We start from the raw sequence: 57,671 nt of genomic DNA, 5'->3' as shown, positions 1-57,671 counted from the left end.
GTGCTGACCGATTACCTCAACGGCGGTAACCAGCTTGCGAGCATCGTGATTCCCAATGCGTATCTTGGCGTGCCGAAGGCGAGGCGCACTTACTACGACGTGAATTTCCAGCTCGAACATGCCCGGTCGGAACAGGAGCCGTATTACCTCTCGATCAACTACACCTGGGCGCATGCCTACGGCAATGAAGACGGCTACTCCAGCGAGTCGCGTGTCATCTACGGTGATGCCACCAGTTCCAGCGTGCTGCAGACGGCGGGGCGCAGCGGCAACTTCAATTATCCGGAGCTGATACCGGGTTCGTCCGGACCGCTGGCGTCGGATATTCGGCACAAGCTGGTCGTTTCCGGCATCTACTATTGGCAAAGCGGATGGCGTGTGTCGTCGTTGCTGAGTGCGCAGACGGGTGCGCCTTATGGCTGCTTCGGCACGTATCCCAACGCGGCCGCTGTGCAGGCAAATCCGAGCCTTGCCTCGGTCTCGCATTATTGCAACGGCATGCTGGTGCCGTTGAATGGCTTAGGCCGTTATCCCTTCAGTTGGCAATGGGATCTTGGCGTGGGCTATGCGTGGGCGATGGCCGGCCAGCACAAGCTGGATGTGAGTTTAAACATCACCAATGTGACCAATCGCCAGAGCGTGCGGACGCGTTACGTGTCGGCGGATACAGGCAATTTCGGCGGCAATGGCTTGCCGACGCCTGATCCGAGTTTTCTCACCGTTACAGCGCTGCAGGCGCCGCGTGCGACTAATTTGGTGGTGCGTTATACGTTTTGACGCGGTGTTTGTGCGTCTTTATGGGGTGAAAATAATGCTTGATACCCGTCGTCCCGGCGAAAGCCGGGACCCAGTGACTTTTTTAGATCCTCAAAGTCACTGGGCCCCGGCCTTCGCCGGGGCGACGACGTGAGATATTGGATTTGCCGCCAACATCTCGCATCTCGGTCATGTGCAGATACACGAAAGCTGGGATTGTCATCCCAGCCTACGACAGCAAGCTATGTGATCAATTCGCCGATACACCCGGCCCGATATTCTTCTCTAAAAACGCCTGCACATGGTTGTACATATCCACGAGATTCTTCTCGTTGTAGAAACCATGGCCTTCGTCCGGCTTGGTCAGCCACTCGTATGGTTTGTGCGCAGCGTCCAAGGCGGCACGCATCGCCTTGGCCTGGGCGAAGGGCGCACGCTGGTCTTCTTCACCATGGATCAGCAGCACCGGGACCTCAATCTTGTCGGCCAGCTTGTCCGGTGAATTGGCGGCCAGCTCGCTGGGGTCTTTGCCGATGGCCTGTTCCAGATAGTTCCTGCCGGACTTTCTGTCCTTGATGTCGCCCTTGTCATACATCATCGCCAAGTCGTAAATACCGGCGTAGCCGATGGCACATTTGAACAGGCCGGGTGCGCGGATCACCGTCATCATCGCCGAGTAGCCCCCGAAACTCCCGCCGAATACACAGACGCGCTTCGGGTCGGCGTAATGCTGTGTTTCGGCCCACTTCACGCCATCGATCAGATCCTGTTGGATGCGCGTGCCCCATTTGCCGTAGCCGGCGTCGACAAAATCGGGGCCGCGGCCGCCAGAGCCGCGGAAGTTGACTTGCAACACCAGATAACCACGGCTGGCGAGAAACTGGGCATCTTCGTCGAAGAACCAGCTGTCCTTGATATCGAACGGACCACCATGCGGCAACAACACCATCGGCAAGTCGTTCATCGAGCCACCGGCGGGCACCGTAAGAATGGCTTCGAGCGGCGTGCCGTCACTGGCGTTGAAACGCATGGGTATACGTGCAGCCATCTTGCTGGGGTCGATGCTGGTGTTTTCATCGAACAACTTCTGGATCTTCATGTGCTTCATGTCGAACAGGTAATAGGCGCCGGGATTGCGGTCGCTGCTTACCTCGAACACCAACATGCCGCCGTCTTCGCTCAGGCTGGAAAAATCAACGAACTCCCCGGGAAATTTTTGGCTTAGACCCTGATAGGTACTGGCCAGTGGTTGATTCGCATCAAAGATGACTTCCTTGGGAATGCCAGCAACGGCGGAAGCAGCAAACGGTACGCGTTGTGACGTCCACTGGATGTGGCCGATGCTGCTGAAGTCGTCTTTGGTCAGCAATTTGGCCTGATTGCCATCGGCAGTCGTCTGTATCAGCGACATGGGGCCGCCTTTCGTGCTCGACCATACATACAGATGCTGGCCGTCTTGCGAGAAAGTGATGGGTTCAAAGCGGCTGTCGTCGTTGTCATTGCCAAGCTGTGACCACAGGCTGTTTTGCATGCGGTAGACGACATAGTGGTTGTTTACGTTCAGGCCTTGCGCGTAGCGCACGTGGCCGTCCGGATCAACGGTGAAGTCCATGTCGCCTGCGTTGATTTCGCCGATCAAGTGGCGGACGCCGTTGTCGGCGTTCACGTCATACAGAGCGGTATTTTTCTCGTCGTTCCACATGTATGTCTGCATGTAGAAGTGATCATTGGCTTTGGACGGCCAGCCGGCGACGGTGGCATAGCCATCGTCAGGGCTATGCTCCAGACCGCCGCGTCCTGCCTGCCCCCATTCACGGCTGAACATGGGTTGGACCCGCTTGCCTTCCACGTCAGTGGAGAGGATTTCGCCTAACTGTTCAGGGCGATCGAGGGAACCAAAGAATTGGGCCAATTCAACCACCAGGCGCTCCGGCCCCACCCATTGGATGTCGTAGGGAAGCTGATGCGCGGGCAGGCGTAGCAAGCTCTTCGCGTGGCTCATGTCATTGAGCTTGAGGATCACCACCGCATGGTCTTCCCCTTGCTCCACCGCCACAGCCAGATATTTGCCATCGGGTGAAAGCCGCGGCATCGAATAGCCGCCGTGATGCGCAAAAGCTTCCACCGGTACCCGATCACCCGCCGCCGTTACAGCCACCGGCAACAACACGCAAAACGCCGCCGCAAGGGCGCGCACTCGTCCGTTCCACATATCCATATTCCCCCATAAAAATGTTGTCCTACGCGGCCCGCTCCCCCGAGCGGCCGCGCCGGCCGAGTGTAGCCAAGTGGCCCGGGGTGGGGCAGTGTCCTGACGAGTTCATCGTCGGGCCGCTAAACTGCGCGCTTTGGGCTTATCGGTTACCCCATGACGCAGCCTTTTGTCGTGCACTTCAACCCGATCGCCGTGAAGCTGGGACCGATCCAGGTCCACTGGTACGGTCTGATGTATCTGCTCGGGTTCCTTGGCGGTTGGCTGCTGGGCGAATACCGCCGCAAGCGCGGACGCCTGCCGGTCAGCCGCGATGCGCTGGGCGACCTGATGTTCTACATGATGATGGGCATCATCCTGGGCGGGCGCATCTGGTACATGCTGTTTTATTACGCCGACGGCATTCGCTGGATCTGGACCGAGCCGCTGGCGCTGTTCCGCGTGTGGGATGGCGGCATGAGTTTCCACGGCGGCCTGCTCGGCGTGTTGGCGGCAGGATTGTGGTGGTCGCGCCGGCACAAGCTGCATTTCTTCGACACAGTGGATTTCGTGGCGCCGCTGGTGCCGCTGGGCCTTGGTCTTGGCCGCCTCGGCAACTTCATCAATGGTGAGCTGTGGGGCAAGCCGGGCGACGTGCCGTGGGCGATGATTTTCCCTGGTGCGCGCGACGAAGACGCTGCACTTGCGGCGAGCGATCCGCATCTGGCGCAACTGATGCAGCAGTTCGGCGGTTTGCCGCGGCATCCCTCGCAGCTGTATGAGTTGGCCTTGGAAGGCGTGGTGATGTTCACCGTGTTGTGGCTGGTGTCGATGAAGCCGCGTCCGCGTTATCTGATCTCCGGCTTGTTCGCGTTGATGTACGGCTGCTTTCGCTTTGCGGTGGAATTCGTGCGCGTGCCGGACGTACAGCTCGGTTATCTGGCGTGGGGTTGGCTCACGATGGGCCAGATTCAATCGGTGCCGTTGATCGTGATTGGCATCTTTCTGCTGTGGCTTTCGCGGAAGGCACCCACGTTGCCGCTGGCGACGGCAGAACCCTCGCAGTCGGCGTAGGCTTGTAGCTATGAAACCGTATCTCGATCTGCTTCGCCACGTGCTGGAACATGGCGCCGAAAAAACCGACCGCACCGGCACCGGCACGCGCAGCGTGTTCGGTTGGCAGATGCGCTTCGATCTCAACGAAGGCTTTCCGCTCGTCACCACCAAGAAGCTGCACTTGAAGTCGATCGTGCATGAGCTGATCTGGTTCCTGCAGGGCAATACCAACATCGCCTATCTGAAGGAAAACGGCGTCAGCATCTGGGACGAATGGGCGGATGAACACGGCGATCTCGGCCCGGTGTACGGCAAGCAATGGCGTGCATGGCCGGCGGCAGACGGCCGCGTGGTGGACCAGATTCGCTGGGTGGTGGAAGAAATCAAGCGCAACCCGGATTCGCGTCGCTTGATCGTCAGCGCGTGGAACGTGGGCGAATTGCCGAAGATGGCGTTGATGCCATGCCACGCTTTGTTCCAGTTCTATGTGGCGAACGGCAAGCTGAGTTGCCAGTTGTATCAGCGCTCCGGCGATATTTTCCTCGGCGTGCCGTTCAACATCGCCAGCTATGCCTTGTTGACGCACATGATGGCGCAGGTGTGCGGACTGGGCGTGGGCGATTTCGTGCACACGCTGGGCGATGCGCATCTGTACAACAACCATCTGGAGCAGGCGCGTCTGCAATTGACGCGCGAACCGCGCGCGCTGCCGCGGTTGACGCTCAATCCGCACGTGCAGTCGATTTTCGATTTCCGGTATGAGGACGTGGTGATCGAGGATTACTACCCGCACCCCGCCATCAAGGCCCCTGTGGCGGTGTAGGTTGGGGTGCGAACTCCAACATCGCCATGCCGAACAGGATCGCCATGTTGGGGTTCGCACCCCAACCTACGCGCGGCGTCCTCGCCTTATAATGAGCGGCCGGCCGGGCCAGCCCCGGCCTTTGTGACAGTCACTGCAGTCCCTTTGGAGCATCCATGGCCATTTCGCTGATCGCCGCCCTCGACGAGAACTTTGCTATTGGTCGCAAGGGCCAGCTCCCCTGGCATTTGCCGGACGATCTGAAATGGTTCAAGCAGCTGACCGTCGGCAAGCATGTGTTGATGGGTTACAACACTGCGGTGTCGATCGGAAAGGCACTGCCCGATCGCGTGAACATGGTGTTGTCCAATCGCCATGAGGCGCCGTTCCCCGGCCAGGTGACGGTCCGCTCGATCGAAGAGGCGCAGGCCCGCTCCGACGGTACCGGCCTGATGGTGATCGGCGGTGGCCGGGTGTTCCACGATGCGTTGCCGATGGCGCAGCGCCTTTATCTCACCTGGGTCAGCGCGGCGGTCGATGGCGCCGACACGTTCTTCCCCGGCATCCACTTCACCGATTGGACCGAAGTCAAGCGCACACATCATAAGAAGGATGCGCAGCACAGCTACGACTTCGACATGGTCGAGTACATCCGCACGCAATAAGGCAACAGGTGAGCGCGACCGGCAACATGCTGCATGTGATGGCCGGCGTGCTGCGTGACACCCGGGGCAAGGTGCTGCTGGCGCAGCGCCCGGCGGGCAAGCATCTCGCCGGCTTCTGGGAGTTTCCTGGCGGGAAGCTGGAGCCCGGCGAGGCGCCGCTGCCGGCGCTGGCGCGCGAGCTGCATGAAGAACTCGGCATCCATGTCGAACCGCAGGATGGAGCAGCCCTGATCCGCATCCCGTGGAACTACGGCGAACGCGGCCTGCTGCTGGATGCCTGGCAATTCACGCGTTGGCGGGGCACCTTGGCGCCACAGGAAGGGCAGGCGTTGCAATGGCAATTGCCGGAAGAAGTGGACCTGACCACGCTTGCCCCGGCGGACCGGCCGATTTTGCAGGCGCTGCGCCTGCCGCCGACGTATGCGATCACGCCTGCCGACGTGATGCCGGATCAAGCCGGAACATGGTGTCAGCGCATCGCCGAGGCGATCGAGCGCGGCATTCGGCTGATCCAGTTGCGCCTGCCGCTGTGGTCGGTCGAACAGGTGCGCCAGCTGGCCGAACGCTTGCAGCCGCTGGCGGCAAGCCATCAGGCGAACCTGTTGCTCAATCGCGATATCGACGGCGCACGCCAACTTGGAGCCGGGATCGGCGTGCATGTGACGGCCGCTCAACTGGATGATCTGCAGGAGCGTCCGCTGCCGTGGTCGCAGTTGGTCGGTGCCAGCTGTCACGATGCGGCGCAACTGAGCGTAAGCGTGCATCTGGCCGACTTCGCGACACTTTCACCCGTCGCACCCACCGCCAGCCATCCGGACCTACCGGCCTTGGGCTGGCCGCAGTTTCAGACATTGGCCGAGGCCAGCGCCTTGCCGGTTTATGCGCTGGGCGGGATGGCGCCGGCGCAGGCCGACGAGGCGCGCAAGCACGGCGCGCAGGGTGTCGCGGGTATCCGTTCCTTTTGGTGAATGGCTTGCCGAGCCGTGCAGGCAGCAGTAGCTTGCGTGCATGCGTATCGTCTACCGAGCCCAGAATCTATTCGACGCCCATCTGGTGAAGGATGCGCTGGAGCATGCCGAAGTGCCCGCTTTCATCTCGGGCGAATACCTCACCGGTGGCGTAGGACAGCTGCCCGCCATGGATTACGTGGCAGTGCTGGTGCCGGATTCGAGCGTAGAGGCGGCCGAGCCGATCGTGCGCGAGATCGAGGACGCGCTGGCGGAGGCGAGGCTGGCGATCCGCGAACTGGATGATGACCAGGACAGCCTGGTGCCGGTGACGTAGGTTGGGATGAGCGAACGCGAACCCCAACGTCGCCATGCTTGGCGTGCCGAATGTTGGGGGTTCGCGTTCGCTCGCCCTAACCTATGTCCGCATGCACGGTATGCTACGCAGCGCATCATCCTTGGAGCCCTGCATGACCGAGTTTGCACGTCTGATCCGCGCGGTACCGGATTTCCCGAAACCAGGCGTCACCTTTCGCGACATCACCCCCTTGCTCGCCGATGGCGCTGCGTTTGCCAGTTGCATCGACGCGATGATCGAACCCTGGCTGGATAGCGGCGTGCAGGCGGTATGCGGCGTGGAATCGCGCGGTTTCATTTTTGCCGCGGCGATGGCGCAGAAGCTGAAAGCGGGATTCGTACCCTTGCGCAAGCCGGGCAAGCTGCCGCCGCCGGTGATGCATGCGGATTATCAGCTTGAATACGGCACCGATCGGTTGGAAGCCTGCATTGGCGCCGTGCGCAAGGGCGAACGTGTGTTGTTGGTGGACGATGTGCTTGCGACAGGTGGCACGTTGGGCGCGGCGCGCAATCTGCTGGGTCAGCTGGGTGCCGATTTGGTGGGTGCCTCGGTGGTGATCGAATTGCTGGCCTTGCAGGGCAGGGCGATTTGGCCGCAAGAGATTCCGCTGCATAGCGTGTTGCATTATTGAAGCGACCAACACGCGTAGGTTGGGGTGAGCGGGACGCGAACCCCAACGTGGCGTGATCGGCATGGCGATGTTGGGGTTCGCACCCCAACCTACGTTCATCCCAGCCTACGAGAAGTCGGCGGCCAAAGCTTTGCGCAATGTTTCTGAAAACAGCACGCGTTCACGCATCTCCGCATGCGTGGAGGCAAGCGTCACCATCGCGCCCGCCTTCCATTCCTTGATCATCGCGTCATCCAGTTCAAAACGTAGAAAATGCACCGCCGCGGTTTTCTCTTCCGTGCTGCGATCCATATCCTCATCTGCAATCGCCGTAACTGCGGCATGCCCGGCGACGGTCAACGCGATCCGGTGTTCAATGCCGGTCAAGCGCGCCAATTCGCGTTTGCGCTCATCGACATCTTCATACTCCACGAACAGCGTGGCCTTGAGGTTCTTGCCATCCGGAATGAGCGGGTTGTAAGCCTCCAGTTCTTCGTTGATGCCGCTTGCTTCAAAGATCTTCTCGATCCGCAGCATTTCCTGCACTTGATACTGGATGGTGAGCCGGTCTTCGAACACGAAGGTGAGATGGCCGCCAAGATGGATTTTGCGGTCTTTTTTGTGCGCCATCACGCGGGCGCGAAATTCGCTCCGTTGTGCGGCATAAGCTTCCAGCGAAAGCAGATCGTGGCGCTGCAGTTTGTTCATGGCGGCTGGGGATGATTGTGTGTTCATCAGATGCCGTAGGCTTTGCGTAGCAGGCTCAAGGGATGTTCTGCGGCAGGCGTGTCGTTCAAGCCGTGCGCGATATGGTTGCCGGCCATCGGGCAATCGCTGGTGAAGTGCGTGGCTTCGGCTTGCGCCACGCGGTTTTCCACCGGTTTGGCGAGCTTGCGCGACAACGCATAGGTTTTGTGTTTCACGCCGTAGGTGCCGTCGTGGCCGGAGCAGCGCTCGATGGTGGTGATTTCCGTGTCCGGCACCAGCTGCAAAATCTCGGCGGTCTTCGGGCCAATCTTCTGGACGCGCTGATGGCAAGGCACTTGCCAGGCAACCTTGCCTAGCGATTGCTTGAAATCCATCACCAGCAAACCCGCCTTGTGGCGTTCGGCCAGATATTCGAAGGGATCGAAGAAGCGATCGCGCACCAACGCGACGTCTTCGTCGTCGGGAAACATCAGCGGCAGCTCCTGCTTGAACATCAGTACGCAGGAAGGAATCGCCGCGGTGAAATCCCAACCGTCGCGCGCCATTTTGGCGAGTACGGGGATATTGCGCTCTTTGTATTTGCGTACCGTTTCCAGGTCGCCCAATTCGAACTTGGGCATGCCGCAGCAACTTTCCTGTTCCACCAGCCGCACCGGGATGGCGTTGTGCTTGAGCACGGCGGCAAGATCCTCCACCACGCCCGGCTCGGAGTGGTCGCAATAACAGGTGGTGAAAATGGCGACCTTGCCACGCGTGCGTCCCGCCGGTTTGGCGTCGCCTTCGCCGCTGAGCTTGCGCAAGCGTTTGCGTGCGGTGGGGGTGTGATACGTGGGTACGCGTGCCTGCGCATCCACGCCCATGGTTTTCTCAAGCAGCTTGCGTGCGCTCTTGTTCTTGTTTGCCGCGTTGATGGTTTGCACGACGACCGGAATGGAAGCGAGCTTGCCGACTGCGCGCGTGTTGGAAAGGATGCGTGCCGATATCGGCGCGCCATGTTCGCGGAAATCCACCGCCTTGGCGCGCAGCATCAGGTGCGGAAAATCCACGTTCCACGGATGCGGGGGTACGTAGGGACACTTGGTGAGGTAGCACAGATCACACAGGTAGCACTGCTCGGTGACCTTGGCGTAATCGCTTTTTTTCACCCCGTCGATTTCCATCGACTCGGATTCGTCGATCAGGTCGAACAGCGTGGGAAAGGCGTGACAGAGACTGACGCAGCGGCGGCAGCCGTGGCAGATGTTGAATACGCGTTCGAGTTCGGCATCGAGCGATGCGTGATCCCAGAAGTCGGGATTGAGCCAGTCCAGCGGATGGCGGGTGGGTGCTTCGAGACTGCCTTCGCGCGTGCTGCCGATGGGGTCCGCCATGCGTCATATCTCCCGCGAGTAGGTTGGGGTGCGAACCCCAACATCGCCATGCCAATATGCAAGGCCATGTTGGGGTTCGCACCCCAACCTACGTCGCTAAAGCATCAAAGTTCGTTCAACGCCTTCTGGAAGCGGTTCGCATGCGAGCGCTCCGCTTTCGCCAGCGTCTCGAACCAATCGGCCACTTCGTCGAAACCCTCATCGCGCGCGGTCTTGGCCATGCCCGGGTACATGTCGGTGTATTCGTGGGTTTCACCTGCGATGGCGCTTTGCAGGTTGTCTTTGGTGGGACCGAACGGCTTGCCCGTGGCGGGATCGCCACACTGTTCAAGGTATTCCAGGTGACCGTGCGCGTGGCCTGTTTCGCCCTCGGCGGTGGAGCGGAATACGGTGGAAACGTCGTTGTAGCCTTCCACGTCGGCCTTCGATGCGAAGTAGAGATACCGGCGGTTGGCCATGGATTCGCCGGCGAACGCGTCTTTCAGGTTCTGCTCCGTCTTGGAGCCTTTCAGCTTGCTCATGACATCACCTCGTGGCGTTGGGCTTGAGAGGGCAATGCAAGAGGGGACCTTGCGGTCGATGCCCCGAGCGTAGTCGCGCTTAGGACGAATATGAAATTGATTGTTCTTATGAAGACGATTGATGATAGCTATGGCCGTGCCCGTAGGTTGGAGTGCGAACCCCAACATCGCCATGCCTGCATAGATCCGAAGGTTGGGGTTCGCACCCCAACCTACCCAATCCAAGCCTCTGCCTAGCGCAGGATCGCCGCCGGATCCTGCTTCGACTTCAGCGCCGCACACAGCAACACCTGCTCACGCGTCTGCGCCAAGCCGCGATCCGCACCGGCCAGATCCTTCAGCCGCGGCTTGAAGTACGCATCCAAACGATCCGCTTCCGCCGTGGAACACCCACCGCCACCGGCAAGGCGCGGCACGAAGCCGCTGGCGAAACTGCCGGTACGTCCCAGCACCTGGTCGTAGTGCACCGTGAACCACTGCCACAACGCATCGCGCGCCGCCGGGGTATCGCGGCCGCCGCGCAGGATGGCAGCCATCTCGCCGACCTTCACCTGCTTGCTGAGGGCGAAATCGCGCGCCTCATTCGCCAGCTCCGGCGTGTTGGCAGCGCCGAGTCCAGCCAGCATGCCGTTGCGCAAGGCGGGATCGGTGGTGCGCGGCAGTTCTGCAATCAACGCATCCACCGCCGGCTTGCCGCGTTCCCGCACGGCTACGGCGAGTGCATCACCAAGCAGATCGGGATCGGCCGCGCCAAGGTTCAAGCTGCCATCCGGCTTTTTCGCCAGGGCGGCATCGCCTTGCTTGAGCAATGCCGTGCGTACCTCGGGAATTTTGAAATCCAGTGCCAGCGAGTGCGCGAGCGTGGTGCGCAGCAGGCTGTCGCCATCCGCCTCGCCCGTCTTGCGCTGATAACCGAGTTGCTCCATGCGCGGCAGATAGGCTTTCTTCACCCATTCGACGATGGCGGCGCGCTGCGCATCGGTGGCCGCTTCATGGCGATAGATCCACGCCACCGTATTCAGTGGCGCCACCGCGACTTCGCGTGTTTTCGCGCCGGCCAGCGGCTTGAGCGCAGCGAGCACATCGCCCGCATCCAATTCGCCATGACGGAAACCGGCATCGATGCTGTCGGCGTAGGCAAGCTGTTCCTTGTCGTTCAGCGCGGTGACGTGCTTGGTGAGATCCATCCATGCTGGCTTGGTCATGCTGAAGCGGTAATACCCGCTGGCGTTGGCGTTCGGCATCACCCAGGTAGCGGTGCCGGCATCGGCCAGCACCATTGTGCCCTCGGCTTTGTCGAGCATCTCGCATTGGGTCTTGCTGCCGGCGGCCGTGCCATAGCGCACGCATACCGGGATGCCCCACACCTGCGCGGCATTGCCGGTGCTGCCTACCGGCAGATAGCGGCTCTGACTCATATGCAGCACGGTCTTGCCGCCTTGCTGATCCAGCCGCGTCTGCACGTATGGCACGCCGGCCTGATTGAGGAAGCTGTCGAAGGCCTGATTGAACGCCGGGCCCTGGTTCGCTGCGGTGGCGATCGCACCAATCAAGTCATCGGCCGTGGCATTGCCGAATTTGTGCTTTTGAATGTAGGCGCGCATGCCTTTCTGGAACACATCTTCGCCGACATAACCCTCGAACATGCCGAGCACGGCGGCGCCCTTGCGATAGGTGATACTGTCGAAGGCGGTTTCGATGTCGCCGATGCCGCTGATCGGCTGGCGGATCTTGCGCGCACTGACCAGGCTGTCGTTCTCCATCGCGTTTTCGGCGGCGGTGATGCGCTCCAGATCCGCGCGGTATTCCGGATGCACCTTCATGGTGACCTTCTGCTGCATCCAGGTGGCGAAGGCTTCGTTGAGCCAGAGATCGTCCCACCAGGCCAGCGTCACGGTATCGCCGGTCCACTGGTGCGCCAGTTCGTGCGCAGTGACGTTGAATGAATCGCGTACGTTTTTGGTCGGGGATTGCGGATCGAGCAGCAGAAACCAGTCGCGGAAGGTGACCAGGCCCGGGTTTTCCATCGCGCCTGCGGAAAAATCCGGCGCGGCGAGCAGATCCAGCTTGCCGAACGGATAGCCGAAGCCGTAGTAGTTCTCCAGCGTGTGGATGATGCTCGGTGTTTCGTTCAACACGTGCTGCATGCGATGGCCTTCGCCGTGCGTGGCGATACCGCGCAACGGCAGCGGTTCGCTGCGATAGCTGTCCGGCGCGATGGTGGGGCCGTTGACGACATCCCACGGCCCGATTGCGAAGGCGACCAGATAGGTTGGCAGCGGTTGCGTACGCGCGAAGTGCAGCGTTTTCCAGTTGTCACCGGCTGTCGCTTCACTGGTCTGCTGCGTGTTGGCGACGCCGACGAGATTCGACGGAATGGTCAGCGCAATGTCGTACGGCGTCTTGAAATCCGGCTCGTCAAAACCGGGGAAGGCGAAGCGCGCGCTGACCGGCTCCATTTGCGTCATCGCATACGGTGCGCCGGCATGATTCACCTTGTACAAGCCCTGCAATTGCTGATTGAGTGGCGCGGTGTAGTCGAGCGCGAGCGTCAGCGCCTGCGGTTGCAGCACGCCGCCGAAATCGACGCGCGCCAGGCCTGCCTTCAAGTCAACCGTGACGTACTTGCCTTCATGCTGCTTGCCGCTTGCATCAGTGATTGTCACCTTGCCCACATTCAGATCGCGGCCATCGAGCCAGATGTGATCGGCAGCTTGCTGCAACGCAAGCTTGATCGTGGTGGTGCCGCTGAAATTCTGCTGCGCCGGGTCCACTTTGAAAGCAAGCTGATACGACTCCGGTACCGCCCAGCGCGGCAGCCTGCCATGCGGCACGCCGTCCGCTGGCGTGGCAGCGAAGGCGGCACCGCAACATGCGGCAAGCGCGGTCAGGACGAAGGATTGGGCAAGACGATGCACAGCGGAGCCTCCTACGGCATTCAAAAGCAATCACGCTAGGCAGCGTAGGACGTTTGCCACAGTGCCGAAAGACATATTCCTATGAATTTGGCCGCAGGCACCGCCTAATCTGATTGAAGAATCCATTTACAAGCCAACACATTGATGCCAACACAGCGACTGTCGTCTCCCATGCCGCCCCTTCACGTTGTCGTGCTGGAAGACGATGCCGCGCTGCGTCAGAAGATTTTGCTTCCGGCTTTGAATATGCCTGGGTTCGCGGTGCAAGGTGCTGCTTCCACGGCGGAGCTATATCAGCACATGTTGATGCGTCCCTTCGACATGGTGGTGCTTGGCATGGGCCCTGATGACGATGGAGTCGCCGTGACGCGGCAACTGCGAGCGATGTCGGACATCGGCATTGTCATACTGGCTGATGACACGGATCGAACGCGTCACACGCATGCATTGCGCGCAGGGGCAGACGTCTGCCTGGCCAAACCCGTTGATGTGCAGATGCTGTTGGCGGCATTGCAAAGCCTGGCACGCCGCCTGATGCCGCGCACATCGCGTGTTCTGGTCAAAGACGATGCTGCCGCCGGACACGGCTGGCGGCTGGACGCGGGCGGTTGGCGATTGGTGTCGCCGCATGGTAAAGCTGTGCTGCTGACCTCCGCAGAACAATGCGTCGTAAACCTGCTCGCGCGGGAACGAGACCAGCCTGTGTCACGTGAAGTACTGATCCGCGCCCTGAACCGTCGTGCCGAAGAGTTCGATCCACATCGTCTCGAAATGCTGGTGCATCGTCTGCGCAGAAAGGCGCAGGCGCAGACGGGCGAACACTTGCCGTTGCTTACGGCGCGCGGCGTGGGTTATCTGCTGGCATGCGAGTTGGATGATTCGGCAGCTTGATCGGCTTATCGCTATGAAAGCCTGCGATGTAAGAGACCACAGGTTCCCTAACCGTTGACAGTCAACGGTCATTCAACGCGCTGCCGATATCGCGTCACTTTGTCAGATAACCACCCATCCTGTTGGTCGTAACAGGTGTATGAAACCGCCGGGTGAAGGCGAGGCCGTGCATTCACGCAGGCCATAAACAAGTAGCGCCAACGTGTCCACGGTTCATGCATCGCAGCAATGTTCTGCTCGCCGCGCCGTGAGAAAAAGTGAGTATTCGTGAACTTGGTGATTTTCACGTGCGATTACGTGAGTGCCCCATGGATGGCGAATCGAGATGCTGTTGCCCAAACACATTCCCGGCGTTGCAGATCACGCATCGACAGGGATTACACGGACAGCAGGGCCGAGGGGATCCCGCATCGGTTTCCACGCCTCGGTGCGTCACGCCACAGCGTGACGCGCTCTGCGTCATCTACTCGCATGGAGAGGGCAGTAAGGCATGAACAAGATCTACAGCAAAGTCTGGAACGCATCGATCGGCCAGATCGTAGTGGCTTCGGAACTGGCTAGCAGCAAAGTCGGCACGGGTGGTGCCGGTAACCACAAAGGGCGTTCCGGCGTTGCGTTGATCAAGCTTTCGCTGGCGATCATGCTTGGTTTGGGGTTGGCGCCGAAGGCGGCATTGGCGGACGTGTGCGAGGGCTCCTTTGCCGTGGGCAACGAACCGATCGCAGCCAGCACCGCCTTTGCATGCGGTGCGCTGGCCGAAGCGACTGGCAAGTACAGCGCGGCCATCGGGAATCAGGCAACGGCGGTGGGCGAATATTCCAGCGCGCTGGGATATAAAGCACGGTCGCGCGGTGACGAGAGCGTCGCTATTGGCCATGATGCTTCGTCCTTTAACAAGGGTAGCGTCGCCATTGGCCAGAACAGTCATTCCTCTGGCGAAGGCAGTGTTGCACTTGGACGGGACAGTGATGCTTCGGGCGCTGGCAGCGTGGCGCTTGGCGATGGTTCCATTGCGCGAGAGGCCGGGGTGGTCTCCATTGGCGACGTCGGCACAGAGCGTCGCATCGTCAATGTTGCGCCCGGCATCCATGACACCGACGCCGTAAACATGTCCCAGCTACATGAGCTTGGCGACAGCGTCAGCGACGCGCAGCACTACTTCAAGGCCAACGGCGATAACGATGGTTTCAACGACGCCAGTGCGCAAGGGCGGTATGCGGTAGCGGCGGGTAGCGGCAGCGTGGCGTACGGCGATGAGAGTGTTGCCATCGGTAAAGACAGCGCTGCCTATAAAGCCGGTAGCACTGCAGTGGGCGCGGAAAGTATTGCCAACGGGGACGCATCGAGCGCATACGGTGCAGGGGCGACGGCTCAGGGCGACTATTCAGTGGCTGCAGGTGTCGCTGCCACCGCATCCGCTAAATATGCAACGGCGATGGGTGCAGCGGCGCGTGCCGAAGACCTTGCCAGTACTGCCGTTGGCGCATCCGCCTACGCGAATGGATTAGAGGCAACCGCCATCGGTGCGGCTAGTAAAGCGGAAGGCGATCTAAGCACTGCCGTGGGTGGCCATGCACAGGCCACTAACAATGCGGCCACTGCAATCGGCAATAGTGCCATTGCCTATGGTATCGGCAGCACGGCACTTGGTCAGGACAGCATTGCATTTGGCATTGCATCGGTTGCCTTAGGTCAAAGCGCGCAGTCGTGGGGCGATCTCAACACGGCAGTCGGTACGTTTGCCATCGCCGACGGCGTCGAATCTGCGACGGCCGTGGGCGTGCTCTCCCATGCATCGGGCATGGGCTCCACGGCCCTTGGTGGCGGAGCAACCAGCTTGGGTGACGGCAGCCTGGCCGCCGGCTTCGGTGCCAGCAGCGTGAGTGAAGCCTCGCTGGCACTGGGCGCTTTCAGCGTGGCCAATGGGCCGCGTGCCGTGGCCGTGGGCGCAGATGCCTACGCGCTGGCTCAATCGTCCATAGCCGTCGGTACCGGTATCGATTTCAAAGCCGGCGACGTCATGCCGTATGCGGGATTTGATCCGGGTGTATCGGCTACGGGTTTCGGAGCCATTGCCATGGGTAAAGGCGCAGCGATCGGCAACAATGCGACAGCTGGCGTGGCGATCGGTCTGGGCGCGACCGTGAATCACGGCGCTGAGCAGGGCATCGCCATTGGCACGGCTTCGTATGCAGGTGGCTTGCAGTCCATCGCCATGGGCGGCCTCACCACCACATCGCCATTCGGGGCACCGCGCGCTACCACGGCCCTCGGTTTTGGATCATTGGCATTGGGTGCTGGCGCGCGCGTGGCGCAAGACCAGGGTGTTGCGCTGGGTTGGGCCAGCGAGGTAAACGCCGTCAATGCCGTGGCACTGGGCGCAGGGTCCTTGGCCGATCGCAACGACACCGTTTCGGTAGGCAATGCACTCACCGGCGAAACGCGCCAGATCACCAACGTGGCAGAAGGTGCGGAGCCCACGGATGCGGTGAACAAGTCGCAGCTCGACGCGTTGGCTGGCCGAGTCGGCGATGGCAACAAATATTTCATTGCCAACGGCGAAGGCGAGTTCTCGCTGGATGATGCTCTCGCCGCAGGCGATTACGCCGTCGCTGCAGGTAGCCGTAGTTACGCTGGAGGCGAGCGCTCGATTGCCGTGGGCAGGAATAGCCGGGCAACAGCGAACGGCGCGGTAGCGATGGGTGCGAACAGCCATGCGGATGGCGTCGGTAGTGTTGCTGTCGGCGAAGTCGCCGGTGCGGACAGCTCATTCGCTTCTTCGTTGGGTTTCGATGCGCAGGCAGCTGCCATTGGTAGCACCGCGGTCGGCGCATTCACGCGTGCCAACGGTGAGGAAAGTACTGCGCTCGGCGATAACAGCAACGCCAACGGCACCCAGTCCGTTGCTGCCGGTTATGCCAGCCAAGCCAGCGGTAACGGGGCCAGCGCATTCGGTGGGCAAAGTCAGGCCGCTGAGTCCGCGACAGCGGTGGGCTATGGCAGCCACGCAGATGGCATGTACAGCGTTGCCGCCGGCTTTAACGCCAACGGTACAGGTGGTGGAAGTACCGCCGTGGGTACCTTCAGCAGTGCAGCAGCCGATTACAGCACGGCTGTGGGCACGTTCAGCACCGCACGTGGTGGAAACAGCACTGCCATCGGTCGCGATAGCCTCGCGAATGCTGAAGACAGCATTGCCGCTGGTACCGTCGCATCGGCATACGGTAAGCGCAGCACGGCGGTAGGTTACCGAAGCGCAACGTTGCGTGATGACAGCATCGCGATGGGGACCTCGAGTACCGCTGTGGGTGACAGTAGCGTTGCGTATGGACCTGCTGCATGGGCGGGTAGCGACAACAGCGTCGCCATTGGTCGTGAAAGCCGAGTCGGTGGTTTCGGCGCCCCGGAAAGCCTGAATTCCGTCGCGATAGGAGCATGGGCGAAAGTTGAAGCCACCAATGCGGTGGCCCTCGGTGCAAACGCCTACACGGATCGCGACAACACGGTTTCGGTGGGTGGCATTGGCAACGAACGCCAGATCACCAACCTCGCAGCCGGTACGGAAGGCACGGATGCGGTAAACAAGAATCAATTGGACGAGGTGGCAAGCGCTGCATATCCAACGTCTCGCTATTTCAAAGCCAAGGGTGCGGTGGGCGACATAGTCGATCCTTTCGATTCGGCGATTGCCAGCGGCGAATATTCCGTAAGCAGCGGCGCATACAGTGATGCTGAGGGTGAGCGGTCTGTCGCCGTCGGTGCGTTCAGCCACGCCAGCGGTGCTTTTTCCACCGCGCAAGGTGCCAGTAGCGTCGCGGAAGGACTGGGGTCCAGCGCCTTTGGCGCGAGCGCGAACGCACTGGACGAAGCAACGACCGCCCTGGGTGCAGAGAGCGTTGCGGCTGCCTTTGAAGCCACCGCCATCGGCGCTGCATCGAGAGCGGGCGGGCAAGGCAGCGTCTCCATGGGTAGCCGGGCAAGCAGTGCCGGCGACCAGGCGATTGCCATTGGCAACATGGCATACGCCTCCGGCGATGGAAGCATCGTGCTAGGCGGAAGCTATGTGCCCCCGCCTGGCTCATTCCCCTTCCTGGAATTTGCACAGGCTTATGGTCGCAACGCGGTTGCCATTGGCGGAAGCGCCATTGCCCAAGGTGATGACAGCCTGGCGCTCGGTCCGGCGTCGCAAAGCAATGCCAATAACGCTGTGGCGTTGGGCGCAGGATCGCAGGCGAATCGGGACAATACCGTATCCGTAGGCAGCGTCCACCGCGAACGCCAGATCACCAACGTGGCCGCAGGTACTCAAGCTACCGACGCGGTAAACAAGTCGCAGCTCGATGCGCTGGGCGACAGCATCGGTGCAGCCAGCCATTACTTTGCCGCGACAGGCCAAGGTAATGATGACGCCGTCGTTACCGGCGAATTCGGTACGGCTGCCGGAGCGGGTAGTCATGCCAACGGTTACGGTGCATCGGCCTTCGGTAGCGGCGCCACGGCATTCGGCGATCAATCCACCGCTATCGGCTACGCCAGTGCTGTGAAGGGTGATCGGAGTGTGGCCATCGGTAGCAATAACAGTGTCGCGGGTGATTCAGCGACCGCCATGGGTAATCAGCTGCGGGTGAACAGCGATAAGGCCATTGCGCTGGGTAACCAGAACTTCATCGGCAACAACTCATCTCAAACTCTTGCTATCGGCAACCTGTCAAGCGTTGGTAATGACGCCCTTAACAGTATTGCGATAGGTACTCTCGCATCCGTTGGCGATAAGGCTCAAAATTCGATTGCGATAGGCACTAGCGCCATAGTCAGTTCTCAAATGTCCACCGGTGTTGGCGGTATTGCTGCAGATCTGTCTTTAGGGGTCGCTACGTTGAATATTTCCGGCGTAAGCAGCGTCGCACTCGGTGCCTCGCATGTCGTCGGTAACTTTGGCGTAGGTATCGGTAACTTCAGCGCCGTTCTGGGGAATCGGGCCGTAGCCCTTGGTTATGGGTCGATTGCTGATCGTGACGATAGCGTGTCGGTAGGTAGAGACACCTTTACGCGTCAAATCACCAACGTCAAAGCCGGTACGGAAGCCACTGACGCTGTCAATAAGTCGCAGCTTGATGCCGTCGCCAGCCAGATAGGTAGCGGCAACAAGTATTTTGCGGCCCAGGGGGGAGTTGGCGCGGATGCTGATGCGGTGGCTCAGGCTGACTACGCCACTGCCGCAGGCGAAGGCAGCTCCGCCATGGGCACTGGTTCGTCCGCTTTCGGCAGTGGCGCCAATGCAATAGGCGATTACAGTGTGGCGAGCGGCTATGGCAGCGCGGCGACAGGTAACAGGTCGGTAGCACAAGGCTGGCAGAGCGAAGCGATCGGGGCACAATCCGTCGCCATCGGTGCTGGCTCCATTTCCAACGGAAATTTTGGTGTTGGCGTAGGCTCAAAGAGCGTAGTCAATGGTTTCGGTTCCGCCGCCATTGGCAGTGGCGCAATAGTCAATGGACCGTTCAGCGTGGCCTTGGGCTTCACCGCTTTGGCCGACGGTACCTTCACCACAGCTATGGGTTCGGGAGCCCATGCTCTTGAAAATGCCACCGCCGTTGGCAGCAACAGTTATGCCGCCGACGCGGGCACTGCAGTGGGTGCTGGTGCGTCAGCAAACCTCACGGCTGTCGCAGTAGGCGTCGACAGCGTCGCAGATGAAGGCGGTGTCGTCGTTGGTCTTAATACGCTTGCCAGCGTCAATAGCACTGCGATCGGTACCGAAAGCTGGGCGACGGGCGATATGGCGACCGCGTTGGGCTACAACAGCTACGGCCAAGCCAGCGGCACTTTGGCACTGGGTGCCAATGCATGGGCCATCGCCGATAACAGCGTGGCGTTGGGCCAGGGCTCGTTGGCCGATCGCCCGAACACGGTCTCCGTCGGTGCAGCGCATGATTGGCAGGGCCTGGATGGCACCGTGTACAAGGCAACCGATCGCCAGATCACCAACGTAGCGGCCGGTACGGAAGGTACCGACGCAGTGAACCTGGATCAGCTGAATGCTGCAGTGGGCGATGGCAGCACCAATCGCTACTTCAAGGCTGACGGCAATAATGATGGCACTGACGATGCCGTCGCGAGCGGTACGTTTGCAGTGGCCACTGGTGCGCGCGCCAACGCCTCCAATGATGGTGCCGTGGCATTGGGTGCGTTCAGCAATGCAAAGGGCACCAATAGCGTCGCACTTGGCTATAACGCACGTGCGAACGGCAACGACAGCTTGGCGTTGGGAGCGCGCAGCGAGAGCAACCACTTCAATAGTGTGGCTTTGGGCAGTGGCAGCGTTACCGATCGCAACAATTCCGTGTCGGTGGGCAACAGTAGCCTGCAACGCCAAATCACGAACGTTGCCGATGGTGTCGCCGATACCGATGCCGTCAACGTCCGTCAGCTCAAGCAGGTTGGCTTGGTGGACGGTGCCGGAAGCATCGTGTCGGCCGTCACGTATGACGACAGCAACAGCCAGAGCAAAGTGACGTTCGGTAAATCCGGGCAAGGTACTACGCTGTCCAACGTTGCTGCGGGTATCGCCAATGGCGATGCGGTGAACGTCGCGCAGTTCAAGTCACTGGCTGAATCCATTGGGGGTGTGACGTATGGTGCCAATGGCATGGTGGTCGCGCCCCAGTTCAACATCCTCGGTACGCCTTACGGCACCGTGAGCGAGGCTTTCGGCGCGGTGAACAATGCGCTCGGCTCCCTGGATTCACGCCTCGGCAAACTGGAAAGCAATCCTGGTTCCGGCGGTGGTGGCAGCGGCATTCCAATGGGCACGGGCGATGGTTTGCCCGTGGGCGTTGGCAGCCATGCGGATGGCACGAACGATGTGGCCGTGGGCACGGGCTCCATCGTCAGTGCCGAAAGCGGCACCGCGCTGGGCCAGGGCAGCTCGGTCACGGCGTCCAACGCGGTGGCGATCGGTGCTGGTTCCGTAGCGGATCAGGAAAACACCGTGTCCATGGGCAATGCTGATCAGCAACGTCGCGTGACGAACGTCGCCGATGGTGTGGCAGCCACCGACGCCGCCACAGTGGGTCAGGTCACCGCCTTCACCCAGAATGCGATCAATGCGGCGCAGAGCTACGCCGATGCGGGTGACGCGCAAACACTGAGCGCAGCCAATGCCTATACCGACCAGAAGGTCTCCAACCTTGTCACCAATGACAATTTCAACGCCTTCAAAGATTCGGTGAACAGCCAGTTCCACGCGGTTAACCAGCGCCTGAGCCGTGTTGGCGCGATGGGCGCGGCGATGGCAGGTATGGCAGGTGCTATCGCCGCCGCACCGGGTACCGATAACCGCGTCAGCGCAGCAGCCGGCACCTACGGTGGCGAGAACGCACTCTCGGTGGGCTTCTCGCGTCGCCTTCCGGGTAATGGTGCGCTGCTGATCGGTGGCTCGGTTGCCGGTGGCGGCGAATCCAGCGGCACCGTGGGCGTCAGCTTCGGTTGGTAATGGGATAGCGCCCCTTTTCTCTCTTCGATGGAAGGGGCGCTGCTTCCAGTGTCATGCGACATGGCAAGAACCGATGGTTTGCGTCATTCGCCACTTCATCCGGGGCGGGGAAAGCTCCGGACCTACTTCAAGGAAACATGCATGAAGTCATTTCAGCCTCTGCGCATTGGCGCGCTTGCGGCAGCTCTGGTGCTGGCTATTCCGGCGGTCCATGCCGCGCAGACCACGTCTCTGCCAGCCAAAGTTATAGGTGTCAATCAAGCAAGCGAAACATATGATCGCTTCATCGTCACCTACAAGAACGGCTCCGCCGAGCGAAGCAGTAGCACTGCTGCTTTGCAGGGCGTGAACGCTGCGCTCGGTCGTACCGGCTTGAACAAGGCCACGATCTCATCCAACGGGACTTCGACGCCGGGCGTGTCTGCGTTCTATCAGCGCAAGCTTGCGACAGGTTCCGATGTTGTGCGTACGTCGCGCAAGTTGAATCAAAGCGAAGCCAACACCCTTATGACGCAGCTCGCTTCCGATCCGGCCGTGGTACACGTCCAGCCCGACCACGTCATGCGCGCGGTGCGAGATATCAAGGCTGCCTCCGACATCGCGAAACCTACCGACAAGACCTCTGGTGATCCGTTCGCACCGAACGATCCGGACTACACAAGGTACCAATGGCATTTCTCGAATCCTACCGGTGGCGCGAACGTCGACCAGGCATGGAATATCGCCGATGGCTCGGATGTGACCGTGGCTGTCATCGACACCGGCATCACGGAACACCCAGATCTAGATACGTCGCTGGGCGATGCCGGCTATGACTTTATTTCTGATTCGGCGGTATCTGGCCGTCCTGATAACGGTTATGCACCGGGTGGCTGGGATCTAGGCGATTGGACGATGCCGGGGAAGGGGCTGTGTTCCAGGAACGACCCGGTCCAAGGCAGCAGTTGGCACGGCACCAACGTGGCGGGTGTGATTGGTGAAGTGACTAACAATGGTGTAGGCATGGCCGGTGTCGCTTACAACGCCAAAGTGTTGCCAGTACGCGTGCTGGGTCATTGCGGCGGTTATGAAAGCGATATTTCCGAAGCGATTGAATGGGCCTCAGGTGGTCACGTGGACGGCGTGCCGGACAATACGCATCCGGTAAAAGTCATCAACTTGAGTCTGGGTGGAGCCGCACCGTGTACACCTGCCACGCCGGAATACCAGGCTATCCAAAACGCTATTAGTCGCGGCGTTACCGTAGTGGTGGCAGCGGGCAATGATAATCAGGACGTATCCAACGATACCCCTGCCAGTTGTCCTGGCGTCATTGCGGTAGCATCCAATGGCATCACCGGCAAGCGCGCGTTTTATTCCAACTACGGCAGCGGCGTCACGATCTCGGCACCAGGCGGCGGTGTCTACCAAAACGATGTGTCCTCCGGCCAGCAAGCCAACCCTGAAGGTTTCGTGTGGGCGGCCATCAATTTGGGTACGGAAGACCCCATCTATCCTGCCGATCCAGTCCAAGCGTACGCAGGCATGGCGGGTACCTCCCAGGCAGCGCCGCATGTCACGGCTGCGGTGGCGATGATGGTGGGTGCGGTAAAGACCGCGGGCCTGCCTGACCTTACTCCTGCGCAGATCCACGACACCTTGGAGAAGTCCGCACGTCCGTTCCCGGTGGCGGAGGACCAAAAGATCGGTGCAGGCATTCTCGATGCCTATGCCGCCGTCAACGTGGCGGTGAATGGCGAAGACAACGGCGGCAACCCCGGCGATGGCGGTACGATCGCCAAGACGTTGACCAAGGGCGTCCTGCTGTCCGGTCAGAGTTCTACTGGCGGCAGCATCCTGTATGCGATCTGGGTGCCAGCAGGCGCCACCACTTTGAACCTGCGCACCCTCGGTGGCGCCGGTGATGTGGCGCTGTACGTGAAGGCTGGCGCCGTACCGGCAGTGGATGGCAGCAATGCTGACTCCCGCTCTGCAAAACCAGGCACCAGCCAAGCGGTGGTCATTCAAGCTCCGCAGGCGGCTACGTACTACTTGCGCGTGGCTCCGCAGCAGGGCAGCGGCTTCAACAATATCTCCGTGCTGGGTGACTACAAGCCGTAACAGTCCGGTCTGACCTCAAAAGCCCCGGCGCTATGCCGGGGCTTTTTCATGCGCAAAAGCTGATTTGAAGAGGAAAGGGTTGCATTGCCGAAACTTATCTCTATGATGGAAATCCATAGATATTATCTATTAGTTGGCTTATGAACCTACGCGACCTCCACTACCTCGTCTCCCTCGCCGAACACCGCCATTTTGGCCGTGCGGCGGAAGCCTGTTTCGTCAGCCAACCCACGCTTTCCACTCAGATCAAGAAGCTGGAAGACGAACTGGGTGTGGCATTGGTGGAGCGTACCCCGCGCAAGGTGCTGCTCACCGAAGTGGGCCGCGATATTGCCAATCGCGCGCGTGAGGTGTTGAACGAAATCGAGCAGATCAAGAGCATTGCGCGGCGCACGGTTGATCCCGAATCGGGCACGGTGCGCCTCGGCATCTTCCCCACGCTTGGCCCTTATCTGCTGCCGCATGTGATCCCCGTGGTGCGTGAGCGTTTTCCGCGGCTGGAATTGTTATTGGTTGAGGAGAAAACTGAAGTCGTGCTGCATCGTCTACGCGAAGGAAAGCTCGATGCCGGCGTGCTTGCGTTGCCGATTCACGATGACAACTTGCACGCCGAAATGTTGTTCGAAGAGCCCTTCCTGCTGGCGGTGCCGCAGTCGCATCCGCTGGCCAAGCGTCCGTCGTTGAAGCTTAACGATCTGTCGGATCAAAGCCTGTTGCTGCTGGAAGATGGCCACTGTCTGCGCGACCAGGCGCTGGAGGTTTGCCATATGGCTGGCGCGGGCGAGAAGAGCGGTTTTCGCGCGACGAGTTTGGAAACTTTGCGCCAGATGGTCGCGGCCAACGTAGGTATTACCCTGTTGCCGACGCTGGCGGTGAAGCCACCGGTAGCGCCGGCGCCGAATTTGCAGTTGGTGGAATTCAGTGGCCATCCGCCGAGCCGGCGCATTGCGATGGTGTGGCGCAAGAGTTCGGCGATGGGTGGTTTTCTTAAGCAACTGGCGGAAGTATTCAAGCATCTGCCGCATGATTTGCTTGATCCGCATACGGCGGCGACGGCTTCGGCAAAAAGGCGGCGGGTGGTTTGACCCGTCGTCGATGAGTCCTTGTAGCTTTTTTTCATGTTCATTGCGTGCGACTCAACGCGCTGTACTTGATGTTCGCGTCGATGTGTTTCAGGGCGATTCGTCATTCCGGCTTTCGCCGGAACGACGTCCTGAAGCATGACGATCTTGATGATGAGTAGGTATTGATGCTGCGCGACCCTTCGCATACCACCAGCGTACGCCAAGCACTGAGCGATGCCACCCAACGCCTCGGCGACCGTATCGACGCCGAAGTGCTGCTCGGCTATGCCTTGAGCAAACCACGCAGCTGGTTGATCGCACACGCCGATGATGTGCTTTCGCCAGATCACGCCGCGGCGTATGCGCTATTGATCGAACAGCGTGAAGCAGGCGAGCCCATCGCCTATATCACGGGCCGGCGCGGCTTCTGGTCGCTCGATCTGGAAGTCACGCCCGCGACGCTGATTCCCCGTCCGGAAACCGAGCTGCTGGTCGAGCTGGCGTTGGAACGGGTGCCCGTCGACAAAGCATGCCGCGTGCTGGATCTGGGTACAGGTTCCGGCGCCATCGCCTTGGCGATCGCGCGTGAACGGCCGATGGCGGAGATGGTTGCCGTCGATGCGAGCAGCGAAGCGCTCGACGTGGCGCGCCACAATGCACGGCGTCATCATCTCGGCAACGTGCACTTCGTCCACGGCGATTGGTTTGCGCCATTGGATGACTACCGCTTCGACGTCATCGTGTCCAATCCACCGTATATCGAGTTGGACGATCCACATTTGCAGCAGGGCGATTTGCGTTTCGAGCCGATCAGCGCGCTCGTGTCGGGCCGTGATGGGCTTGATGACATTCGCCGCATCGTGCGTGATGCCGGTCTTCACCTTGTGCGAGGTGGTTGGCTTTTGTTCGAGCATGGTTGGCAGCAAGGCGACGCGGTGCGCGCGTTGCTGCGTGACGCAGATTTCGTGGAGCTTTCAACAGCGCATGATCTTGAACAACGCGATCGCGTGAGCATGGGGCGTTGGCCAATCGCGGGCACTTGCGATTCGCCATGACATTGGGCGTAGACTGCGGCGACTGAAGGGGCCCGGATTCCATCAGTGCGTTCGGGCGTAAACACACCACGTTTACCCCGGATGTGCTGCCATGAATGATCGTATCGCCGCTTCCTTGCTTGTGCCGCGCTATTTGTCGCGCGTCATCCGCTTGATGGTCATCGCCTTGATAGCACCGGCGGCGATGGCGCAGACCAACACGTCACCCGCATCGTCAAGCACTACGGCCTCGCCACTGTCAGTAGGCGACAGTCAACATGTGACCTTGAATGAAGTGATGGTGACAGCCAATCGGCGCCGTGAACCAGAACGGGATGTACCGATGCACGTCGACACGGTGCAGGCTGCCACGTTGCAGCAACTCGGCGCGAAGAATCTCAACGACTACGTGTCGTATCAGCCGGGCGTGTTTTTTGCGAGCGCCGGTGGTACGGGGCAGGGCGAACTGGTGATGCGCGGTGTGTCGACGGGCAATCAGACCAGCCCCACCGTGTCGCTTTATATCGACGATGTGCCCATGGGCGGCAGCACTGTGTATGCGGCTGCGGCGACGTTTTTGTTCGATCCTGCGTTGCTCGATCTGGATCACATCGAATTTCTGTATGGACCGCAGGGTACCTTGTATGGCGCGGGCTCAATGGGCGGGTTGGTGAAATACGTGACGGTGAAGCCAGATCTTGGTGGTTTCAGCGGCAATGTCGGTGCGGATGTTTCCAATACGAATCGCGGCGGCACCAGTTATTCCGAACATGCGTCCATCAATCTTCCGCTTATCAAAGATAAAGCGGCAGTGCGCGTTTCCGTGGTGGATCAGCACGCCACCGGCGTGTATCGCGCGGTGGGTGAAACGCCGGCCGGTGGTGCCGATCGCACGCATACCAAAGGCGCACGCGTGCAACTGGAAGTCGATCCTACCGGCAAGCTCAGTTTGAACGTCACTGCCATGGCGCAGAAGATCATGGCCGATGGTCTGTCGATGGGCGATTTCAATTTGCAGGGGCAGCCGATTTCCGGTGGTCCTTACAACCGAGCACTCAATCATCGCGAGCCATTCACGCAAACGCTGCAGCTTTACTCCTTTCACGCCGGCTACGATTTCGATTGGGGGACGGTGGACTGGATCAGCGCTTATCAGAATTTCGTCAATCACAGCGTGCAGGATTATCCGGATTCGTTCCTGGGTTTGTTGAACGAAATAGGTCCGTTGTTTGGCGTGGATCAGCCGCTCAGCTCGCTGTATGTCGATTCGCAATACACCGTGCACAAGTCATCGCAGGAGATTCGTTTTACGTCCAAAAAGAACCAGACGTTCGATTGGCTGCTCGGCGTTTGGCTGAATCGGGAGGACGTGTGGGAGCAATACGTGCTGCAAGGCGACAACGTGCCGCCGCCCGGTACCACGCCGTTGATTGCGCAAGCCGTCAATTCCCGCTTCGAGGAATACGCCGGCTACGGTGATGTCACATGGCATATCCGTCCCACGCTGGATCTCACGATCGGCGCGCGGGCCAGCGGCAATACGCAGAGGCTTTCCAACGCCGAGGATGGGCCGTTCGCCGGCAGCCCGGGTGGTTTTCGCGAACACGTGAAAGACCAGGACGTCACCAAGATGGTCACGTTGAGCTGGCGGTCCACCGATACCGGCACGTATTACCTGCGCGCTTCCACCGGTTATCGCCCTGGTGGTTTGCAGGCGCCGCTGCAAAGCACCCTGCTGGTGCCCAACCCCAATGCCACCAGCACGTTTGGTTCCGACAACCTGGAAAGCTACGAACTCGGCTACAAGGGCAGCTATCTCGATCATCACTTGAACGTGGGCCTCGATGGCTACGACATCGAGTGGCATCACATGCAGCTTTACACCTACACCCTCGGAAACACGATCATCCAGAATGCCGGCGATGCGCGCATCAAAGGCATCGAACTGCAAGGCAGCTATGCCGACGGGCCGTGGGAGCTGGGCGTATCCGGTGCCTACACGGATGCGTTCACCAACAACGGCGCGCCTCAACTCGGCATCCAGCCTCATGCCAGGCTGCCTTATTCGGCGCGCTGGGCGGGTACGGTAAGCGGTAAATACAAATTCGTGCTGGCCGGCATGCATGCGTACATGGGCGCCGTGGTGCGCGGTTCCAGCCACCGCAATGCCGGTTTCGACGGCGATCTGAGCGATCCGAATTTCAAGCTGCCGGGCTTCATGTTCGTGGATCTCAATGTCGGGGTGACATTGCACGGCGGCGCGAACGTGGATTTCTATGTGCGCAATATCGCGAACCGGCAGGTGCCGATCGGTACGTTGAACGATGAAGCAGTGAATTTCCTCGCCTCAGTCGGCGGCCCGATGCTGGTGCAGATGTCGACGCCGCGCACGGTAGGCATGGCGTTCAACGTGCCGTTTTAGCCGCAGGTTGAGGTGCAAACCCCAACATGGCCATGCGTGTCATCGCGCCATGTTGGGGTTCGCACCCCAACCTACATCGACGCGCGTGTCGCTGATCTGCTTGGGCGGCTCGCCAAGGCGTAGGTTGGGGTGCAAACCCCAACATGGCCATGCCTGTTATCGCGTGGTGTTGGGGTTCGCACCCCAACCTACGTCAATGCCCTGTGCCGCTGATTTCCTTCGGCGGCTTGATCGCATACAGCAACGCCGGCAGAAAAATAAACGTTGCCAGCAAGACCGCTACCAGGCTCACCAGCAGCATGCGGCCCATGCTGGCCATGCCCAAGTCATGCGACAACGCCAGCGAACCGAACGCGGTGCCAGTCGTCAGCGCCGAGAACAACACCGCACGCGCCGACGCCGAACTCACGAATCGCCGCATACCCGCGCGCCAGTTCATCACGAAGTACACGTTGAACGACACGCCCACGCCCAACAGCAACGGCAACGCAATGATGTTGGCGTAATTCACCGCCATGCCCAATGCGCCCGCAAGCAAGGCGGTAATCAGCGCGGACATGCCCAGCGTCAGCAGCACGATGCCGGCGTCCTTGAGGCGGCGGATCACCAGCATCAGCACGATGGCGATCGCGATAATCGCCAGCGTTGCCGCTTGCTTGAACGCCTGCATGATGGTGTCGGCCGAAGCGATGGTGGTGACGGCGGGGCCGCCAGCCTCGGGTGCAACGCGTTGCACGGCTTCCACGAATTTGCGCAGGCCGTCCGTATCTTCTTCGTTGACGGTCGGCGATACCTGGATGCGCACCTGGCCATTCGGGCTGAACCAATCGCGCTTGATCGATTCGGGCAGTGTTTGCAGCGTCACGCCCTGCGCATTCAGCGCATCGCGCAAGCTGTTCAATTGCTTGGGCAGGAAGCGGCTGATCGCTTCGTTCATCATCATCAGTCGGTCATCAGGTGCCTTGCTCAGCTTCTGCAAGGCTGCCTCGATGCTGTGCAGCGGCGAATCCACCGTCATTTCCGGCTTGGCATCGTTGATGGCGTCCAGCGTGTCGCTGATCGCCGAGCGCAACGCCTGCGGCGTCACCGGCGGGGCGGATGGATCGACATCCAGCGACGGCAGCATCAACACCTGCGCCTGGTTGAGCTGCGCCAGCGAGGCTTCCTGCTCGGCGGGTACGAAGGTCGCTCCCGAAATCACCTGCGACACTTCCGGCAGCTTCGAGAGCTTGTCCGTCAACGTGCGCGCGGTGTCCAGGTTGGGCACCATGATGTTGATGTTGAACGGGTTGGTGACCGGGTTATCGGCCAGGCTGCGCAGCGTGCGCATCGGCTCGGAATGGGGATCCTGCGTGTTGAGCGGATTGGCGTCGAACGGCATGCGTATGCCGGCGATCAAGCCGGCGATGCCGAGTGCCGCGAACACGAGCAGCACCGGTTTGTAGTAGCAGTGCAGGAACGAGTCGAGCTTCGGTCCGAACGGCAGCGACAGTTCCTTGTTCTGGCGCGCCGGCTTGGCCAGGCTCAGCAAGGCCGGCAGCAGCGTGAGCGTGCATACCAGCGCGATGCCCATGCCCACGCCTGCGATAGTGCCCAGTTCCGCCACGCCGACGAAGCTGGTGGGTGAGAACGCGAGGAATCCACACGCGGTAGCGGCGGCAGCGACGGCGATCTGATTGCCGGATACGCGCGCGCCTTCGGCCAGTGCCTTGTCGATGTCATCGAGCAACATGCGTTGTTCGCGCAAGCGCACCGCGAACTGGATGCCGAAGTCCACCGCCAGGCCGACGAACAACACCGCGAACGCCACCGAGATCACGTTCAACGTGCCCACTGCAATGGCGGCAAAGCCGGTGGTGAGCGCAAAGCCCACCAGCAGCGTGATCAGGATCGGCACGATGCGGCGGAACGAATGCATGGCCAGATACAGCCACAGCGCAAGCAGCAGCAGGCTGATCACGGTGCTGGCGACAATGCCCTTGGTCAGCGCGCCGAACTGCACGTCGGCCAGCGCGACCGAACCGGTGTAGTCGACGCGCACGCGGCCGGCTTTCACATCCGGCAAGTCTTTGGCGATGTTTTCCAGTGCCTGCGTTGCAGCCAGGCCCGGCTGCAGCGAGCCATCTTCCAGCACCGGATGAGTCAGCACGAACGTCGCGTTCTGCGGCTGCTGCGTTACGTCGGAACCGAGCAGGCCTTGCCACGACAGCGGCGTGGGATGGCCATCCGCGGCGTTGTTGAGGACCTTGGTCAGCTGATCGAGTGCGGGTTTGTATGGGGAAAGATCGGCATGCTGGATGCGCACGCCCGCGGCCATCAGCGACACGCCGTTCAACAAGCCGCGTGCCGACGGATCGGCGGCCAGCGGACCCAGCAGCGGCTGCGCATTCATCAGCGAACCGAGCATCTTGCTCAACTCATCCGGGCCGAGCAGCAGCAGGCCTTCCTGGCGGAAGAAGGGATCGGCATCCGGTCGGCTCACGTCGATGAAGTGTTTCTTGTCCGCGCTCAGCGCCTTGGCCAGGGCGGCGGCGGTTTCGTCGGATTCCTCCGGCGTATCGCCCCGCACCACCACCGCCAGCACGTTGTTGAACTGCGGAAACTCCTTGTCGAACGCCATGGCGTGCTGACGCCACGGCAGCGTCTCGGCAAAAAGGTTGTCGGTGTTGGTATCCACGCCCAAACGCCCGGCGGCGACCCAGATGCTGACGCCGGCCAGCGCGAAGGAAACCAACACCACGGCAATGGCGTAGCGCCGGCAGAATTGGACGAGGCGGACGATGAACTCAGTCACGAGCCTGGGGCTCCTCAAGCCGTGTATGAAAAACGTTAAGGATAGTGCATATACGCCAAGGTTTCCCTTAGAGAGGGATAACTACACAAACGGCTCGCAGGTGAAGATGGCGTGGATGGGCCGCGCAAGCCGGTAGGTTGGGGTGCGAACCCCAACATCGCCATGCCCGGCCATGATCACCATGTTGGGGTTCGCACCAACCTACATGATGCGGCTGTAGGCTGGGGTGCGAACCCCAGCATCGCCATGCCGGCCACGATCACCATGTTGGGGTTCGCACCCCAACCTACGCGTTGGCCAGATTCAGGGCGATGGCTTGGGGAAAGCGCTCCTTGATGGCCTTGCGAATGCCCGCCAGGTCCAGCCCTGCCTCACTCAGCACTTCCTCGCGGCTGCCATGTTCCAGATAGGCATCGGGCAGGCCCAGATGCAGGATCGGCACGCTCACGCCATGCGCCGCCAGGCATTCGGCCACGGCCGAGCCCGCGCCGCCGGCGATCGCGTTGTCTTCGATGGTCACGAAGGCGTCGTGGCCATTCGCCAGTTCCAGCAGCAGCGTTTCGTCCAGCGGCTTCACGAAGCGCATGTTGACCAGGGTGGCATCGATTTCGATGGCGATCTCGGCGGCGGGGGCAAGCATGGCGCCGAACGCCAGCAACGCCAGCCGGCGACCGCGACGGCGCACCTCAGCCTTGCCGATCGGCAGCGTGTCCAGCGTGTTGCGCACGGCAACGCCGGGGCCGTTGCCGCGTGGGTAGCGGATCGCTGCGGGACCAGGATGGTAAAAGCCGGTGCTCAACATGCGTCGGCACTCGTCCTCGTCGGCCGGCGCCATGATCAGCATGTTCGGCAAACAACGCAGAAAGCTCAGATCGAAACTGCCAGCATGCGTGGCGCCATCCGGCCCGACCACGCCAGCGCGATCGATGGCGAAGGTGACATCCAGGTTCTGCAGCGCGACGTCATGAATGGCCTGGTCGTAGGCGCGCTGCAAAAACGTGGAGTAGATCGCCACCACCGGCTTGGCGCCTTCACACGCCATGCCGGCGGCGAGTGTCACCGCATGCGGCTCGGCGATCGCCACGTCGAGGTAACGGTCGGGATAGGCCCGGGAAAAACGCACCAAGCCCGAGCCTTCGCGCATCGCAGGGGTAATGCCGAACAGGCGCGTATCCACGGCGGCCATATCGCATAGCCAGTCGCCGAACACGTCGCTGTAAGTGAGCTTGCCAGGGCCGGTTTTCTTCACTACGCCGGCTTGCGGATCGAACGGGCTTACCGCGTGATATTCGATCTGCGCCTGTTCCGCGGGCGCGTAGCCTTTGCCTTTGGTGGTGATCACGTGCAGCAGTTGCGGACCCTTCGCATCTTTCAGCGTCTGCAGTACTTCCAGCAGCTTCGGCACATCGTGGCCGTCGATCGGGCCGGTGTAATGAAAGCCCAGTTCCTCGAACATGGTGCTGGGCACGGCCACGCTGTCGTCGCGTTTTTCCAGGCGCTTGGCAAGGCCGCCGACGTTTTCGCTGATCGACATGCCGTTGTCGTTGAGCACCACCAGCAGATTCGCACTGAGGTCGCCGGCATGGTCGAGTGCTTCGAACGCCATGCCGGCGGTCATCGCGCCATCACCGATCACCGCGACAAATTTGCGTGTTTCACCTTTGTGCTGCGCGGCGATGGCCATGCCGAGCGCCGCAGAGATCGAGGTGGAGGAATGGCCCACGCCAAAGGCGTCGTACTCGCTTTCCTCGCGGCGTGGAAACGGCGCCAGGCCGCCTTTCTTCTTGATGGTGGTGATGCGATCGCGCCGGCCGGTAAGGATCTTGTGCGGATAGCACTGATGGCCGACGTCCCAGATCAAGCGGTCATGCGGTGTGTCGAACACGTAGTGCAGCGCCACCGTCAGCTCCACCACGCCCAGGCCGGCGCCGAAATGGCCGCCGGAGCTGGCGACTGCTTCAATCAGGTAATCGCGCAGTTCGTCGGCGATGGCGGGGAGTTGCTCATTGGGGAAGCGGCGCAGGTCGGCGGGGGACTGGATGGACGCGAGGTGGGGAAAGCGGGAGAGATCGATCATGCGCATATTGTGCGCTGAGCCGGTAGGTTGGGGTGCGAACCCCAACATCATGCCTCTCGGGGACATCCATGTTGGGGTTCGCACCCCAGCCTACGCCAAGGCTTCGCGCCGATGCCGCGGCAGATGGCTCACCAGAAACTCCATCTGGTCCGCCAGGATGTTGCGGTTGGAGAGGATCAGATGCTCCACCCAGCTCGGCCGGTACGGTACGGCCAGCAGCGGCATGTTGGCTTCCTGCGGCGTGCGGTTGCCTTTCTTCAAATTGCAGGCCAGGCAGGCACTGACTACGTTTTCCCATTCGTCGCGGCCGCGCTTGGAAATCGGCAGCACATGGTCGCGGGTCAGCTCGCCACGACTGAAGCGAACGCCGCAATACATGCACAGGTAGCGGTCGCGGCTGAACAGGGCGACGTTGGTGAGGGCGGGTGCGGGGTCGATGGCGTGATCGTGGCAATGGCCGCGGCTGGCGACAATCGGGTGCAGTTCGATGCGGCTTTGCGCGCCCAGGTGCCGGTTGTGGCCGCCATGCACCGTGAGGCAGGGGTCGCCCAAGGTCCAGGCGACGGCGTCCCGGACATAAAGGCATACCGCGTCCTGCCAGCTGATCCAGTCCAGAATCCGGCCCGCGGCATCCAGTGACAGCACCCGGGTCGAGTTGAGATCGGCCCTACGTGGCACTTCCATAAGCATGCGTTTCGTCCTTCACGTATAAGCGAAAGAGCGTCTTTCTATGCAATGGCGCTCGGTTTTTCCGGAGCATAGACCAAGTTGATTGCAAAACACATGCAATCCATAGAGGGCCGCCGACGGAAAGCTGGGGCAAAGTGCCAACTCGCCCCGGAAATCCGGCGCTGATATAGTGGCTGTTCATCTGTAGTCCCGACGCCGGGCTTGGGAGGGGGAGCCGTGGGTGGCGACCCCGGCACGGCGGGGCAGAGGTTAGTAACGTGGCTGAAGTACTTTTCTACGAGCGTCCGGTTCCGCTCAACCGTACCGCACACAAGGATTTGCGCATCAAGGGGCTGCAAAACCTCAAGTTCGCGCACAACGTGCACTCCGTGCCCCTGACCTGTACGGAATTTCCGATCACTGCCCGCGATATTCCGATCCTGTTCGCCGGTCCCGATGAGGGCAATGCGGGTCCGATGGCATTGCTGGGCCTGCGCCAGAACGAGAATCTGTTCCTGGATGCCGACGGCCAGTGGGCACCGAACGTGTACATCCCGGCTTTCGTGCGTCGCTATCCGTTCGTGCTGGCCGAAAAGCCGCCGGGCGCCGAAGGCGACGACTTCACCGTGTTCCTCGACGAAGCCTATGAAGGCTTCAACAGCGCCGAAGGCGAGCGCCTGTTCAAGGAAGACGGCAGCGAGAGCGACATGCTGAAGAACGCCGTGACCTTCCTCGGCGAATTCCAGCAGCACGTCGCACGCACCAAGCAGCTGATGGAAGACCTGCGCAAGCACGACCTGCTCGAGCCGCGCAACATCCGCCTGGAACGCAACGGTAACGTGATCAACCTCAACGGTCTGTACGTGGTCAGCGAAGAGAAGCTGCGCAAGCTCGACGCCGAAACCACGCACCGCTTCCTCACCGATGGCACGCTGGGCTGGATCTACGCTCACTTGCTGTCGCTGATGAACATCGATCGCGTGGGTCAGCGTCTGGCGGTGCTCGAAGAAGCTGAAGCGGCCAACGCCACCAAGAACTGATCGGCTGTTTTGTAGCCGTCATGAAAAAGCCACCCGCTCGGGTGGCTTTTTTGTGCCGGGGGTCATTCGGTATCGCGTAGGCTGGTATGCAATCCCGGCATCAGCAACTTATTGGAAAGCTGGAATTGTCATCCCAGCCTACGGTTGCTTCGCCGCGGTTTGCGGATGCATCGCCGCCACGTCGGCTGCCGTGATGCTGTTGGTGTAGTGATTGCCGAAATGCGTGCGCACGTAGTTGATCACCTCGGCGATCTGCGCATCGGTGAGCATGGTGTCCTTGAAGAAATTTCCGTGCGCCGCTGGCCGCTCGACGAAGGAAGGCATATCGTGCCGGCCAAACAGGATCACGGCGGCCATGTATTGCGGCGATGCCAGTTTCGGATTGTTCGCCAGCGCGGGATATGTGCCGGCACCTATCGCGCCTTTGGCATCCGGCATATGGCAGCCTTGGCAGATGGCTTGGAAGACCGCTTCGCCGTTTGCACTCGTGAGCGTGTCGTTGGTGTAGAACGTGTGGCCGGAAGTCTGCGCCAAGGCAAAGCTGCTGCTGGCAAGCAGAAGCATGATGGCTAAGAGCGATCGCTTCATGCGGCACCTCCCGCTACCACACGCTGATGAAGGCGGCTGATCACGTCCAACGCAGACGTCACCGCACCTTCCTGCCACGCCGGCAGATAGGAAGCATGTTCGCCGGCCAATGCAATGCGTCCGTCGATCTGGCACAGATTGTCGTAATGCTTCGCACGCAGTTCATCGGTCCATGTCGCGAAGCAGCCCAGCGTGAAGGGTGCGCGATGCCACGCCACGGCAACACCGTTTTCGAATTCCTGCCTGTATTGCGGATGGATCTGGCTGCCGTATTCCACGGCTCTGCGCACACGCTCGTCAGGTGGCATGGCGGTGAACTGATACGCGTCGAGGCCGTAGAGATAGGCGCCCAACAACACCCCTTTGCCTGTGCGATTGAAGTCGCTGCTCGGGTAGCTGATGGTGTTGATCGGCAGATCGGTCAAGGTGATGCCGCCGTAGATGTGCTCATCTTCCTCCCAGAAGCGGCGCTTGAATTGGAGGCCGACTTTCACGGAAGCGGCATAGGGCACCGCGCCGATCGCCGCCGCCATTGGCGCGCTTACGTTCATGGGAAGCTGGCTGAGGATGGAGAGCGGGATGGTGCAGATGCACCAGTCTGCGCGCGCGGTTTGCGTGTGGCCGGCGCGACGCGCGTCGTCGTAGCTCACGGTGACGCCATGCTCGTCCTGGTGAATGGCGGTGACCTTGGCGTTGTAGCGAATCGCGCCATCCAATTGCTTGCCGAACGCTTCGCCGATGCGGCCCATGCCGCCGACCGGTTGGAACAGCGTGTCCTGGAATTCGTAGTTTTCGCCATCGGTAAGGCCCGACCACAGGCGTGAACTGAGTACGTCATGCAACTGCAGCGGCTGCGAATCCAGCGGTTTTGCGGACAGGCCGCCGCCTGGTTCTCTGTCGTAGCCGCGGCGATTGCTGACGTGCGGGCCAGCGGCGTAGGCGTAGTTTTCATTCAGTGCGCCCCATTGGCGCAGCGAATCGAGCAGCAACCCCTGTTCGTCCTTGGTGACGTGCGCATCGAGCTTGCCTTGCTGCGTGACCTTGGCCAGCAGTTCTGCGATATGTCCGCGGTAGTCCGCGTTGATCGCGCGGTAGCGTTGCGGTTTGCCATCGAATGCTTTGGCACTGTGCAGATAGGCGTTGTAGTTGACCTGCACGAACGGCTGGAGCGGGATGTTGAGTTTCTTGCAGTAATCGAGCAGGCCGCGATGGTGATACGGAATGCGCCATGGGCCCGGGTTGATGTAGAGGCCACGCTCGAACTGGCAATGCTGGGTGAAGCCGCCCAGTTCGGTGTACGTATCGCCGCCGCGCAGCGTCCAGTTCCGACCGCCGGGGCGTGCGTTGTATTCCAGCACCTGCACCTTGTAGCCGGCCTGGCGCAACTCATACGCCGCCACCATGCCGGCCAGTCCCGCGCCGAGAATCAGCACTGACGTACCGCGCGGCGCACCTTGCAGCACGGGTGTGCCCTTGTACGGTGATTCGGCGGCCAGGCCGAGGCGGTTCATCACCGCATACATCGCCGCGCCGCCCGCGCTGAGCCCGATCAGGCGCAGCAGGTCGCGCCGCGTTACCGAAAGCTGGGAGTCGTCCCCGTGCATCGCTTGCCCCTTGTCATCGAGTTCTCAGCACAGCGCATACGGGGTGATAGGGACAGTGACATAAGACACGGTCGTCTCATTATGGACGCGCTGACCTTGGCTCCGTCGCCCGGCGAAAGCCGGGGCCTAGCGTCTTGATGGCGACAAAGCCGCTGGGCCCCGGTTTTCGCCGAGGCGACGAAATCTGAGGCTTTTTTTTGCGGCGTGGCGTAAGCGAGCACCGCTGCGCATCAATGCACCGGCTTGGCCATCCGCAACAAATCCAGGTTGTACCCCGCCGCCTCATACAGCGCCCGCGCCCGCTCATTGCCCGGAAACACCGCCAGCGTGATCAACTGGCATTGATGCTCGCGCGCCCATTCCTCCGCATGCTCGATCAAGGCCTTGCCTACGCCCTGGCCTTCGTGGCGCGGTGCAACGGCAAGGTCGGAGATGTGGCAGTTGTAGCGGCCGGTGAAATAGTCCTGGGTTTTCTGCAGGTGGATGAAGCCCACGCGGTCGCCATCGTCGTTTTCGGCGACGAACACGTAGCTGTTGGAAGGCTGGTCATCCAGGTGGCGGCTGAGGTCCTTGCGAATGCCTTCGATGCATTCGTGCCGCTTGCGCCAGGCAGGCAGGTGGAAATCCACGAAGCGTGGAACCAGGCCGAGGATGAAGTCGTCGTCATCCTCGGCCAGACGGATAAGAAAAGTGCTGTCGCTCATGCGTCGGCCGGTCGATAAGAACGGGTAGGTCGGTTCTACACCCAACGGGGTTGTGGGTGGAAGACCCTGCGGCGCATCCGTGGCCGGTGGGATCGCAGGATGAAATCCCAGCATGGGCATGGCGATGCTGGGGTTCGCACCCCAGCCTACGATTTCATCCCAGTCTACGTGACGGCCGCCGGGCTACTGGCCAATCACCGGCAGCGCGATGTAACTCGCCTGTTCGCCCGAGTGATAAACCCGCTGTGTCGCCTTCTGATAATCCGCCGGCTGGGCGAAAAAGATGTTCGGCACGAAGGTCTGCGGATTGCGGTCGTACAGCGGGAACCAGCTCGATTGCACTTGCACCATCACGCGATGGCCCGGCAGAAACACGTGGTTCGCGGCCGGCAGGTCGAAGCGGTAGGCCAATGGCTGGTTGGCGGCAAGCGGCTTGGGGTTGTCGTAGCCTTCACGATAACGGCCGCGGAAGATGTCCATCGACACCGCCAGCTGATAACCACCCATTTCCGGCTGCTCGGATACCTGATCGGGGTATACGTCGATCAGCTTCACCACCCAGTCGCTGTCCGTACCGCTGGTAGAGGCCACCAGATGCACCATCGGCGCACCGGCGATGGTCAGCGGCTGGATGAGCACGTCGGAGACGTAGGTGAGCACGTCGGTGCGGCCGGAGGCTTCGCGCTGGTCGTCCACCAGCCACTGCGACCAGGTGAGGCCGTTGTCATAGCCGATCGGCTGGATCGGTCGGGCGCGGAACGGCACGGGATGGGCCGGGTCGGAAATGTATTCGTCGTAGGCGCTGCCGCTGCCCGGTGCGGTGAAGCCAAGCTTGTTATCCGGTTCCAGGTACAGCGGGCGGCTCTTGGTGCTGCAGCCTTCTTCGCATGCCAGCGGCCAATGGTTGAGGCGCTGCCATTGGTTGCTGCCGGTTTGATAGGCGGTGACCGGCGCGATGTCCGCCTTGGGCGCACCATCTTTCAGGTACTGCGCCAGATACGGACGCAGGATGTGCTCGCGGAAATATTTGGCAGTGTCGCTGCCGAAGCGGATCGCGCCAAGCGAGCTGGCTTCGTCGATCTCCTGGCCGTGATGCCAGGGACCCATCACCAGCTTCACCATGTCGCCGTTCTTGTCCTTCGGCTTGATGGCGCGATACACGGCGAGCGCGCCGTAGATGTCTTCCTGATCCCACAGGCTATGCACCAGCATGGTCGGCACTTTCAGTGGTTGTGCGCCGAGTACCTTGTCGACCGCCTGTTCGCTCCAGAACGAATCATAGGCTGGATGCGCGGTGACCTTGTTCCAGAAGCCCAACTGTTCCATGCCGTATTGCTTGCCCATGTTGCCGGCGGAGACGTAGTGCATGAACAAGTCGTATTCGTCGTGATAGTTGGTCCACCACTTGTAGCTGTTGTCGCGGCTGGCGGACTGCTCGTAGATGTAAGACATGTTCTGCTGGCGGAAGGCGCCATGATGGAACCAGTCGTCACCCATCCAGCCGTCTACCATCGGGTTCATCGGCACGGCGACTTTCAGCGCGGGATGCGGATTCACCAGCGACATCAGCGGCTCGAAGCCGTCGTAGGAAATGCCGATGGTGCCGACCTTGCCGTTCGATTCGGGAATGTTTTTGACCAGCCAGTCGATGGTGTCGTAGGTATCGGTGGCATCGTCGACCGGCGTGGGATTGAGCGGGCCGTGCACCGGCCGGTTCATCACGTAGTCGCCTTCGGAGCCGTATTTGCCGCGGATGTCCTGGATCACGCGGATATAGCCGTCTTCCACGATCACGTCGGTGGCGTTGTCGTAGCCTTGCAGCATCGGGCCGAGGTGGCCGCTCATCAAATGATGGGTGAGTTCCTTGGCATCGTACGGCGTGCGTGTCATCACGATGCCGGCGTGATGCGCGTTCCGCGGAACAAGGATGACCGTGTTGAGCTTGACGCCATCGCGCATCGGGATTTTTACGTCGCGCTCGACGTAGTCGAAGCTTTCGGTGGCGGGCTTGAATTGCGCCGGTGTTTCGCTGGGATAGTTGGGGTATTGCGGCTTCGGCGTGTCGTCCATGGCCATGGCGGCGCCACTCAGGCTGAGCAGCAGAGCGAGCAGGGCGGGTTTGATACCGCGTACAGCGATCTTCATGGTGACTCCCCTTTGGATAAGCCTCCCTAGACTACCGGGAACTTTCGTAGGTTGGGGTGCGAACCCCAACATCGCCATCTTGGTGGTGGCCATGTTGGGGTTCGCACCCCAACCTACGCAGGCATTGCATCATGCAATGGCTGGAAGCGTATCGATCCCCGCCTCGATCGCCGCCTTGTGCATCTGCGTACGCGGCAGCAGACGTGCGAAATAGAACGCTGCCGCATCCCGCTTCGCCTGCTTGAACGCCGGCTGCTGCGTACTCTGCGCCAGCGCCGCCACCGCGCGTGCCCAGAAATAGGCAAGCGTGATGTAGCCGCTGTAATAGAGATAATCGGTGGCGGCCGCGCCCAGTTCTTCCGGATTGGACTGGATGCGTTGCGCCAGCTTCATCGTCAGCTCGCCCCATTCCTTTCCAAGCGTGCTTAGCGGGCCAATGAACGGCTTCAAGGCTTCATCGTTTGCATGCTGCTTGCAGAACGCGCCGACTTCGCCGAGGAAATGCTGCAAGCCGATGCCCTTCAACTGCAGGATCTTGCGGCCCAGCAGATCCGCAGCCTGGATGCCGGTGGTGCCTTCGTACAGCGTGATGATGCGTGCATCGCGCACGAACTGCTCCACGCCGTTCTCCACGATAAAGCCGTGGCCACCGTACACCTGCAGCGCTTCCTTGGTGCATTCCTGCGCCAGCTCGGTGACCAGGCCTTTGGCGATCGGAATCAGGAAGGCGAGCAGTTCGCTTGCCTTCTGCCGCTGCGCTTCATCGGCACCGCGTGCTTCGATATCGGTTTGCAGCGCGGCATACAGCAGCAGCATGCGCGAACCTTCCACGAACGCGCGCTGGGTCAACAGCATGCGGCGCACGTCCGGTTGCACCAGCAGGTTATCAGCGGGCTTGTCTGGGAATTTCGCACCGGAAAGCGAGCGCGACTGCAGGCGTTCGCGCGCGTAGTTGAGGCTGTTCTGCAGTGCGCGTTCGGATAACGCCAAACCCTGCACGCCCACCGACAGGCGCGCGGCATTCATCATGGTGAACATCGCGGCCAATCCCTTGTGCGGCTGGCCGATCAGGAAGCCTTCCGCCTCATCGAAGTTCATCACGCAGGTGGCCGAACCGCGTATACCCATCTTGTGCTCGATGGCGCCTGCGTACACGTTGTTGCGCTCGCCCACGGCACCATCGCCGCTCACTTTGAATTTCGGCACGATGAACATGGAGATGCCGCGGCTGCCAGCCGGCGCGTCGGGCAGGCGCGCGAGCACCAGGTGAATGATGTTTTCGGCCAGATCGTGATCACCGGCGCTGATGAAGATCTTGGTGCCGGTGATCTTGTAGCTGCCATTCGCGCCCGGTTCCGCGCGCGTTTTCAATAGGCCCAGATCGGAACCGGCCTGCGGCTCGGTCAAGCACATGGTGCCGGTCCATTGACCGGACACGATGGGCTTGAGATAGGTGTGCTTCTGGTCTTCCGTGCCGTGCAGTTCCAGCGCATGGCAGGCACCTTCGGAGAGCAGCGGATACAGGCTCCACGACAGATTGCCGGACTGGAACAGCTCGGTGGTGGCAACGCCCAGTACCGATGGGAGTGCCTGGCCCCCAAATTCTTCCGCCATGGTGAGGCCGGCCCAGCCGCCTTCGGCGAATTGCTTGAACGCTTCCTTGAAGCCTTTCGGCGTGGTGACGGTACGGCTGGCCTTGTCGAAGTGGCAGCCTTCTTCGTCGCCCGGTGCGTTGGTCGGCGCCAGCACCTGTTCGCTCAAGCGGCCGGCCTCTTCCAGCACCGCATCGAGCAGGTCGCGCGTGTGGCCGTCGCCCCCTTGCAGCTTGGTCAGTACGGCTTCGGCGCCGAGTACGTCGAAAAGTGCAAAGCGCTGATCATCGAGCGGGGCCTTGTAGAGCGTCATGGCTGAATCCTTCGTAGAGCGTTAGCGGTACGTGTTGGGGACACCGGGAACCGGCGAGAGGAATGAGTTGCTGCTGACCGGGAAATCACGCGGATTCTTGTTGTCCGGGTGGTCTTCCAGATTCGGCACGCAATGCACGATGCCGTTGAGCACGTAGGGCAGGGAGCCGGAACTGCCCTTGCTGGCCACGGCCTGCAGGGCCTGCGTCATGGCTGGCGTCGGCAGCACTTCCGCTTGCACCACGTCGCCGGCGAAAGAGGGCACGTCCAGGTTGAACGTGGCATGCACCCGGACCGGGATGCCTTGCGCCACCTGCAAGCTGCCTTCGATCGACTGGTATTCCATGCCGGTGTAGCTGTTGTTCTGGAAGCGCAGGGTGAGTTGCCAGGCGCCGTCCGGCTGCACGCGCATTTGCTGGATGGTGATGGTGGGCGGGAACACGCTTTGCCGTTGCGGTCCGCAGGCGGTCAGCACGATTGCCAACAGCAACAAGGCCAATCCGTGGAGCAGTCGTTTCATGGAGGCACCTCAAACGATTGTTTGAATATAACAGGGAATGGGATGGGTGGAATGGGGGCGTGCAGCACGCAAAACGTTTGAAACGAAATGGTCGCATGCGGTTCCCAAGGTCACACAGAGCAGGCATCATTACTGGCTGCTCTCACTTTCAATCCAACTACGGTCATCCATGTCCCGTCGCATCGTTGCTCGCCGCTCACCCATCCATGGCAATGGCGTCTTTGCCACCGCCCCCTTCAAGAAGGGTGAAGAAATCATCGAATACAAGGGCACGCTGATGACCCATGACGAAGCCGACGAGATGTACGGCGACGGTGGCGAAACAGGGCATACCTTTCTGTTCACGCTCAACGAGGAATACATCCTCGACGCCAACCGCAAGGGCAACGTGGCGCGCTGGATCAACCACAGCTGCGCGCCGAACTGCGTGGCGTTTGTGATCGAAAGCGAAAGCGGTGACCTGCGCAAGGACAAGGTGGTGATCGAAGCCAAGCGCAACATCAAGGCTGGCGAAGAACTCACCTACGACTACGGCATCGTGCTGGAAGTGCCGCACACCGCGCGCCTCAAGAAAAAATGGGCCTGCCTGTGCGGCTCGCCCAAGTGCACCGGCACACTGCTCAAGCCCAAGCGCCAGCCCAAGCCCTGATCACGCCGCGCTCACTGCCGGCATACGCGGCCTGGATCGGGCCGTTTGCAGACTCTGGGTCTCTCACCCGGAGTCTGCCCATGAACAGCAAATCCTTGTCCGGCAAGAAGATTGCCGTGCTCGCCACAGAAGGTTTCGAATACGCCGAGCTGACCGAGCCCAAGCGGATGCTCGAAGAAGCCGGCGCCAAGGTCGACGTGATCGCGCCCGGCGATGCGAAGGAAATCAAAAGCTGGAACATCAGCGACTGGGGCGATGCAGTGAAAGTGGATCGCTCGCTCAGCCAGGCCAAGCCCGATGATTACGAGGCCTTGCTGCTGCCGGGCGGTGTAATGAATCCCGACAAGCTGCGCCTCAAGGAAGAAGCGGTTTCCTTCGTGCGTGCTTTTGGCGATGCCAACAAGCCGATCGCGGCGATCTGTCATGGTCCGTGGACGCTGATCAACGCCGGTTGCGTCAAAGGCCACACCATGACCTCCTGGCCCAGCCTGCAGAAAGATCTGGAAAACGCCGGTGCCCGCTGGGAAGACCGCGAAGTGATTCGCGACGGTAATTTGGTGACCAGTCGCAAGCCGGATGATATTCCGGCGTTTGGCAAGGCGTTTATTGAATTGCTGGCGGCGTAATTGATTTGAGCATCGTAGGCTGGGATGGCATCCCAGCTTTCATTGGCGTGGCGATGCTGGGATTGCATCCCAGCCTACGCGGGCGCGCTACTTGCGCGCCTGTCATAGCTTGCCCCTATACTCAAACCACACATCGGCATGGGGGCCGGTGTTCAGATAGGGAAAGCACGCCATGGAAACGAATCCGTATGCCGCGCCTGGCGCGGTGGTAGATGATGCGCCTTTATCACAAGGTGGAAATCTGGAAGCCCGCAAGGCGACCCGAGGGCAACGACTCGGAGCCGCTTTGCTCGATGGTGTGATCATCGCTGTCTGCGTCATGCCATTTATTTTTATTGCAGCCGTTTATCGAGACGTGAATAGCGGCCTTCGCCCCGCCATATGGCCAATGCTCGCTGGCCTGATCGGTTTTGGGCTGGTCATTGGCGTATTCGTCTACAACTGCATTCTTCTCAGCCGAAACGGCCAAACGATTGGCAAGCGCACGCTCAATATCAAGATCGTGCGCAGCAATGGTGAGGCAGTAACACTCTCACGTGTCATCTTTTTGCGCTGGTTGCCGGTGGCGTTGATGGGGGCCATTCCGATCATTGGCCGCTTCATCGGGCTGGCGGATTCATTGGTGATCTTCGGCAACGAAAAACGCTGCATCCACGATTACATCGCCGACACCATCGTCATCGTCGACTGATGCTCGACACCGTACGCGAAATCGAAACGCCGGAAGGCGTCAGCCTGCGTCTGCGCGCTGCCGGAGCCTTTGGCCGCGCGCAAGCCTGGTTGCTCGATACGTTATTGCGCGTGGTCGTTTTCTCCATCGGCGTGGGCATTCTTTCGGCGGTGTTCGGACGTGGTGGCGCCGGTTTGGGCATGCTGCTGATGTTCACGCTGATGTGGGCGTATAACGTGGTGTGCGAGGTCTGGTTTCACGGGCAAACCATCGGCAAGCGTGCCTTGGGTCTGCGCGTGGTCAGTGCCGATGGCACGCCGATTACCTTGCTGCCATCGATCACACGCAACCTGCTGCGCGTGGTCGATGCGTTGCCCGGCATCTACGGCGTTGGTCTGGTGACCAGCATGATCGATCCGTCCGCGCGCCGCATTGGCGACATCGTCGCGGGCAGCCTGGTGATTCATGCCGATGAGCTTCCTGCTGGCAGCAAGGTGCCGGTTGCTCCGGCGCAACCGCTGCCGCTGCCGCTCGATCAGGACGAGCAGGCTGCCGTGATCGAATTCGCCGAGCGTTCGCCGCAACTCACGCCGGAGCGCCAAGAAGAACTGGCCGACATTCTTTATCCGCTGACCGGGCGCGAAGGCACCGCCGCGGTTACGCACATCACCGCCTATGCCAATGGATTGCTGGGAAGGCCATGAAGCAGGAGCAGTTCGTCGCCTTGCATGAAAAGGAATGGGACGTGCTGCGCTCCTGGCTGGGGCAGCTCGACCGCAAGGCGCAGGTGGCGATGCAATCGGAGCACGCACTGGATTTTCCGCAGGCGTATCGACGCGTGTGCCATCAACTCGCGCTTGCGCAAGCGCGTGGCTACAGCCGCGAAGTGACCGAACGCCTGCAGCAGATCGTGCAGATGGGTCATCGCCAGCTCTATCGTCCGCCGGCACCGCGCTGGCACAAGGTGGCGGTGTTTCTCATTGCCGACTTTCCGCGCCTGGTGCGTCAGCAATGGCGTTACATGCTGGTGGCCGCGTTGTTGCTGTATGTGCCGGCCGTGGTGATCTACATCGTCCTGCAATGGAAGCCGGAACTGGCACATTCGCTGTTCAACGCGAAGCAGCTGCATGATTTCGACACCATGTACGACCCGGCCAACAGCCATATCGGGCGCAGCAGCGGTACTGATCTGCAGATGTTCGGCTTCTACGTGATGAACAACGTCAGCATTGCCTTTCGCACGTTTGCGTCGGGCCTGTTGTTCGGCGTGGGCGCGATCTATGTGCTTACTGCCAATGGCGTGATCATGGGCGGCGTGGCCGGGCATTTGAATGCCATCGGTTACGGTGGCCCGTTCTGGCGTTTCGTGGTGGGGCACTCGGGTTTTGAATTGACGGCCATCGTCATTGCCGGTGGCGCCGGCTTGCAGTTCGGCCTGGCGTTGCTGGCGCCGGGACGGTTGCGTCGAGAAGTGGCTCTGCGCCATGCGGCGTGGACTGGCGCACGGCTGGCGATGGGCGCGTTTGCCATGTTGATTGCCGCCGCTTTCATTGAAGCGTATTGGTCTTCGATGGCGGCGCTGCCGGATGTTGTGAAGTTCAGCAGCGGCGCGGGCATCTGGTTGCTGGTGCTGTGGTGGCTTGTGCGTGGTGGTGCGGGGGGCGGCCGTGCAACTTGAACGCATCGGTGTGGCGTTGCGTCCGCGCACCTCGCAGGAAGCGCTGGACCTGGGCATGACTCTGTTGCGCGCACATGCGCGGCCGGTGTGGTCGGCGTGGTTTGCCTTCACCCTGCCGATGTTTCTGCTGTGCCAGGCTGTGGCGTGGCTGCTTGGCATGCCGTGGCTGGGCTTTCTGCTGCCGTGGTGGTTGCGCCCCGTGTTCGACCGCATTCCGTTGTATGTGCTGTCGCGCGCCGTGTTCGAGCAAGCACCCACGTGGCGCGCTACGTTGCGGGCGCAGCGGCAATGGTCATGGAAACGTACGCTGGCCGGTTTGACTTATTTGCGCGTGGATACCAATCGCGCCTTGCGCCTGCCGATGGAGTTGCTCGAAGGCGTCGCGGGTAAACAGCGCCGCGCGCGCTGGCGTGTACTTAGCCGGCCCTTGGTCGGCGTGGCCAGCGGCTTGACCTGGACGTGCATGGCGTTCGAGGCGGTCATTGCCATCAGCCTGTGCCTGTTTGCCGCGTGGATGCTGCCGAACGAAACCTTGCCCGACTCCATGCGCGACTTGAATGAGGCGTTTACGCTGCCCGCGTTCCGGCATGCGCTGGTGTGGATCTTCTCTGGCGTGACTTACGTGGCGATGAGTATCGTCGAGCCGCTTTATGTAGCAGCGGGATTTGCGTTGTATCTGAATCGCCGCACGCAATTGGAAGCCTGGGATATCGATCTCGCGTTTCGGCGTCTGCGCGAGCGCCTGCTGGAAGCCGGCGTGGGCGTGGCGCTGTTGCTATGCGTGGCATGCGTTCCATCCCTCACGCATGCTGCCGATACGCAAACTCATTTCAAGCAGGCGCCGGTGCTTGTCGTCGCTGATGCATTCCATCAACCGGTCGACGATCAGGATGCGCAGTTTGCCCGTGCCGCGGCGGAGGTCTATCGCGATCCACGCTTCGGGCAGGAGCGCAGGGTGCAGCGCTGGATACCGCGGCAGCAGCCCACACTCAAGCCTGCGGAGCCGAACGCATGGCTGGCCGGCATGATCGGTAATCTCGGCTCGGCCCTGATCAATCTGCTGCTGTGGGGATTGCTGGCCGTGGTGGTGATGGCGCTGGTCATCTTTGCCGTGCGCCATGTGCGACGCGTTTCAATGCCGTCGCTGGCGCCGAAAGAAAAGCCAAAAATCCTGCGCGGCAGCGCCGTACACGACGAGCCTTTGCCGGACGACCTTGCGGCAGCCGTGCGCAAACGCTGGGACGCGAGTCATCGCCGTGAGGCATTGGCTTTGCTCTATCGCGGTAGCGTGCAGCGCGCGGCCTTGGCATTGCGCATGCAGGCGCCGATCGATGCGACGGAATCCGATTGGTTGCGTCATGCACGCTCGATGGATGATCCGGCGCGGCGCGAGCGGCTTATCGCCATCGTGCGCACGTGGCAGCTTGCGGCGTATGCCGATCGCTATCCCACCGATACTCACGTCGACGAGCTGCTTTCGGGGTGGCCGGCGCAACAGGTGGCACCATGAAAAGCCGGCTGCTGGTCGCACTGGTGGTGGTCGCCGTGGTGCTGCTGGGCTGCGCCATGTTCTTGGCTACTTACAAGCGCGATTGGGTGACCGAAACCACGCCAGCCAAAGGCGAGGCGGATTACAACCCATTCTTCGCACTTGAGCGCATTCTCGTCGGCATGGGGCAGCCTGCCAGCAGCGGTGTGCTGCTCAATCGGGTGCTCCCCCAATTGAAACCGGGCGATACGCTGGTGATGGATGGCGATACCAGCGGCATCACGACCTTGCAGGCCCAGGCGATCGGCCAATGGGTGCGCGCGGGTGGCCATCTGGTGTTTTCGCCGTTCTTCGTGGCGGATACGCCTTTGAATGACAATCTCGGCTTGCAGCGGAAGACTGAGAAATGGACGTCGCTATGCATGAATCTGGCGATGGATGCAAAGGATCAGGTCGACACAAAAAAGTCGCCGCCCATGTGCGGGCTGGGTTTCTACCTGCAACCGCAGGCGATGGCGCGCGCCTCGGTGATCATCGGCAAGCCCGAGAGCGATGGCCTGCTGTTTGCGCGCGTGCCGATAGGCAAGGGCACGGTCAGTCTGCTGTCGAGTTTGGCGATGGACGTCCTTATGCGCGATCGCCTCAAGCACGGTCCCGAACAGCAATTTGCCATGCGGCTGCTTGCGCCCAATTTTGGACGCGGCCAGTTTTTTCTCTTGTACAAGCTGATCGGCAACTCGTTCTGGGTGAGCCTCTTCATGCGCGGCTGGCCGGCGTTGCTCGCCTCGCTGCTGCTGGTCCTGGGTTGGATGGCCATGCGCAGCGAACGTCTCGGGCCGCTGGTACCGGCACCCGCCGCGCATCGGCGTGCATTGCTGGAACATATCCATGCCGTCGGCGAATTCCTGTTTCGTCGAGACAGTGGCCGCAGCCTGCATCGCCTGGCTTGCGATGCGATTCTGGTGCGCCTGCATCGCACGGATCCTGCCAGCGTCATGCTCAAGCGCGACGAACTTTACGCATGGCTGGCACAACGCAGCCGGCTGGATGCCCACCACATTGAGAACGCCTTCCAATCGCCGGCGAACGCAGCGGCGTTTCGCGGCAGCATGACGACTCTGGCGCGGCTAAGGAGCCACCTATGACGACAGAAACCCTTGCGCCAGCGGCGCCGATGACGGTCGACATCATTCATGCGCGCACCAATGCCTTGCGGCAGCAGGTAGCGCATGCCTTTATCGGCCAGACCGACGTGTTCGACCAGGTATTGATGGCATTGCTGGCCGGCGGCCACGTATTGATCGAAGGCGTACCGGGGCTCGGCAAAACCTTGCTGGTGCGTGCACTCGCCGCTGCGATGAACTGCAGCTTCGGGCGCATCCAGTTCACGCCCGATCTGATGCCGACCGACGTGACCGGCCACGCCATCTATGACGTCAAGGCCGAGCGCTTCCAGGTGCGCCGCGGTCCCGTGTTTGCCAACCTGTTGCTGGCCGATGAAATCAATCGTGCACCCGCAAAAACGCAGGCGGCGTTGCTGGAAGCGATGCAGGAAGGGCAGGCCACCATCGAAGGCCGCCGCTTTCCGCTGCCGGCACCGTTCATGGTGGTCGCCACGCAAAACCCGATCGAGCAGGAAGGCACCTATCCGCTGCCGGAAGCGCAGCTCGATCGTTTCCTGATCAAGGTACTGATCAACTATCCGTCGCTGGAAGACGAGAAACGCATGGTCGAGAACGTACTGCACGGCAAGGTTGCCGCCGATCTCGATGTCTCGCGCGTGCAGCAAGTGATGACGCAGGATGAACTGCTTGCCATGCAACAAGGCGTGGCGCATATGCATATGGACCCCGCCGTGATGGATTACGCCGTGCGCATGGCACGCGCCACGCGCGAATGGCCGGCGGTGGTCGGCGGTGCCGGTCCGCGTGGCGGCTTGGCATTGGCTCGCCTTGCACGCGCGCAAGCGGCGATCGATGGCAGGGATTTCGTTACGCCGGATGACGTGCGTGCAGTTGCGCTGCCGGCGCTGCGTCATCGTTTGATGCTGGCGCCGGAAGCGCTGGTGGAACGGCAGCGCCCGGATGATGTCATTCGCGCGCTGCTCCATAAGGTGGCTGCACCACGGCAATGATGCGACCGGCGCCGTTGCTGCTGTGGTTGCTGCTTGGCTGGACGCTGGTTGGCGTGCTGGCGAGCATCGGCATGCTGCCGTTGACGGCATGGCTGGCTTACGGCGGCGTGCTGGCTTGCTTGATGCTGGCGGATGCCTGGCAACTGCGGCGCATGCCATCGCCGGCGTTGCAACGCGAGGTCGCGCCCGTGGTGCCGTTGGGCGTGGAAATGTTCGTGCGGCTACGGCTGCAGTCCGCCGCCAAAGCAGCACGCCGCATGGATGTGCATGATCTGCACCCGGGCGGTTGGCCGGTGCATGGTTTGCCACATCGGATGCAATTGGCGCCACAGACCGAATACAGCTTCGACTACGCGCTCACGCCAGACGCGCGCGGTCCGGCCATGTTTACCGGCTGCCATCTGCGTTTCCACTCGGCATGGCGCTTGTGGTCGCAACGCCGCACGCTCGATGTCGTGAATACCGTGCGCGTGTATCCGAACTTCGCACCGCTCGCCGAGATGGCTGGGCTCAGCGTCGAGCTCGCTTCGCACACCATCGGCGCACGCTTGCAACGGCGGCGAGGCGAAGGCACGGAATTCCAGGAGCTGCGCGACTATCGCGTTGGCGACAGCATGCGCAAGATCGACTGGAAAGCCACCGCGCGCATGGGCCATTTCATTTCGCGCGAGTACCGCGAAGAACGCAACCAGCAGATCGTGCTGCTGCTCGATTGCGGTCGCCGCATGCTGGCGAAGGACGGCGCCATCGCGCATTTCGATCACGTCTTGAACGCATCGCTATCGCTGGCCTACATCGCCATGCGCGAAGGCGATGCCGTGGGCCTGCTTGCCTGCACGGGCCGCACACAACGCTGGTTGCCGCCGCAGCGCGATAGCGGCGGCATGGATATGTTGCTGGGCACCGGTTACGACCTGCAGGCGACATCCGCACCCACCGATTACCTCGCCGCTGCCAGAGCACTGCAGGAACGCCAGCGGCGACGCGCCCTGGTCATCCTCATCACCAACGTGCGCGATGAAGACGATAGCGAACTGGCCATGGCCGTCACCTTGCTGGCGCAACGCCACTTGGTGCTGGTAGCGAGTTTGCGCGAACAAGCCGTGGAGCAAGCCGCCAACCATGCCGGCGACAATCTGGAAACCGCCATCCGCAGCGCATCCGCTATGCATTACCTGGCCGGCCGCGAACGCGTGCATGACGATCTCAACCGGCGTGGCGTGATGACGATGGATGTGGAGTGTGCGCAGTTGTCGGGGGCGCTGATCGAGCGGTATTTGCGGCTGAAGCGGGAAAGTCGGTTGTAATGCCTGCGTAGGTAGGGATGACAATCCCAGCTTCCTCACGCACCAATGATGCTGGGATTGTCATCCCAGCCTACGTGGTCAGGTTGTGGCGTAGTGGATGTTCAACACCTCAATCATCATGTCTCCCGCCGGCCGTTGCCAGCGCACTTCGTCACCTACCCGCGCACCGAGCAGCGCCGTTGCCAGTGGGGATACGTAACTCACCAGGCCATGTTCCGCATCGGCTTCATCCTCGCCCACGATCTGCCAGCGCCGTTCACCTTCATCACTGTCCACGGTCACGGTGGCGCCGAAGGCCACGCGATCATGTGGTTGCTTGGATAGGTCCACTTCGTTGGCGCTGGATACGCGTGCATGGAGATAACGCAGTTCGCGTTCCAGTGCGGTCAATTCATTGCGTTGGGCGAGGGTGTCCTGCTCGTTCGCTTTCAAGACATCGTGGCGCGCCGTGGCTTTGTCCAGGCGCGCGCGCAGCAAGGCGAGGCCGCGTGATGTCACGTAGTTGGTGTGTGTGCTGATGGGCAGTTCGGGCAGCACCTCGGGGGTGTCGTCCTCGTTGTCTTTGACGAAGGCTCGGCTCATGCGGCCCTCCTGATTGTATTTAGTCGTTGAGTAAACAGATGAAGCCGGGCGGCTGCGACGTCGCCCGGCTCGTTCGGTGAAGGGAGTGGCGACGTCAGTCTTCGTCGAGTTTTGGCTTCCAGGCCTCGCTGAGCTGGCGCTGGACGGGTGGCGGCACCGGTTCGTAATGGCTGAGGTCGAGGCTGTAGCGGCCGCGGCCGCCGGTCATGGCCTTGAGCTCGGTGGGGTAGTCGGTGAGCTCGGCCAAGGGTGCTTGCGCCTTGATCACGATTTCGCCGTCGTGTTTGGCATCCGTGCCCATGATGCGTGCGCGCTTGCCGGCAAGGCCGCCTGTGACGTCGCCCACGCTGGGTTCGGGAATGGCCACTTCAACATCCACGATCGGCTCCAGTACCAGCGGCCGCGCCTTGCTGACCGCATCGAGAAACGCTTTCTTGCCTGCGGAGATGAACGCGACTTCCTTGGAATCGACAGGATGGTATTTGCCGTCGTAAACCGTCACGCGCAGGTCCTGCAACGGATAGCCCGCCACCGCGCCGTTTTCCATCGCCTGGCGCACGCCTTTTTCGATGGCGGGCAGGTATTGTCCGGGAATCACGCCGCCTTTGACCGCGTCGACGAACTCGAAGCCGGCGCCGCGATCGAGCGGGTCGACACGCAGGAAGACTTCACCGAATTGTCCGGCGCCGCCGGTTTGTTTTTTGTGACGATGATGTCCTTCGGCCGAATGGGAGATGGTTTCGCGATAGGCGATACGTGGCGGATGCGTGACCACTTCCACGCCGTAACGCTCTTTCATGCGCTCCAGCATGATCTTCAGATGCAAGTCGGAAAGCCCACGGATCACCGTTTCGTTCAGTTCCTTGTGGTGCTCCACGCGGAAGCACGGGTCTTCCTCGGACAGTCGCGATAACGCCTGGGAAAGCTTCTGTTCCTGCCCTTTGTGCTTGGGTTCGAGCGCCAGGCCGAACATCGGTTGCGGGAAGCGCAGGGGCTCGAGATGGATCAGGTCTTCGTCGTGCGAGTCGTGCAGCACGGCATCGAAATGGATGTCTTCCACCTTGGCCACGGCGGCGATGTCGCCGGGTATCGCCTGTTCCATTTCCACGTGGGATTTGCCGTTGAGGCGAAACAGGTGGCCGACCTTGAACGCCTTGCGGTTGTCGTCGATGAACAGCTGGCTATCGCGGCGAATCGTGCCCTGCCAGACGCGGAAGATGCCCAGCTTGCCGACGAAGGGATCGTTGACCACCTTGAACACATCGGCGATGACGTGCGCATTCGGATCGGGCTCCACCGGAAGCTGCAGATGCTGCGCGTTGCGGAACGGCGGGGGATTGCCTTCGGCCGGGTTGGGCAGCAGGCGATCGAACAGATCCAGTAATTCGTTCACGCCCGCGCCGCTGCGCGCGCTGACGAAACAGATCGGCACCAGGTGGCCTTCGCGCAGGCATTGCTCGAAAGCATCGTGCAATTGCTGCGGCGTGAGCGCTTCTTCACCGGCGTCGAGATACGCGCCCATGGTGGTTTCGTTGATCTCCACCACTTGGTCGAGAATCTGCTGATGCGCTTCGGCCAGCGAAGAGAAATCGGTGGCGCCATCGCGATGGAAAAAACAGTCCAGCACCTTGCTGCCGTTGTCGGCGGGCAGGTTTACCGGCAGGCATTCGCTGCCGAATTCCTCGCGCAATGCATTGACCAGGGCCGGCAGGCCGGCGCTCTCGGCGTCGATCTTGTTGATCACCAGCAGGCGCGCCACGCCGCGCTCGCGGGCGCGCTCCATCATGCGGCGCGTGCCGTATTCGATGCCGTTGGAGGCGTTCACCACAATCGCTACGGTTTCCACGGCGGTGAAGGCGGAGAGCGTGCCGCCGCGGAAATCCTGATAGCCGGCGGTGTCGATCAGGTTGATGTGGCAGGCGTTGTGGTCGATGCCGGCAACGCAGCTGTCGATGGAGTGGCCGCGCGTTTTCTCCTGTGGATCGGTGTCCGACTGCGTGGTGCCGCGCTCTATCGATCCTTGCGTCTGGATGACGCCGCCAGCGTGCAGCAAGGCTTCGAACAAGGTGGTCTTGCCCACGCCGGCGTGACCGGCGAGCGCGACGTTGCGGATGTGTTCCGTGTGATAGGACACGATGCGACCCTCCTCTGCATGAGCCGCTATGGGCGGCTATCGTGGTGGGCCGTCATGGTCGTCCTTCGCGTACAGGACGCAGGGCGGTCATGGCGGGATGGCAGCGGCGCCTGCAAGGCTGCTGCTGCGGTTGGGCTAGCCTTCTCTCATTGGCCGGGTTGGTCAAGTTGCAGTGCGGAGACCGCGTCGTATCGCTTACCTACAATCGTTAATCTGATGTGATCGCCGGCGGAACCGTACGACCCGCTCACGGTCTGTGAGGGCATCCCATACCCGCGACGGCCGCGTGATGTGGCCGGCAAGCATACCGAGGATGTTTTCCTATCGAACGCCCTGATCAAGTCGAGCACCATCGATGGTTTCCGCCGCCGGATGACGACAGGCACCGCGGACTGGCGCAGCTCGATGGCCCCACGCGCGCCATGCTGCATCAATTGCGCTGGCGCAAACCGCCGCGCGATCGCCGCCGCCTGTGGGGCGCGTTGGCGATCGCGCTGCTGCTGCATGTCTTTTTCACCGTGGCGGTGTGGTACGAGATGAAGCCGGGCGTGCGTGCGCCGGAAGTGGTGCGGGTGCAGCTCGATCAGGGCATCCAGGTGCGTTTCATCACACGTGGCGTGAGCAAGCCCTCGGCCGCGCCGCCGCCGATCGCACCGCCAACGCCGCCACCCCGTCCGGTGCGTGAGCCGCCATCGAAAAATGCGATGACGGTACATCTGCCGACATCCGCACCAGCGCCGCAACCAGCACCGGCGACGTCGGCGCCGCGTCCGTTGTTGTTCGATCGCAGCGGGCAAGTCGTGCTGCCGGCCAGTGCCTCCAGTGCACCCTCCGAGGAATACGTACAGCATGCGCCGCAAGGCGACACGCAGATCATGCATGACCGCGACATCATCAAGTACAAGCCCACCAAGCTCGACCCTTATTGGCGCAAGAGCAGCAACGCCATCGACGATGCCTTGCAGAAGGCAGTCGAAAAAACCACGGTGAAGAAAACCATCCAGTTGCCAGGCGGCATTCGCATCCATTGCGGCGTGTCGCTGGCGGCGCTGGCAGGTGGATGCGGCGGTGATCCGCCACCGCCGCCGCCACCCACCGATGGCGACGAGCGCTTGAACATGGCGCCTGCGCCCTTGGTGAAAGGAACGTCCACACCCAAGCCGGACGTGGCGACCTGCATCGCCGATTACCGCGCCGGCAAGCCGTTGCCTTATGGATGCCCGGTGGATACGCCCACGCGCGCAGTGGATGCGGAAAAGAAAAAGCCGGGCACGTAGGCTGGGGTGCGAACCCCAGCATGAGGATGTATGTGTGGAAAAGAATGTAGGGGTTCGCACCCCAACCTACCGAGTTTCGCGCCGATAAAGAATCACAAGACGTAACGCGTAGCGAAAACCCTACCTTCGTCGGATCATCATGCCTTCTTCACGAAGATATTTACGGAGCTGTTTTTGTATTTGCATTTAGAAGTCTAAATTTTAGACGTCTAAATGAAACTTCTATTTGCTGGCAAGCAATTTGATTACTAAAAGCACTGGACGTCCAAACACAACTGTGCGCACCATCGGTACCCCGGCGTTCTCGCGGGAATCAAGTGGGAAATAACTTAAGTCAATGCAACCGCAGCCTGTGGCTGCGTCGGGCCCGTACGGCGGTGCGATGGCTTTATCCGTTCTCAAATTACAGAGAGGTGACCACGACGAGTGCATGAATGAGCAGCAGATACATCACAGGGGGCTCGCTTTCTTTCATTTCCTTTTTATGGAGAAAAAACGTGAAAACCGAGCATGTGATGATCAGTGTTTGCATTGCGGCAGCCCTCGCTACGCTGCCTTCGATGTCTCTGGCTTCTGCTTCAAACGCCGCGCTGGCGGGTATCGACACCACCGAAGCGCCGCGGGTCACGCAAACGGTCGATAACAGGGTCGTTTCCGCCCTGGGCAATACGCATCTATCTCTGTTGGGCAAAATGACGTCGGCCGGTGCAGTGGCCGACTCCACGCCGATGAACCATATGCAGCTGGTCCTGCAGCGCAGTGCTAAGCGCAGCGCTGCACTGACTAAGCTGATCGCCGCGCAGCACGATCCTTCTTCCTCCAAGTTCCATCAATGGGTCACCCCAAGCCAGTACGGGCAAGCCTTTGGCGTCAGCGATGCGGATATCAGCGCGGTGACCGCCTGGCTCACATCGCAGGGCTTCAAGGTTAATGGCGTGTTGCCGAACAAAATGCAGATCGATTTCAGCGGCACGGCAGGACAAGTGCGGCAGGCGTTCCGCACGCAGGAGAATCATTACATCGTCAATCATGTGAGCCATATCGCCAATGATGGCGACATCAGCATTCCGTCGGCGTTGCACAGCGTAGTAGTGGGCGTGGCGGGCTTGAATGATTTTCGGCCGCAACCGCTGCATCAGCAGCCGCAAATCGCACAGTTCGATCGTTCCACCCAACGCTTCAAGGTCCAGCAGTCGGCCAAGACCGCCAATGCCAGCAGCGGTCCCAAGCCGCTGGTGAATTTCGAAGGTGGCGTACGCGGTTTCGCGCCGTACGACATGCAGACCATCTACAACACTGCGCCGTTGTACGTGCAGGGCCTGACCGGCAAGGGCATCAACATCGCCGTGGTGGAAGACCAGGATATGGATGTGTCGGACTGGCCGAACTTCGTCAGCCAGTTTGGCTTGGGTGGTTACGGTGGCACCTTCCAGCAGTTCCAGCCGCAGCTGTCGCCGAGCACGGGCAATTGCACGGATCCGGGTGGCAATGATCCCGATAGCGAAAGCATCGAGACTGTGCTGGATTCGGAATATTCCACCGCCATTGCGCCCGGTGCGAACATCTGGGTGGCGACGTGCAGCGATACCGGCAGCAACAATTTCTTCGGTGGCGTGTTCACTGCGGCCAGCAACCTGATCAACGGCACGTCGCGCCCCAACATCATCAGCGCCAGTTATGGCTATGGTGAAGGCTTTACCGATGCGGCCAGCAAGGCCGCCATTGATGCGATGTGGGCGCAGGCCGATGCGGAAGGCATTTCGGTGTTCGTCTCCAGCGGCGATTCCGGTTCCAACCCCAGCTTCAACGGTTCGATCATCAACGGCGTGCCGGCCATCGATGCCAATTCGTTTGGTTCGTCGGTCAACAACACTGCCGTCGGCGGTTCGGATACGGCGGATGTGCTGGATGGCACGAGCAGCAAGTACTTCAACAGCACGTTGAATCCAGTGTATGGATCGGCCAAGTCGTACGTACCGGAAATCACCTGGAATCAATCGTGCGGCAACACTCGCGCGGCCAAGGACCTGATCGGCGGCAGCGCCTTGCAGTTCTGCAAGAACGCGATGATCTACGACCCCTATGGCTACTACGTTACTTCCGAAAGCGGCAGCGGCGGTGCGTCTTCGGTGGTGTCGAAGCCGTCGTGGCAACGGATCGTGCGCGGCGCGGCCAAGGATCAGTCGCGTGACTTGCCGGATGTCTCGCTGTTTGCCGGTTCTTATGGCGGTTATTCCTGGGTGATTCTGTGCACGGGTGCCAGTCCGTGCGCGCCGAACTTCACCACGCCGGTGGTACTGGAAGGCGGCACCTCGCTGTCCTCGCCGATGTTTGCCGGCATCCAGGCGCTGATCGACCAGGGACTGTCCAGTGCAGGTGGATCGGTGGATCAAGGCAACGCCGCGCCCACGCTGTATGAGTTGGCACGCAACGAGTTCGGTGGCCCCACCGGTTCGGCGCCGTCGACGCTTGCTGCCTGCAATGCCAACAACGGCACCAAGGGCACCGGCAAGTGCGTGTTCCACAACATCACCGATGGCGGCAACTCCACGCAGTGCATCGAGTTGCAGGGCGAAGTGACGCCCGATTGCTACTTCTACGGCACGATCCAGAACTTCGAGGGCTTCTATGGGCCGACCCAGGTTGGCCTGACCTCGTCCAATGCCACGAAGTACAACAGCACTACCGCAGCTTATGCGGCGCAAGCCGGTTGGAGCGGCGCCAACGGGTTGGGCTCGGTGAATGCCACCAACCTGTTGTCCGCATGGAAGTCGTTCAACGGTTTGTAATGGGCATTAGTGAGCATGGATGTTCGGAACCCTGGCGGCCAAGGCCGCCAGGGTTTTTTACAGATCCAACGTAGGCTGGGATGAAATCCCAGCGTGCTGATGCCGCCTGATGCTGGAATTTCATCCCAGCCTACAAGAGCGTTCCCAAGCTCAAGAAATCCGCTTGCCCCCAGTACACTGGCGCCCATGTCGCCTTTGCCTCCCGATCAGCCCGAATCCGTCTCGTCCAAGGTCATCATGATCAAGTCGCCGCGCGATGCGGCGACGTGGGCGGTGGTCTATCGGCGGCGTACGCGCGAGAAGCCGCGCGACTATCTGTTGAAGCTGGCCGGGGTGATCGGCGCGCTGCTGGTGCATGTGCTGGTGCTGCTGGGATCGTTTCT

42 protein-coding genes (1 of these 42 running past the window's edge) are annotated in these 57,671 nt (G+C 61.1%); 26 read left to right on the top strand and 16 right to left on the bottom strand.

The window, feature by feature from the left end; translation table 11 throughout:
- A protein-coding gene (locus VJR68_RS17205) for a TonB-dependent receptor (protein WP_324149754.1) crosses the window boundary here: on the top strand, positions 1 to 777 show its final stretch. The gene continues 2,295 nt to the left of window position 1, outside the view; the window shows 777 of its 3,072 coding nt (coding positions 2,296–3,072); its start codon lies off the left edge, out of view; it ends in the stop codon at positions 775 to 777.
- A gap of 229 nt (positions 778 to 1,006) precedes the next feature.
- Here the strand turns inward: VJR68_RS17205 and VJR68_RS17200 are convergent, their stop codons facing one another.
- Positions 1,007 to 2,968, bottom strand: a complete 1,962-nt coding sequence (locus tag VJR68_RS17200) for a S9 family peptidase (protein WP_324149753.1) — start codon at positions 2,966 to 2,968, stop codon at positions 1,007 to 1,009.
- A gap of 156 nt (positions 2,969 to 3,124) precedes the next feature.
- Here VJR68_RS17200 and lgt point away from each other — a divergent pair, with 156 nt between their 5' ends.
- The 6 genes from lgt (at position 3,125) to VJR68_RS17170 (ending at position 7,406) form a co-directional block, all read left to right on the top strand.
- Entirely contained in the window at positions 3,125 to 4,021 is an 897-nt protein-coding gene (gene lgt / locus VJR68_RS17195; RefSeq protein WP_324149752.1) for a prolipoprotein diacylglyceryl transferase, read from the top strand.
- 10 nt (positions 4,022 to 4,031) lie between these two features.
- A complete protein-coding gene (locus VJR68_RS17190) occupies positions 4,032 to 4,826 on the top strand; it encodes a thymidylate synthase (RefSeq protein WP_324149750.1) in 795 nt (264 codons plus the stop codon).
- A gap of 155 nt (positions 4,827 to 4,981) precedes the next feature.
- Positions 4,982 to 5,470 carry a dihydrofolate reductase gene (locus tag VJR68_RS17185; protein WP_324149749.1) on the top strand — a complete coding sequence of 163 codons (489 nt, stop codon included), beginning with the start codon at positions 4,982 to 4,984 and terminating at the stop codon, positions 5,468 to 5,470.
- A gap of 8 nt (positions 5,471 to 5,478) precedes the next feature.
- Complete coding sequence (locus tag VJR68_RS17180) at positions 5,479 to 6,438, top strand: Nudix family hydrolase (protein ID WP_324149748.1); 960 nt, start codon at positions 5,479 to 5,481, stop codon at positions 6,436 to 6,438.
- 40 nt (positions 6,439 to 6,478) lie between these two features.
- A complete protein-coding gene (locus VJR68_RS17175; protein WP_324149747.1) occupies positions 6,479 to 6,754 on the top strand; it encodes a DUF2007 domain-containing protein in 276 nt (91 codons plus the stop codon).
- A 91-nt stretch (positions 6,755 to 6,845) separates the two neighbouring features.
- Complete coding sequence (locus VJR68_RS17170) at positions 6,846 to 7,406, top strand: adenine phosphoribosyltransferase (RefSeq protein WP_414647810.1); 561 nt, start codon at positions 6,846 to 6,848, stop codon at positions 7,404 to 7,406.
- Between the two features lie 105 nt (positions 7,407 to 7,511).
- Here the strand turns inward: VJR68_RS17170 and VJR68_RS17165 are convergent, their stop codons facing one another.
- The 4 genes from VJR68_RS17165 to VJR68_RS17150 all read right to left on the bottom strand — a co-directional run bounded on the left by VJR68_RS17165 (position 7,512) and on the right by VJR68_RS17150 (position 12,902).
- On the bottom strand, positions 7,512 to 8,093 hold the full coding sequence (locus VJR68_RS17165; protein ID WP_324149745.1) for a DUF3501 family protein: 582 nt from the start codon (positions 8,091 to 8,093) through the stop codon (positions 7,512 to 7,514).
- 26 nt (positions 8,094 to 8,119) lie between these two features.
- Positions 8,120 to 9,463 (bottom strand): heterodisulfide reductase-related iron-sulfur binding cluster, encoded by a 1,344-nt coding sequence (locus VJR68_RS17160; RefSeq protein ID WP_324149743.1) that lies wholly within the window; start codon positions 9,461 to 9,463, stop codon positions 8,120 to 8,122.
- Positions 9,464 to 9,567: 104 nt separating this feature from the next.
- Positions 9,568 to 9,984: a rubrerythrin family protein gene (locus tag VJR68_RS17155; RefSeq protein WP_324149742.1), complete on the bottom strand. Its 417-nt coding sequence runs from the start codon at positions 9,982 to 9,984 to the stop codon at positions 9,568 to 9,570.
- A gap of 233 nt (positions 9,985 to 10,217) precedes the next feature.
- Complete coding sequence (locus tag VJR68_RS17150) at positions 10,218 to 12,902, bottom strand: M1 family metallopeptidase (RefSeq protein WP_324149741.1); 2,685 nt, start codon at positions 12,900 to 12,902, stop codon at positions 10,218 to 10,220.
- Between the two features lie 171 nt (positions 12,903 to 13,073).
- Between VJR68_RS17150 and VJR68_RS17145 the strand changes: the two genes are divergently transcribed.
- The 6 genes from VJR68_RS17145 to VJR68_RS17120 all read left to right on the top strand — a co-directional run bounded on the left by VJR68_RS17145 (position 13,074) and on the right by VJR68_RS17120 (position 27,908).
- On the top strand, positions 13,074 to 13,793 hold the full coding sequence (locus tag VJR68_RS17145) for a response regulator transcription factor (RefSeq protein ID WP_324149740.1): 720 nt from the start codon (positions 13,074 to 13,076) through the stop codon (positions 13,791 to 13,793).
- A gap of 490 nt (positions 13,794 to 14,283) precedes the next feature.
- Positions 14,284 to 21,288 (top strand): ESPR-type extended signal peptide-containing protein, encoded by a 7,005-nt coding sequence (locus tag VJR68_RS17140; RefSeq protein ID WP_324149739.1) that lies wholly within the window; start codon positions 14,284 to 14,286, stop codon positions 21,286 to 21,288.
- Between the two features lie 141 nt (positions 21,289 to 21,429).
- The gene (locus VJR68_RS17135; protein WP_324149738.1) at positions 21,430 to 23,388 is read left to right on the top strand and encodes a S8 family serine peptidase; all 1,959 of its coding nucleotides are present in this window, start codon (positions 21,430 to 21,432) and stop codon (positions 23,386 to 23,388) included.
- Positions 23,389 to 23,528: 140 nt separating this feature from the next.
- Positions 23,529 to 24,473, top strand: coding sequence for a DNA-binding transcriptional regulator OxyR (gene oxyR, locus VJR68_RS17130; protein ID WP_324149737.1), 945 nt, complete (start codon positions 23,529 to 23,531; stop codon positions 24,471 to 24,473).
- Between the two features lie 164 nt (positions 24,474 to 24,637).
- On the top strand, positions 24,638 to 25,507 hold the full coding sequence (gene prmC / locus VJR68_RS17125) for a peptide chain release factor N(5)-glutamine methyltransferase (protein ID WP_324149736.1): 870 nt from the start codon (positions 24,638 to 24,640) through the stop codon (positions 25,505 to 25,507).
- Positions 25,508 to 25,598: 91 nt separating this feature from the next.
- Positions 25,599 to 27,908 carry a TonB-dependent receptor gene (locus VJR68_RS17120; RefSeq protein WP_324149735.1) on the top strand — a complete coding sequence of 770 codons (2,310 nt, stop codon included), beginning with the start codon at positions 25,599 to 25,601 and terminating at the stop codon, positions 27,906 to 27,908.
- Between the two features lie 193 nt (positions 27,909 to 28,101).
- Here VJR68_RS17120 and VJR68_RS17115 read toward each other — a convergent pair whose 3' ends face one another.
- The 3 genes from VJR68_RS17115 to VJR68_RS17105 all read right to left on the bottom strand — a co-directional run bounded on the left by VJR68_RS17115 (position 28,102) and on the right by VJR68_RS17105 (position 33,469).
- Complete coding sequence (locus VJR68_RS17115) at positions 28,102 to 30,702, bottom strand: MMPL family transporter (RefSeq protein WP_324149734.1); 2,601 nt, start codon at positions 30,700 to 30,702, stop codon at positions 28,102 to 28,104.
- A gap of 286 nt (positions 30,703 to 30,988) precedes the next feature.
- Positions 30,989 to 32,779: a 1-deoxy-D-xylulose-5-phosphate synthase gene (gene dxs / locus VJR68_RS17110; RefSeq protein ID WP_324149733.1), complete on the bottom strand. Its 1,791-nt coding sequence runs from the start codon at positions 32,777 to 32,779 to the stop codon at positions 30,989 to 30,991.
- 90 nt (positions 32,780 to 32,869) lie between these two features.
- Positions 32,870 to 33,469, bottom strand: a complete 600-nt coding sequence (locus VJR68_RS17105; RefSeq protein WP_324149732.1) for an HNH endonuclease — start codon at positions 33,467 to 33,469, stop codon at positions 32,870 to 32,872.
- Between the two features lie 257 nt (positions 33,470 to 33,726).
- Between VJR68_RS17105 and VJR68_RS17100 the strand changes: the two genes are divergently transcribed.
- Positions 33,727 to 34,488 (top strand): SapC family protein, encoded by a 762-nt coding sequence (locus tag VJR68_RS17100; protein WP_324149731.1) that lies wholly within the window; start codon positions 33,727 to 33,729, stop codon positions 34,486 to 34,488.
- A 138-nt stretch (positions 34,489 to 34,626) separates the two neighbouring features.
- On the opposite strand, the gene VJR68_RS17095 is transcribed toward VJR68_RS17100, so the two are convergent.
- The 6 genes from VJR68_RS17095 to VJR68_RS17070 all read right to left on the bottom strand — a co-directional run bounded on the left by VJR68_RS17095 (position 34,627) and on the right by VJR68_RS17070 (position 41,953).
- Positions 34,627 to 35,076, bottom strand: a complete 450-nt coding sequence (locus VJR68_RS17095) for a cytochrome c (RefSeq protein WP_324149730.1) — start codon at positions 35,074 to 35,076, stop codon at positions 34,627 to 34,629.
- The gene (locus VJR68_RS17090) at positions 35,073 to 36,680 is read right to left on the bottom strand and encodes a flavin monoamine oxidase family protein (protein WP_324149729.1); all 1,608 of its coding nucleotides are present in this window, start codon (positions 36,678 to 36,680) and stop codon (positions 35,073 to 35,075) included. Before VJR68_RS17090 ends, VJR68_RS17095 begins: the two co-directional genes overlap by 4 nt.
- Positions 36,681 to 36,910: 230 nt before the next feature.
- Positions 36,911 to 37,384 (bottom strand): GNAT family N-acetyltransferase, encoded by a 474-nt coding sequence (locus tag VJR68_RS17085; protein ID WP_324149728.1) that lies wholly within the window; start codon positions 37,382 to 37,384, stop codon positions 36,911 to 36,913.
- A 183-nt stretch (positions 37,385 to 37,567) separates the two neighbouring features.
- Entirely contained in the window at positions 37,568 to 39,529 is a 1,962-nt protein-coding gene (locus tag VJR68_RS17080; RefSeq protein WP_324149727.1) for a CocE/NonD family hydrolase, read from the bottom strand.
- Positions 39,530 to 39,658: 129 nt separating this feature from the next.
- Complete coding sequence (locus VJR68_RS17075; RefSeq protein WP_324149726.1) at positions 39,659 to 41,434, bottom strand: acyl-CoA dehydrogenase C-terminal domain-containing protein; 1,776 nt, start codon at positions 41,432 to 41,434, stop codon at positions 39,659 to 39,661.
- Between the two features lie 21 nt (positions 41,435 to 41,455).
- The gene (locus VJR68_RS17070) at positions 41,456 to 41,953 is read right to left on the bottom strand and encodes a hypothetical protein (RefSeq protein ID WP_324149725.1); all 498 of its coding nucleotides are present in this window, start codon (positions 41,951 to 41,953) and stop codon (positions 41,456 to 41,458) included.
- Positions 41,954 to 42,122: 169 nt separating this feature from the next.
- Between VJR68_RS17070 and VJR68_RS17065 the strand changes: the two genes are divergently transcribed.
- From VJR68_RS17065 to VJR68_RS17025, 9 genes are all read left to right on the top strand, one after another.
- The gene (locus VJR68_RS17065; protein WP_324149724.1) at positions 42,123 to 42,602 is read left to right on the top strand and encodes an SET domain-containing protein; all 480 of its coding nucleotides are present in this window, start codon (positions 42,123 to 42,125) and stop codon (positions 42,600 to 42,602) included.
- Positions 42,603 to 42,682: 80 nt separating this feature from the next.
- On the top strand, positions 42,683 to 43,228 hold the full coding sequence (locus VJR68_RS17060; RefSeq protein ID WP_324149723.1) for a type 1 glutamine amidotransferase domain-containing protein: 546 nt from the start codon (positions 42,683 to 42,685) through the stop codon (positions 43,226 to 43,228).
- 172 nt (positions 43,229 to 43,400) lie between these two features.
- Entirely contained in the window at positions 43,401 to 43,919 is a 519-nt protein-coding gene (locus tag VJR68_RS17055) for an RDD family protein (protein WP_324149722.1), read from the top strand.
- Positions 43,919 to 44,602, top strand: a complete 684-nt coding sequence (locus VJR68_RS17050) for an RDD family protein (protein WP_324149721.1) — start codon at positions 43,919 to 43,921, stop codon at positions 44,600 to 44,602. The genes VJR68_RS17055 and VJR68_RS17050 overlap by 1 nt, the downstream gene beginning before the upstream one ends.
- A complete protein-coding gene (locus VJR68_RS17045; RefSeq protein ID WP_324149720.1) occupies positions 44,599 to 45,576 on the top strand; it encodes a stage II sporulation protein M in 978 nt (325 codons plus the stop codon). The genes VJR68_RS17050 and VJR68_RS17045 overlap by 4 nt, the downstream gene beginning before the upstream one ends.
- Positions 45,566 to 47,086: a DUF4129 domain-containing protein gene (locus VJR68_RS17040; RefSeq protein WP_324149719.1), complete on the top strand. Its 1,521-nt coding sequence runs from the start codon at positions 45,566 to 45,568 to the stop codon at positions 47,084 to 47,086. Before VJR68_RS17045 ends, VJR68_RS17040 begins: the two co-directional genes overlap by 11 nt.
- Positions 47,083 to 48,210 (top strand): DUF4350 domain-containing protein, encoded by a 1,128-nt coding sequence (locus VJR68_RS17035; RefSeq protein ID WP_324149718.1) that lies wholly within the window; start codon positions 47,083 to 47,085, stop codon positions 48,208 to 48,210. Before VJR68_RS17040 ends, VJR68_RS17035 begins: the two co-directional genes overlap by 4 nt.
- Positions 48,207 to 49,199: a MoxR family ATPase gene (locus VJR68_RS17030; protein ID WP_324149717.1), complete on the top strand. Its 993-nt coding sequence runs from the start codon at positions 48,207 to 48,209 to the stop codon at positions 49,197 to 49,199. The genes VJR68_RS17035 and VJR68_RS17030 overlap by 4 nt, the downstream gene beginning before the upstream one ends.
- On the top strand, positions 49,199 to 50,506 hold the full coding sequence (locus tag VJR68_RS17025) for a DUF58 domain-containing protein (RefSeq protein ID WP_324149768.1): 1,308 nt from the start codon (positions 49,199 to 49,201) through the stop codon (positions 50,504 to 50,506). The genes VJR68_RS17030 and VJR68_RS17025 overlap by 1 nt, the downstream gene beginning before the upstream one ends.
- A gap of 78 nt (positions 50,507 to 50,584) precedes the next feature.
- Here the strand turns inward: VJR68_RS17025 and VJR68_RS17020 are convergent, their stop codons facing one another.
- Together VJR68_RS17020 and fusA are read right to left on the bottom strand one after the other, a co-directional pair.
- Positions 50,585 to 51,088: a GreA/GreB family elongation factor gene (locus VJR68_RS17020; protein ID WP_324149716.1), complete on the bottom strand. Its 504-nt coding sequence runs from the start codon at positions 51,086 to 51,088 to the stop codon at positions 50,585 to 50,587.
- 94 nt (positions 51,089 to 51,182) lie between these two features.
- Entirely contained in the window at positions 51,183 to 53,222 is a 2,040-nt protein-coding gene (gene fusA, locus VJR68_RS17015) for an elongation factor G (RefSeq protein WP_324149715.1), read from the bottom strand.
- Positions 53,223 to 53,644: 422 nt separating this feature from the next.
- Here fusA and VJR68_RS17010 point away from each other — a divergent pair, with 422 nt between their 5' ends.
- The 3 genes from VJR68_RS17010 to VJR68_RS17000 all read left to right on the top strand — a co-directional run.
- A complete protein-coding gene (locus tag VJR68_RS17010) occupies positions 53,645 to 54,499 on the top strand; it encodes a hypothetical protein (protein ID WP_324149714.1) in 855 nt (284 codons plus the stop codon).
- Positions 54,500 to 54,996: 497 nt separating this feature from the next.
- Complete coding sequence (locus VJR68_RS17005; protein ID WP_324149713.1) at positions 54,997 to 57,288, top strand: S53 family peptidase; 2,292 nt, start codon at positions 54,997 to 54,999, stop codon at positions 57,286 to 57,288.
- 186 nt (positions 57,289 to 57,474) lie between these two features.
- A partial coding sequence (locus VJR68_RS17000) for a hypothetical protein (protein ID WP_324149712.1) occupies positions 57,475 to 57,671 on the top strand: 197 nt, incomplete at its 3' end.

Source organism: Dyella sp. (genome assembly GCF_035277725.1).
Lineage (GTDB): Bacteria > Pseudomonadota > Gammaproteobacteria > Xanthomonadales > Rhodanobacteraceae > Dyella_B.
The sequence above is the reverse complement of the archived record's forward strand: the minus strand, read 5'-3'. Positions and strand labels throughout refer to the sequence as shown.

Coding starts and splice junctions, on each gene's coding strand:
- VJR68_RS17200 (WP_324149753.1), bottom strand. CDS start 2,968: ATGTGGAACGGACGAGTGCGCGCCCTTGCGGCGGCGTTTTGCGTGTTG.
- lgt (WP_324149752.1), top strand. CDS start 3,125: ATGACGCAGCCTTTTGTCGTGCACTTCAACCCGATCGCCGTGAAGCTG.
- VJR68_RS17190 (WP_324149750.1), top strand. CDS start 4,032: ATGAAACCGTATCTCGATCTGCTTCGCCACGTGCTGGAACATGGCGCC.
- VJR68_RS17185 (WP_324149749.1), top strand. CDS start 4,982: ATGGCCATTTCGCTGATCGCCGCCCTCGACGAGAACTTTGCTATTGGT.
- VJR68_RS17175 (WP_324149747.1), top strand. CDS start 6,479: ATGCGTATCGTCTACCGAGCCCAGAATCTATTCGACGCCCATCTGGTG.
- VJR68_RS17170 (WP_414647810.1), top strand. CDS start 6,846: ATGCACGGTATGCTACGCAGCGCATCATCCTTGGAGCCCTGCATGACC.
- VJR68_RS17165 (WP_324149745.1), bottom strand. CDS start 8,093: ATGAACAAACTGCAGCGCCACGATCTGCTTTCGCTGGAAGCTTATGCC.
- VJR68_RS17160 (WP_324149743.1), bottom strand. CDS start 9,463: ATGGCGGACCCCATCGGCAGCACGCGCGAAGGCAGTCTCGAAGCACCC.
- VJR68_RS17155 (WP_324149742.1), bottom strand. CDS start 9,984: ATGAGCAAGCTGAAAGGCTCCAAGACGGAGCAGAACCTGAAAGACGCG.
- VJR68_RS17145 (WP_324149740.1), top strand. CDS start 13,074: ATGCCGCCCCTTCACGTTGTCGTGCTGGAAGACGATGCCGCGCTGCGT.
- VJR68_RS17140 (WP_324149739.1), top strand. CDS start 14,284: ATGAACAAGATCTACAGCAAAGTCTGGAACGCATCGATCGGCCAGATC.
- VJR68_RS17135 (WP_324149738.1), top strand. CDS start 21,430: ATGAAGTCATTTCAGCCTCTGCGCATTGGCGCGCTTGCGGCAGCTCTG.
- oxyR (WP_324149737.1), top strand. CDS start 23,529: ATGAACCTACGCGACCTCCACTACCTCGTCTCCCTCGCCGAACACCGC.
- prmC (WP_324149736.1), top strand. CDS start 24,638: ATGCTGCGCGACCCTTCGCATACCACCAGCGTACGCCAAGCACTGAGC.
- VJR68_RS17120 (WP_324149735.1), top strand. CDS start 25,599: ATGAATGATCGTATCGCCGCTTCCTTGCTTGTGCCGCGCTATTTGTCG.
- dxs (WP_324149733.1), bottom strand. CDS start 32,779: ATGATCGATCTCTCCCGCTTTCCCCACCTCGCGTCCATCCAGTCCCCC.
- VJR68_RS17105 (WP_324149732.1), bottom strand. CDS start 33,469: ATGCTTATGGAAGTGCCACGTAGGGCCGATCTCAACTCGACCCGGGTG.
- VJR68_RS17095 (WP_324149730.1), bottom strand. CDS start 35,076: ATGAAGCGATCGCTCTTAGCCATCATGCTTCTGCTTGCCAGCAGCAGC.
- VJR68_RS17090 (WP_324149729.1), bottom strand. CDS start 36,680: ATGCACGGGGACGACTCCCAGCTTTCGGTAACGCGGCGCGACCTGCTG.
- VJR68_RS17085 (WP_324149728.1), bottom strand. CDS start 37,384: ATGAGCGACAGCACTTTTCTTATCCGTCTGGCCGAGGATGACGACGAC.
- VJR68_RS17080 (WP_324149727.1), bottom strand. CDS start 39,529: ATGAAGATCGCTGTACGCGGTATCAAACCCGCCCTGCTCGCTCTGCTG.
- VJR68_RS17075 (WP_324149726.1), bottom strand. CDS start 41,434: ATGACGCTCTACAAGGCCCCGCTCGATGATCAGCGCTTTGCACTTTTC.
- VJR68_RS17070 (WP_324149725.1), bottom strand. CDS start 41,953: ATGAAACGACTGCTCCACGGATTGGCCTTGTTGCTGTTGGCAATCGTG.
- VJR68_RS17065 (WP_324149724.1), top strand. CDS start 42,123: ATGTCCCGTCGCATCGTTGCTCGCCGCTCACCCATCCATGGCAATGGC.
- VJR68_RS17060 (WP_324149723.1), top strand. CDS start 42,683: ATGAACAGCAAATCCTTGTCCGGCAAGAAGATTGCCGTGCTCGCCACA.
- VJR68_RS17055 (WP_324149722.1), top strand. CDS start 43,401: ATGGAAACGAATCCGTATGCCGCGCCTGGCGCGGTGGTAGATGATGCG.
- VJR68_RS17050 (WP_324149721.1), top strand. CDS start 43,919: ATGCTCGACACCGTACGCGAAATCGAAACGCCGGAAGGCGTCAGCCTG.
- VJR68_RS17045 (WP_324149720.1), top strand. CDS start 44,599: ATGAAGCAGGAGCAGTTCGTCGCCTTGCATGAAAAGGAATGGGACGTG.
- VJR68_RS17035 (WP_324149718.1), top strand. CDS start 47,083: ATGAAAAGCCGGCTGCTGGTCGCACTGGTGGTGGTCGCCGTGGTGCTG.
- VJR68_RS17030 (WP_324149717.1), top strand. CDS start 48,207: ATGACGACAGAAACCCTTGCGCCAGCGGCGCCGATGACGGTCGACATC.
- VJR68_RS17025 (WP_324149768.1), top strand. CDS start 49,199: ATGCGACCGGCGCCGTTGCTGCTGTGGTTGCTGCTTGGCTGGACGCTG.
- VJR68_RS17020 (WP_324149716.1), bottom strand. CDS start 51,088: ATGAGCCGAGCCTTCGTCAAAGACAACGAGGACGACACCCCCGAGGTG.
- VJR68_RS17010 (WP_324149714.1), top strand. CDS start 53,645: ATGCTGCATCAATTGCGCTGGCGCAAACCGCCGCGCGATCGCCGCCGC.